Source organism: Streptomyces virginiae (assembly GCF_040638905.1).
GTDB lineage: Bacteria > Actinomycetota > Actinomycetes > Streptomycetales > Streptomycetaceae > Streptomyces > Streptomyces virginiae_B.
This window is the reverse complement of sequence record NZ_JBEZYV010000014.1, coordinates 111,479-167,710: the sequence shown is the minus strand read 5'-3', so window position 1 is coordinate 167,710 and position 56,232 is coordinate 111,479. Positions and strand designations below refer to the sequence as shown.

Annotated in this window: 50 protein-coding genes, 1 pseudogene and 1 riboswitch (2 of these 52 only partly in view); of the genes and pseudogenes, 29 read left to right on the top strand and 22 right to left on the bottom strand. The window is 73.3% G+C overall.

Features of this window, described 5'->3' with window-relative positions:
- The 6 genes and pseudogenes from AB0F82_RS21345 to AB0F82_RS21320 all read left to right on the top strand — a co-directional run.
- A pseudogene (locus AB0F82_RS21345) lies at positions 1–49 on the top strand (ABC transporter substrate-binding protein) (its annotated part extends 758 nt beyond the left edge of the window); the annotation flags it as partial.
- A 137-nt stretch (positions 50–186) separates the two neighbouring features.
- On the top strand, positions 187–543 hold the full coding sequence (locus AB0F82_RS21340; RefSeq protein ID WP_362630006.1) for an ABC transporter substrate-binding protein: 357 nt from the start codon (positions 187–189) through the stop codon (positions 541–543).
- Positions 544–551: 8 nt separating this feature from the next.
- Positions 552–3,245 carry an ABC transporter permease subunit gene (locus tag AB0F82_RS21335; protein ID WP_362630003.1) on the top strand — a complete coding sequence of 898 codons (2,694 nt, stop codon included), beginning with the start codon at positions 552–554 and terminating at the stop codon, positions 3,243–3,245.
- Complete coding sequence (locus tag AB0F82_RS21330; RefSeq protein WP_362630000.1) at positions 3,242–4,012, top strand: ABC transporter ATP-binding protein; 771 nt, start codon at positions 3,242–3,244, stop codon at positions 4,010–4,012. The genes AB0F82_RS21335 and AB0F82_RS21330 overlap by 4 nt, the downstream gene beginning before the upstream one ends.
- 107 nt (positions 4,013–4,119) lie before the next feature.
- Positions 4,120–4,968, top strand: coding sequence for an aldo/keto reductase (locus AB0F82_RS21325; RefSeq protein ID WP_362629998.1), 849 nt, complete (start codon positions 4,120–4,122; stop codon positions 4,966–4,968).
- Between the two features lie 10 nt (positions 4,969–4,978).
- Positions 4,979–5,404 carry an RICIN domain-containing protein gene (locus AB0F82_RS21320; protein ID WP_362629995.1) on the top strand — a complete coding sequence of 142 codons (426 nt, stop codon included), beginning with the start codon at positions 4,979–4,981 and terminating at the stop codon, positions 5,402–5,404.
- A gap of 78 nt (positions 5,405–5,482) precedes the next feature.
- Here the strand turns inward: AB0F82_RS21320 and AB0F82_RS21315 are convergent, their stop codons facing one another.
- Positions 5,483–6,250 (bottom strand): class I SAM-dependent methyltransferase, encoded by a 768-nt coding sequence (locus AB0F82_RS21315; RefSeq protein ID WP_362629992.1) that lies wholly within the window; start codon positions 6,248–6,250, stop codon positions 5,483–5,485.
- A complete protein-coding gene (locus AB0F82_RS21310; RefSeq protein ID WP_362629989.1) occupies positions 6,250–6,555 on the bottom strand; it encodes a 4a-hydroxytetrahydrobiopterin dehydratase in 306 nt (101 codons plus the stop codon). Before AB0F82_RS21310 ends, AB0F82_RS21315 begins: the two co-directional genes overlap by 1 nt.
- A 175-nt stretch (positions 6,556–6,730) precedes the next feature.
- Here AB0F82_RS21310 and AB0F82_RS21305 point away from each other — a divergent pair, with 175 nt between their 5' ends.
- Both AB0F82_RS21305 and AB0F82_RS21300 read left to right on the top strand, forming a co-directional pair.
- Positions 6,731–8,533: a hydroxysqualene dehydroxylase gene (locus tag AB0F82_RS21305; RefSeq protein WP_362629986.1), complete on the top strand. Its 1,803-nt coding sequence runs from the start codon at positions 6,731–6,733 to the stop codon at positions 8,531–8,533.
- Positions 8,534–8,633: 100 nt separating this feature from the next.
- Positions 8,634–9,428, top strand: coding sequence for a helix-turn-helix domain-containing protein (locus tag AB0F82_RS21300; RefSeq protein ID WP_362629983.1), 795 nt, complete (start codon positions 8,634–8,636; stop codon positions 9,426–9,428).
- Here AB0F82_RS21300 and AB0F82_RS21295 read toward each other — a convergent pair.
- Positions 9,414–9,830 carry a hypothetical protein gene (locus AB0F82_RS21295; RefSeq protein ID WP_362629980.1) on the bottom strand — a complete coding sequence of 139 codons (417 nt, stop codon included), beginning with the start codon at positions 9,828–9,830 and terminating at the stop codon, positions 9,414–9,416. The genes AB0F82_RS21300 and AB0F82_RS21295 overlap by 15 nt on opposite strands.
- 254 nt (positions 9,831–10,084) lie before the next feature.
- Here AB0F82_RS21295 and AB0F82_RS21290 point away from each other — a divergent pair, with 254 nt between their 5' ends.
- From AB0F82_RS21290 to AB0F82_RS21275, 4 genes are read left to right on the top strand one after another with little or no spacing between them, the layout of a single operon-like run.
- Complete coding sequence (locus AB0F82_RS21290) at positions 10,085–11,110, top strand: hypothetical protein (protein WP_356811185.1); 1,026 nt, start codon at positions 10,085–10,087, stop codon at positions 11,108–11,110.
- Complete coding sequence (locus tag AB0F82_RS21285; RefSeq protein WP_356811184.1) at positions 11,107–11,742, top strand: toxin-antitoxin system, toxin component; 636 nt, start codon at positions 11,107–11,109, stop codon at positions 11,740–11,742. Before AB0F82_RS21290 ends, AB0F82_RS21285 begins: the two co-directional genes overlap by 4 nt.
- A 16-nt stretch (positions 11,743–11,758) precedes the next feature.
- Positions 11,759–13,267: an NAD(P)/FAD-dependent oxidoreductase gene (locus AB0F82_RS21280; RefSeq protein ID WP_362629977.1), complete on the top strand. Its 1,509-nt coding sequence runs from the start codon at positions 11,759–11,761 to the stop codon at positions 13,265–13,267.
- Positions 13,264–14,469, top strand: a complete 1,206-nt coding sequence (locus AB0F82_RS21275) for a DUF6545 domain-containing protein (protein ID WP_362629974.1) — start codon at positions 13,264–13,266, stop codon at positions 14,467–14,469. Before AB0F82_RS21280 ends, AB0F82_RS21275 begins: the two co-directional genes overlap by 4 nt.
- 89 nt (positions 14,470–14,558) lie before the next feature.
- Here the strand turns inward: AB0F82_RS21275 and AB0F82_RS21270 are convergent, their stop codons facing one another.
- Positions 14,559–15,404, bottom strand: a complete 846-nt coding sequence (locus tag AB0F82_RS21270; RefSeq protein ID WP_362630046.1) for a bifunctional 5,10-methylenetetrahydrofolate dehydrogenase/5,10-methenyltetrahydrofolate cyclohydrolase — start codon at positions 15,402–15,404, stop codon at positions 14,559–14,561.
- Between the two features lie 72 nt (positions 15,405–15,476).
- Positions 15,477–15,579: riboswitch (ZMP/ZTP riboswitch) on the bottom strand.
- Positions 15,580–15,636: 57 nt separating this feature from the next.
- On the opposite strand from AB0F82_RS21270, the gene AB0F82_RS21265 reads away from it, so the two are divergent.
- From AB0F82_RS21265 to AB0F82_RS21255, 3 genes are all read left to right on the top strand, one after another.
- Entirely contained in the window at positions 15,637–16,398 is a 762-nt protein-coding gene (locus AB0F82_RS21265) for a methyltransferase domain-containing protein (RefSeq protein WP_356811181.1), read from the top strand.
- Between the two features lie 215 nt (positions 16,399–16,613).
- On the top strand, positions 16,614–18,212 hold the full coding sequence (locus AB0F82_RS21260; protein ID WP_362629970.1) for an RNA polymerase sigma factor: 1,599 nt from the start codon (positions 16,614–16,616) through the stop codon (positions 18,210–18,212).
- A 171-nt stretch (positions 18,213–18,383) separates the two neighbouring features.
- Complete coding sequence (locus tag AB0F82_RS21255) at positions 18,384–18,545, top strand: hypothetical protein (RefSeq protein WP_362629967.1); 162 nt, start codon at positions 18,384–18,386, stop codon at positions 18,543–18,545.
- Between the two features lie 6 nt (positions 18,546–18,551).
- Here the strand turns inward: AB0F82_RS21255 and AB0F82_RS21250 are convergent, their stop codons facing one another.
- From AB0F82_RS21250 to AB0F82_RS21225, 6 genes are all read right to left on the bottom strand, one after another.
- Positions 18,552–20,369, bottom strand: coding sequence for a vWA domain-containing protein (locus tag AB0F82_RS21250; protein WP_362629964.1), 1,818 nt, complete (start codon positions 20,367–20,369; stop codon positions 18,552–18,554).
- The gene (locus tag AB0F82_RS21245; protein ID WP_356811177.1) at positions 20,366–21,427 is read right to left on the bottom strand and encodes an ATP-binding protein; all 1,062 of its coding nucleotides are present in this window, start codon (positions 21,425–21,427) and stop codon (positions 20,366–20,368) included. Before AB0F82_RS21245 ends, AB0F82_RS21250 begins: the two co-directional genes overlap by 4 nt.
- A gap of 99 nt (positions 21,428–21,526) precedes the next feature.
- Complete coding sequence (locus AB0F82_RS21240; protein WP_356811176.1) at positions 21,527–21,961, bottom strand: SRPBCC family protein; 435 nt, start codon at positions 21,959–21,961, stop codon at positions 21,527–21,529.
- A 52-nt stretch (positions 21,962–22,013) separates the two neighbouring features.
- The gene (locus tag AB0F82_RS21235; protein WP_362629960.1) at positions 22,014–23,390 is read right to left on the bottom strand and encodes an amino acid permease; all 1,377 of its coding nucleotides are present in this window, start codon (positions 23,388–23,390) and stop codon (positions 22,014–22,016) included.
- Between the two features lie 75 nt (positions 23,391–23,465).
- Complete coding sequence (locus AB0F82_RS21230; RefSeq protein ID WP_362629957.1) at positions 23,466–25,631, bottom strand: phage holin family protein; 2,166 nt, start codon at positions 25,629–25,631, stop codon at positions 23,466–23,468.
- Positions 25,632–25,750: 119 nt separating this feature from the next.
- Positions 25,751–26,155: a hypothetical protein gene (locus AB0F82_RS21225; protein WP_356811173.1), complete on the bottom strand. Its 405-nt coding sequence runs from the start codon at positions 26,153–26,155 to the stop codon at positions 25,751–25,753.
- A gap of 140 nt (positions 26,156–26,295) precedes the next feature.
- Here AB0F82_RS21225 and AB0F82_RS21220 point away from each other — a divergent pair, with 140 nt between their 5' ends.
- Positions 26,296–27,072, top strand: a complete 777-nt coding sequence (locus AB0F82_RS21220) for an MBL fold metallo-hydrolase (protein ID WP_362629954.1) — start codon at positions 26,296–26,298, stop codon at positions 27,070–27,072.
- Between the two features lie 11 nt (positions 27,073–27,083).
- On the top strand, positions 27,084–27,743 hold the full coding sequence (locus tag AB0F82_RS21215; RefSeq protein ID WP_436842125.1) for a DedA family protein: 660 nt from the start codon (positions 27,084–27,086) through the stop codon (positions 27,741–27,743).
- A gap of 226 nt (positions 27,744–27,969) precedes the next feature.
- Here AB0F82_RS21215 and AB0F82_RS21210 read toward each other — a convergent pair whose 3' ends face one another.
- The 4 genes from AB0F82_RS21210 to AB0F82_RS21195 all read right to left on the bottom strand — a co-directional run bounded on the left by AB0F82_RS21210 (position 27,970) and on the right by AB0F82_RS21195 (position 32,067).
- Complete coding sequence (locus AB0F82_RS21210) at positions 27,970–28,926, bottom strand: virginiamycin B lyase family protein (protein ID WP_362630043.1); 957 nt, start codon at positions 28,924–28,926, stop codon at positions 27,970–27,972.
- Positions 28,927–29,191: 265 nt separating this feature from the next.
- On the bottom strand, positions 29,192–30,346 hold the full coding sequence (locus tag AB0F82_RS21205) for an MBL fold metallo-hydrolase (protein WP_362629951.1): 1,155 nt from the start codon (positions 30,344–30,346) through the stop codon (positions 29,192–29,194).
- A 61-nt stretch (positions 30,347–30,407) separates the two neighbouring features.
- Complete coding sequence (locus tag AB0F82_RS21200; protein WP_362629948.1) at positions 30,408–31,625, bottom strand: aminotransferase class I/II-fold pyridoxal phosphate-dependent enzyme; 1,218 nt, start codon at positions 31,623–31,625, stop codon at positions 30,408–30,410.
- 58 nt (positions 31,626–31,683) lie between these two features.
- Positions 31,684–32,067, bottom strand: a complete 384-nt coding sequence (locus tag AB0F82_RS21195; protein ID WP_362630040.1) for a maleylpyruvate isomerase N-terminal domain-containing protein — start codon at positions 32,065–32,067, stop codon at positions 31,684–31,686.
- A gap of 75 nt (positions 32,068–32,142) precedes the next feature.
- Between AB0F82_RS21195 and AB0F82_RS21190 the strand changes: the two genes are divergently transcribed.
- The gene (locus tag AB0F82_RS21190) at positions 32,143–32,985 is read left to right on the top strand and encodes a methyltransferase domain-containing protein (protein ID WP_362629945.1); all 843 of its coding nucleotides are present in this window, start codon (positions 32,143–32,145) and stop codon (positions 32,983–32,985) included.
- A gap of 142 nt (positions 32,986–33,127) precedes the next feature.
- On the opposite strand, the gene AB0F82_RS21185 is transcribed toward AB0F82_RS21190, so the two are convergent.
- The 3 genes from AB0F82_RS21185 to AB0F82_RS21175 form a co-directional block, all read right to left on the bottom strand.
- On the bottom strand, positions 33,128–35,098 hold the full coding sequence (locus AB0F82_RS21185) for a DUF5107 domain-containing protein (protein WP_362629942.1): 1,971 nt from the start codon (positions 35,096–35,098) through the stop codon (positions 33,128–33,130).
- A gap of 64 nt (positions 35,099–35,162) precedes the next feature.
- Positions 35,163–36,062 (bottom strand): arginase family protein, encoded by a 900-nt coding sequence (locus AB0F82_RS21180; RefSeq protein ID WP_362629939.1) that lies wholly within the window; start codon positions 36,060–36,062, stop codon positions 35,163–35,165.
- Positions 36,063–36,130: 68 nt separating this feature from the next.
- Positions 36,131–36,688, bottom strand: coding sequence for a GNAT family N-acetyltransferase (locus AB0F82_RS21175; RefSeq protein WP_362629936.1), 558 nt, complete (start codon positions 36,686–36,688; stop codon positions 36,131–36,133).
- Positions 36,689–36,757: 69 nt separating this feature from the next.
- Between AB0F82_RS21175 and AB0F82_RS21170 the strand changes: the two genes are divergently transcribed.
- Complete coding sequence (locus AB0F82_RS21170; RefSeq protein ID WP_362629933.1) at positions 36,758–37,489, top strand: hypothetical protein; 732 nt, start codon at positions 36,758–36,760, stop codon at positions 37,487–37,489.
- 31 nt (positions 37,490–37,520) lie between these two features.
- Here AB0F82_RS21170 and AB0F82_RS21165 read toward each other — a convergent pair whose 3' ends face one another.
- From AB0F82_RS21165 to AB0F82_RS21150, 4 genes are all read right to left on the bottom strand, one after another.
- Positions 37,521–39,518 (bottom strand): prolyl oligopeptidase family serine peptidase, encoded by a 1,998-nt coding sequence (locus tag AB0F82_RS21165; protein ID WP_356811166.1) that lies wholly within the window; start codon positions 39,516–39,518, stop codon positions 37,521–37,523.
- A gap of 13 nt (positions 39,519–39,531) precedes the next feature.
- Entirely contained in the window at positions 39,532–40,956 is a 1,425-nt protein-coding gene (locus tag AB0F82_RS21160) for a M20/M25/M40 family metallo-hydrolase (RefSeq protein WP_362629929.1), read from the bottom strand.
- Positions 40,949–41,785: a M55 family metallopeptidase gene (locus AB0F82_RS21155; RefSeq protein ID WP_356811164.1), complete on the bottom strand. Its 837-nt coding sequence runs from the start codon at positions 41,783–41,785 to the stop codon at positions 40,949–40,951. Before AB0F82_RS21155 ends, AB0F82_RS21160 begins: the two co-directional genes overlap by 8 nt.
- Before the next feature lie 258 nt (positions 41,786–42,043).
- On the bottom strand, positions 42,044–42,493 hold the full coding sequence (locus AB0F82_RS21150) for an SRPBCC family protein (RefSeq protein ID WP_030962596.1): 450 nt from the start codon (positions 42,491–42,493) through the stop codon (positions 42,044–42,046).
- Positions 42,494–42,657: 164 nt separating this feature from the next.
- Here AB0F82_RS21150 and AB0F82_RS21145 point away from each other — a divergent pair, with 164 nt between their 5' ends.
- Together AB0F82_RS21145 and AB0F82_RS21140 are read left to right on the top strand one after the other, a co-directional pair.
- A complete protein-coding gene (locus AB0F82_RS21145) occupies positions 42,658–43,689 on the top strand; it encodes an Rv2578c family radical SAM protein (protein ID WP_362629926.1) in 1,032 nt (343 codons plus the stop codon).
- Between the two features lie 112 nt (positions 43,690–43,801).
- On the top strand, positions 43,802–45,376 hold the full coding sequence (locus tag AB0F82_RS21140) for an alpha/beta hydrolase (protein WP_362629923.1): 1,575 nt from the start codon (positions 43,802–43,804) through the stop codon (positions 45,374–45,376).
- 85 nt (positions 45,377–45,461) lie between these two features.
- Here AB0F82_RS21140 and AB0F82_RS21135 read toward each other — a convergent pair whose 3' ends face one another.
- Positions 45,462–46,019 (bottom strand): adenylosuccinate lyase, encoded by a 558-nt coding sequence (locus AB0F82_RS21135; RefSeq protein ID WP_356811161.1) that lies wholly within the window; start codon positions 46,017–46,019, stop codon positions 45,462–45,464.
- A gap of 398 nt (positions 46,020–46,417) precedes the next feature.
- Here AB0F82_RS21135 and AB0F82_RS21130 point away from each other — a divergent pair, with 398 nt between their 5' ends.
- The 8 genes from AB0F82_RS21130 to AB0F82_RS21095 all read left to right on the top strand — a co-directional run.
- On the top strand, positions 46,418–48,214 hold the full coding sequence (locus tag AB0F82_RS21130) for a 3-hydroxyacyl-CoA dehydrogenase family protein (RefSeq protein WP_362629919.1): 1,797 nt from the start codon (positions 46,418–46,420) through the stop codon (positions 48,212–48,214).
- A 163-nt stretch (positions 48,215–48,377) separates the two neighbouring features.
- Positions 48,378–49,190 (top strand): TetR family transcriptional regulator, encoded by an 813-nt coding sequence (locus AB0F82_RS21125; RefSeq protein WP_362629917.1) that lies wholly within the window; start codon positions 48,378–48,380, stop codon positions 49,188–49,190.
- Between the two features lie 404 nt (positions 49,191–49,594).
- On the top strand, positions 49,595–50,932 hold the full coding sequence (gene ccrA, locus AB0F82_RS21120; RefSeq protein ID WP_030825492.1) for a crotonyl-CoA carboxylase/reductase: 1,338 nt from the start codon (positions 49,595–49,597) through the stop codon (positions 50,930–50,932).
- Positions 50,933–50,963: 31 nt separating this feature from the next.
- Entirely contained in the window at positions 50,964–53,042 is a 2,079-nt protein-coding gene (locus AB0F82_RS21115; RefSeq protein WP_362629912.1) for a protein meaA, read from the top strand.
- A complete protein-coding gene (locus AB0F82_RS21110; RefSeq protein ID WP_356811157.1) occupies positions 53,039–54,013 on the top strand; it encodes an HpcH/HpaI aldolase/citrate lyase family protein in 975 nt (324 codons plus the stop codon). Before AB0F82_RS21115 ends, AB0F82_RS21110 begins: the two co-directional genes overlap by 4 nt.
- 15 nt (positions 54,014–54,028) lie before the next feature.
- Positions 54,029–54,541 (top strand): MaoC family dehydratase, encoded by a 513-nt coding sequence (locus AB0F82_RS21105; RefSeq protein ID WP_030027414.1) that lies wholly within the window; start codon positions 54,029–54,031, stop codon positions 54,539–54,541.
- Positions 54,542–54,543: 2 nt separating this feature from the next.
- A complete protein-coding gene (locus AB0F82_RS21100) occupies positions 54,544–55,749 on the top strand; it encodes an acyl-CoA dehydrogenase family protein (protein ID WP_030027413.1) in 1,206 nt (401 codons plus the stop codon).
- 186 nt (positions 55,750–55,935) lie between these two features.
- On the top strand, positions 55,936–56,232 hold the beginning of the coding sequence (locus AB0F82_RS21095; RefSeq protein WP_362629908.1) for a phosphatidylserine decarboxylase. Its footprint extends 360 nt past the window's final position; 297 of the gene's 657 nt are visible here — the first part of the coding sequence; the start codon lies at positions 55,936–55,938; its stop codon lies off the right edge, out of view.

Here is a 56,232-nt window from a genome sequence, read left to right as displayed (position 1 = left end):
GATCCTCTCCAGCAACGACGGCAAGGCCCCGGACGCGGTGGTCTCCGTCATGCAGACCCCCAACAACATCGGCCTCTTCACCGCGCTCAAGCGCGGGGGGTACAAGGGGCTGCTCTCCGACCCCACCGACTACGACCCCGGGCTGTCACCCAGGACGCCACCAGGCAGGCCCTCGACGGGGTCCACGTGCTGCTGCAGTTCCAGCCGTTCGAGTCGGCCGACCCGAAGATGGACCGGTTCAAGGCCGACATCAAGGCGGCCGCGGGCGGCAGGGAGGTGCCGCTCAACATGCACATGCTCACCGGGTACATGTCGGCCGACCTGTTCCTGTCCATCGCGCAGAAGGCGGGCAAGGACCTGACCGTCGAGTCCTTCCAGGCCGCCGCGCAGGGCTTCTCCGACACCGGCACGCTCGTCGGCGACCGCTCGCTGCCCAAGGGGCAGAAGGACAGCTTCGGCTGCGGATCGCTCGTACAGCTGAAGAACGGCGCGTACGAGGTCTCCGTCCCGTTCAAGTGCCACGAGCCCATCCCCTTCAAGTAGGCCGCGACATGGGGGATCTGCTCGTCTTCGTCCTGAGCGGTCTGGTCTCCGGCGCCCTGTACGCGCTGCTCGCCACCGGGCTGGTGCTCTCGTACTCGGCGTCCGGGCTGTTCAACTTCGCGCACGGGGCCACCGCCTACCTGTGTGCGCTCACCTTCTACGAACTGCACTCCGGGCTGGGCCTGCCGGCGGTCCCGGCGGCGCTGCTGGTGGTGTTCGTCCTCGCCCCCGGCCTCGGCCGGGGGCTGGACCGGCTGATGTTCCGGCGGCTCGCGCGGGTCGGCGAGACGGCGCAGATCGTGGCGACCATCGGGCTGCTGGTGGCACTGCCCGCCGCCGGCCTGTGGGCGGTCGAGTTGCTCGCGGACGCGGGCGCCCCGGTGAAGCCGGCGGAGAACCGGTTCGGGCTGCCGGGCGTGGGGCCGAGCCCGGCGAAGTCCTGGCAGCTCACCGACGGCGTCGGCATCGACTCCGACCAGCTGATCACCTGGGTGGTCACCGCGCTGGTGGCGGTGGCCCTGTGGGTGCTGTTGCGGCACACACGGATCGGGCTGCTGCTGCGGGCGGCCGTCGACAACCGCTCGCTGACCGAGCTGCGCGGGATCAGCGCCGACCGGCTGTCGTCGGTGGCGTGGATGATCGCGTCGGTGCTGGCCGGACTGGCGGGTGTGCTGGCGACCCCGCTGCTGGGGCTGTCGGCCCATGACTTCACGCTGTTCCTGTTCGTCTCGGCCACGGCGGCCGTCATCGGGCGGTTCGCGTCCGTGCCGCTCGCCTTCGCGGGCGGGCTGGGGCTCGGGGTGCTGCAGAACCTGGTGGCCGGCTACGCGTCCTTCGCCGAGTCCGTCACCGGCTTCCGTACGGCGGTGCCCTTCCTGATCCTGTTCGGCGGGCTGCTCGTGCTGACCCGCAGGTCGCGGACCGCCGGGGTCGCGGCCGTGGACGCCCCGCCGGTGGACCACCTGGCCGGGGCCTCCTGGGGTCGGCGTTGGGGGGTGTGGGCGGCCGGCGCGGGGCTGCTGTGCACCGCGTTCTACACCGTGACGACACCCTTCTGGAGCGGGCTGCTGGCGCAAGGACTGGCCGTGGCACTGGTGTTCATGTCCTTCACGGTGGTGACCGGGCTCGGGGCGATGGTGTCCCTCGCCCAGGGCACCTTCGTGACGGGGGCCGCTCTCGTGGCCGGGCTGCTGATGAGCCGGGGCTGGCCGTTCGTGGCCGCGCTGGCGGTGGGCACGTGTGCGGCCGCGCTGCTGGGAGCGCTGGTCGCGCTGCCGGCGCTGCGGCTGGGCGGCAGGTCGCTGGCGCTGGCCACGCTGGCCCTGGCGTTCCTTGCCGACCAGGTGCTGTTCCAGCTGCGGTGGCTGCGCAACGGCGACACCGGCTGGTCGGTTCCGCGGCCGGTGGTCGGGCCGGTGGACCTCTCCGACGACCGGGCCCTGGGGGTGGCCCTGGTGGTGCTGGTCGCGCTGGTCGCCGCCGCTCTGACGGCGCTGCGCGCATCGCCGTCGGGGCGGGCGATGCTCGCGGTGCGGTCGGCCCCGGCGGCGGCCGTCGCCTCCGGGGTGTCCGTACTGCGCACGAAACTGCTGCTGTTCACCCTGTCGGCCGGACTGGCCGGCTTCGGGGGCGTGATGTACGCCTCGTACAACACCCGGATCACGGCGACGGACTTCACGGCGATGACGGGGCTGGTGTGGCTGGCGGTCGTGGTGGCGGCGGGCGTGCGGCGACCGCAGTACGCGGTGGTGGCGGGACTGGTGTACGCCGTGGCCCCGCGGCTGCTGTCCGACTACGTGACCGGGTCCGCGCACCTGCCGGTGATCCTCTTCGGCCTGGCCGGCCTGGCCCTCGCCAACGACCCCGACGGGTACTGCGCGGCCGTCCCGGTACGGCTGGCGCGGCGGCGCGCCGCCGCCGCGACCCCTGCGGAGCCCTCCCCCGCCCCGCCCCTTCCCCGACCGGGAGTCCTCCCCGGCCCCCGCGCCGCGCACGCCGGAGGGGGTCAAGGACCCGCGCTCGAACTGCGCGGCGTCACGGCCGGGTACGACGGCGGGCTCGTGCTGCACGGGGTCGATCTCGTCGTGCGGCGCGGGGAGATCCTCGCGGTGCTCGGGCCGAACGGAGCCGGGAAGAGCACCGCGTGCCGGGTCGCGGCCGGGCTGCTGCCCGTCACCGGCGGGGAGGTGCGGATACGCGGGCGGGACGCCACCGGCGACGGGCCCGTACGCCGGTCGCGGGCCGGGGTCCTGCTCGCCCCCGAGGGCCGGGGGATCTTCCCGTCGCTCACCGTCGAGGAGAATTTGGCCCTTCACCTGCCGCAGGCCGACGCCCGGGCCGCCGTCTACGACCGCTTCCCCCGGCTCGCCGAGCGCCGCGGGGTGAGCGCGGGAGCCCTGTCCGGCGGGGAGCAGCAGATGCTGGCCCTGGCTCCGCTGCTGCAGCGGCCGCCTTCGGTGCTGATCGCCGACGAGCCCTCCCTCGGGCTGGCCCCGCGCGTGGCGGAGGAGGTGTACGCGCTGCTCACCGAACTGCGCGACGCCGGCACCGCGCTGCTCCTGGTGGAGGAGAAGGCCGCCGGGATCCTGGGCGTCGCCGACACCGTGGCCTACCTCTCCCAGGGCCGGGTCTCCTGGTGCGGCCCGCGGGACGAGGTGGAGGCCGACCGGCTCACCGAGGCCTACTTGGGGATGGGGACATGAGCGGCTACGTGCTCCACGCGGGCGGGGTCGGGGTGCGCTTCGGCGGCGTCCGGGCGCTGGGCGGGGTGGACCTCGGGGTCCGGGCGGGCGAGGTGTGCGGGCTGATCGGACCCAACGGGGCCGGGAAGACCACGCTCTTCGACGTCCTGTCGGGGATCCGCCGGCCGGAGCGGGGGCGGGTCCTGCTGGACGGGGCGGACATCACGCGCCGCTCCCCCGTCTGGCGGGCCCGGCACGGCATGCGCCGGACGTTCCAGCGGCAGCAGCTGTTCGGTCAGCTCAGCGTGGCGGACAACGTGCTGGTGGCGCAGGAGTGGCGGGGCGGCGGGGGCGGGCCTGTCGCCGACCTGCTCGCCCTCCCGTCCCGGCGCGCCCGGGAGCGGGCCCGCAGGGTGCGCGGCGAGCGGGTGCTGGCCGACTGCGGGATCGGCGCGCTGGGGACCGCGTACGCGGGCGGGCTGCCGGTCGGGCAGGCCCGGATGGCCGAGCTGGCGCGCGCGGTGGCCGATCCGCCGCGGGTGCTGCTGCTGGACGAACCGGCGTCCGGGATGTCGGCGCCCGAGCGGGAGCAGCTCGCGGCGGTGGTGCGGCGGCTGGCGGCGCAGGACGGCTGCGCGGTGCTGCTGGTCGAGCACAACGTGGCCTTCGTGATGGACCTCTGTACGCGCGTGGTCGTACTGGACCTCGGGACGGTGCTGGCCGAGGGCACGCCGGCCGAGGTGCGGGCCGACCCGCTGGTGCGGAAGGCGTACCTGGGCAGCGCGTGAGGCGGGCCGGCGCGGCGGGAATACGTTGCACGAGGGGCCGGTTGTCGCCCCTCGTACGACGCTGTACCACCGCGCAGCAACGCGCCGACGTGAGGGAACGACCCGACGTGAACCAGGTCCCGGCCATCAAGCTCAACAGCGGCACGCTCATGCCCCAGCTCGGCTTCGGCGTCTGGCAGGTGCCGGACGCGGAGGCGGAGCACGCCGTGGGAACCGCCCTGGAAGCCGGCTACCGCAGCATCGACACGGCCGCGATCTACGGCAACGAGCGGGGCACGGGCAAGGCCGTCGCCGCCTCCGGGCTGCCGCGCGAGGAACTGTTCGTCACCACCAAGCTGTGGAACGGCCCGAAGCAGACGTGGAACCGCGACGCGGTGCTGCGCGCCTTCGACGACTCCCTCGCCAAGCTGGGTCTCGACCACGTCGACCTGTACCTGATCCACTGGCCGCGCCCGATGCGCGACGACTTCGTCACCATCTGGAAGACCTTCGAGGAGATCGCGGCGAGCGGCCGCGCCAAGGCGGTCGGAGTGTCCAACTTCCGCACCGAGGACCTGGACCGGATCGCCGCCGAGAGCTCCCTGGTGCCGGCCGTCAACCAGGTCGAGCTGCACCCGCTGCACCCGCAGGCCGAACTGCGCGCCGAGCACGCCGCGCGCGGGATCGTCACCGAGGCCTGGTCGCCGCTGGGCCAGGGCAAGGAGCTCCTCACGCTGCCGGCCGTCACCGCGATCGCCGAGGCGCACGGCCGCAGCGCCGCGCAGGTGGTGCTGCGCTGGCACCTCCAGCACGGCAACGTCGTGATCCCGAAGTCGGTGACCCCCGCCCGCATCCGGGAGAACCTGGACGTCTTCGGCTTCGAGCTGGACGCCGCCGAGACGGCCGCGCTGGACGCCCTGGGCGCGGGCGCGGCGGGCCGCCGGATCGGCCCGGACCCGGCCGAATTCGACGTGTGAGGACGGGCGCGTGAACCTTCCCGAAGGGCTCTACCGGATCCGCAACGTGGACAGCGGGCTGGTGCTCCAGCTGGAGGGCGCCTCCCGGGTGCGGGTCGGCCCGGACGGGCCGCCCGCTCCGGCGGCCGCCCGCCGGTGGCTGATCGCGCCGGTGCACAGCGGCGGCGGGATCTTCCACGTGGTGAGCGAGGACAACGAGCGGCGCCTGGACGTGGCGAACGCGTCGACGGACAGCGGCGCCCGGGTGCAGGTGTGGCGTGCCAACGCCTTCGGCGCGCAGGAGTGGATCGTCGAGGAGCACCTCGACGCTCCCGGTGTGGTGTCCCTGATCGCCTGCATCAGCGGCCTGCTGCTGGAGGCCGACGCTGAGGGCCGGGTCCGGCAGGTCGAGGACACCGATTCCCCGTCCCAGTGGTGGCGGCTGGAACCGGCGTAGGCGCCGGCCCGGCGGGCCCGGCAGCAGCGCCGGGCCCGTTCCGCCGGGCCCGTTCCGCGCCGGGCCCGTTCCGCAGCGTCACGTGCGTACGAAGCTCCGCAGGCGGTACGTCGGTTCCGGGCGCGGGGTGTCCTGGTCGGGCAGCAGTTCCAGCCGGGCCGCCAGCTGGCGTGCGGTGATGCCCCGCGGGACGATGCGGGAGGCGTACCGCCCCGCGAGCAGCGCCTCGGCGGAGCCGCGGGGGGTGCGGCCCTGGCCGTGGCCGGTGAAACGGGCCTCGCCTCCGGGGCGCAGGCCCGCCCGGGAGGCGTGGGCCTCGACCTCCCCGGAGGCGTCCGAGGGGGTGGGGGTCAGATGCGCGGCGAACACGGCGTCGATGTCGCTGCCGACGTCGTGCGCGCAATCCTTGTCCACGGTGGTGACGAGGACCCCGCCGGGCCGCAGCACCCGGGCGGCCTCGGCGATCACCGCGGGCACCAGCCCCGGCCCCCGCAGCAGGTGCAGCAGCCACACCGCGCTCACCGCGTCCAGCGAGCCCGAGCGCACGGGCAGCCGGGCCGCGTCGGCGCGGGCCACGGGGACGCCGCGGCGCAGCGCCGCGGCGGCCATGCCGTGGGAGGCGTCGGCGCCCAGGACGCGCAGTCCGGGGCGCCCCAGCCGGGCGGTGACGATGCCCGTGCCGCAGCCGAGGTCGAGGAGGGTGGCCACCTCGGGCGGGAGGAGGCTGAGGACGGCCGCCGCGGCGGCCTCGGCGCGCGGGGTGCCACCGCGGGAGGCGTCGTAGACCTCGGCCTCGGCGTCGTAGTCGAGCAGCGGTTTCGCGGTCGGTATGTGCGTGGTGGTCATCAGCTCGCGCCGTGGGAGGGGGCGAGGGACTCGACGCGCTCGGCGAGGGCGAAGTCGGTCTCCGTCACCACGCCTCCGGCGTCGTGGCTGTTCACGGAGAGCCGCACCGTGTTGTAACCGAGCGTCAGATCGGAGTGGTGGTTCAACTCCTGCTGGACGGAGGCGATGTGGGCGACCAGGGCGCTCGCCGCGAAGTGCGTGCCCAGGCGGTAGGTACGGATGATCCGGTCGTCCTCGAAGGCCCAGCCGGGGAGTTCCCGCAACCGGTCCTCGATCTCCTTCTGCGACAGCGGTTCACTCGGCATGCACCGGCTCCTTTTCCCCGTGACGTGTAGTCAAGGTTCCCACAGTGCACGCCGGATCGAACCTTTCGCGCCATAGTGCGCTCGGGTACTTCTGCACCTTCCGCCCCCGGCGCACGCCCCCTAGGCTCCTGCGCCGGACGTGACTGTTACCAGCAGTAACGAGGGGGCATTCGCCATGGCCGGCACCGGGAGTTCCAGGCGTACGTTCATCGCGGGCACGGGCGCCGCGACCTTGTCGGCCCAGGCCGCGGCGGCCCTGGCGGCTCCGGCGGCGGCCGCCGCGCCCGCCGCGGCCCCGCCCGCGGCGCCCTCCCCGAACGGCCGGCGCGTCGCCGTCCTGGGCGGCGGGGTCGCGGGGATGACCGCGGCACACGAACTTGCCGAGCGCGGATACGCGGTCACCGTGTACGAGCGCCGGGCGCTCGGCGGCAAGGCCCGCAGCATGGACGTGCCGGGCAGCGCGCGCGGCGGCCGCAGGCCGCTGCCCGCGGAGCACGGCTTCCGCTTCATCCCCGGCATCTACCACAACCTGCCCGACACCATGCGGCGCATCCCCTTCGCGGGCAACGCGAACGGCGTGTGGGACAACCTGGTGGCCCCGCCCGAGATGATGTTCGCCCGCGCCGGGGGCCGCGAGGACCTGCGCGGCCCGATCCCCTGGCCCGGCCACTCCCCCGCCGCGCTCACGCCCGAGGAGGTGCGGCGCGCCCTGTCGGGCATCCTGCAGACCCTGGTCAGGCTGCCTCCGCACGAGACGGCGTACTTCGTCGACCGCGTACTGGTCTTCCTCACCAGCTGCGACGAGCGGCGGGCCGAGGTGTGGGAGCACACCCCGTGGTGGGAGTTCACCCGGGCGGCACGGATGTCGTACGAGTACCAGCGCATCCTGGCGGTCGGCGTCACCCGCAACATCGTGGCGACCAAGGCGGAGGAGGCCTCCACCCGTACCGTCGGCACCCTCGGCGAGGCCTTCGTCTTCAACCTCCTGGGCCGCGGGGCGGACGGCCCGCCGGACCGGATCCTCAACCTGCCGACCAACGAGGCGTGGATCGACCCGTGGGAGGCCCATCTGCGCTCCCTCGGGGTGGAGTTCAGGATCGGCTGGACCGTACGGGAGGTGCAGTACGCGGGCGGCCGGGTGAGCGGGGTCGCGGTCGAGGGCCCGGACGGCGCCCGGCAGACCGCGACCGCCGACCACTACGTCAGCGCCCTGCCCGTCGAGCACGCCCGGCGCACCTGGAGCGCGGGGCTGCGGGCCGCCGACCCGATGCTGGGGCGCTGCGACAGGCTCCGGACCGACTGGATGACCGGCATCCAGTTCTACCTGACCGAACGGGCCCCGCTGGTGCACGGCCACCTCAACTGCGTCGACTCCCCCTGGTCGTTGACGGCGATCCAGCAGGCCGAGCACTGGCCGGCGCGGGACTTCCCCGCCGACTACGGCGACGGGGCGGCGGTCGACTGCCTGTCGGTGGACATCTCGGAGTGGGACAAGCCGGGGATCCTGTACGGGAAGACGGCCAAGCGGTGCACCCGCGACGAGGTGGCGCGCGAGGTGTGGGCCCAGCTGAAGGCCTCCCTCAACGACACGGGGAAGACCCTGCTGTCCGACTCGAAGCTGCACTCGTGGTTCCTGGATCCCGGGGTGGACGGCCTCGGCACCCCGGAGCCCACCAACCAGGACGAGCTGTTGATCCACCCGGTCGGGACCCTCGCCAACCGGCCGAGCGCGGGCACGCGCGTCCCGAACTTCTTCCTCAGCGGGGACTACGTCGCCGTCGACATCGACCTGGCGACGATGGAGGGCGCCAACGCCTCGGCCCGCGCGGCCGTCAACAGCCTGCTGGACCGCGACGGTTCGACGGCGCGGCGGTGCACCGTCCGGCCGCTGTACCGGGCGCCGGAGATGGAGTCCGCCAAGCGGCACGACCTGTGGCGGTACCGCCTCGGCCTGCGCAACCTCTTCGATGTCGGCTGATCGCGCCGGGCGCCCGGGCCCGGCGGGCTCGGCGGGCTCGGCGGGCTCGGCGGGCTCGGCGGGCTCGGCGGGCTCGGCGGGCTCGGCTACCGTCGGAGCCATGACCACCTCGACACCCGCGGTCGGCGCCCTGCTCCGCGCATGGCGGGAGCGGCGCGGCATCAGCCAGCTGGAGCTGGCGGGCCGCGCCGACTCCTCGTCCCGGCACATCAGCTTCATCGAGACGGGGCGGGCCCGGCCGAGCGAGGAGATGGTGCTGCGGCTCGCCGACCGCCTCGATGTCCCGGTGCGCGAGCGCAACGCCCTTCTGCTGGCCGCCGGTTACGCCCCGCACTATGCGCAGACCGCGCTGGACGACCCGTCGATGGAGACACTGCGGGAGGGCATCGAGCGGCTGCTGACCGGGTACGAGCCCTACCCCGCGCTGGTCGTGGACGCCGCGTACGACGTCGTCGCCGCCAACCGGGGCGTCCTGATGCTGCTGGACGGCCTGCCGGAGCACCTGCTGACACCGCCGCTGAACGCGATGCGGATCACCCTGCACCCCGAGGGCCTGGCCCCGAGGATCCACAACCTCAGGGAGTGGCGCGGGCACTTGCTCGCCCAGATGGAGCGCCAGATCGCGCTGGCCCGCTCCGAACCGCTGCGCGCGCTGTACGAGGAGGTCTCCTCCTATCCGGTGGCCGAACGCCCCGGCGACGGCGCACCGCGGGAGCCCGTCCCCTACATCGCGCTCCCCCTGCTCATCGAGCACGACGGCCACCTGCTGTCCTTCGTGTCGTCCATCGCGACCTTCAACACCCCGATGGACGTGACCGTCGCCGAGCTGGCCATCGAGACGATGCTCCCGGCCGACCCGGCGACGGTGAAGTACCTGCGCTCACTCGGCGACTGAGCGCAGCGCGAGCTGCTGGAGGACGGCGAAGCCGGCGACGGTGAGGGCCTGCGCCGGGATCCACACGGTCCCTGCGGGGGTCGGCGAGAACCACACGGCGAGGGCCACCAGGCTCAGCGCGGCCCAGGCGTAGTTGGTCTCGACGACGGCCTTCACGGCGAGCACCGGGGGCCGGCCGCGCGAAGCCAGCAGGCCGACGGCGGCGCCGTAGAGCACCAGCAGTACGCCGACGGCCGGCAGCAGCGCCGACCCGACCCCGAGCAGCCGCCCCAGCGGCGCGGAGAAGGCGACGTAGGCGAGGCCGTTGCCGGTGGTGACAACGGCGTCGAGGGCGAGGAAGCGACGCAGCGCGAGCTGCGGGACGGGCGTACGGGCGAAACCGGCGAGCAGGGTCGCGGACATGGGGCAGCCTCCGTCGAGGTGGAACGGCCAGGTGGGAGCCGGGCCCCAGAACCGAGTGCGCGGCCCCGGAACCCGACGCCCCACTGTGCCGGGCCCTCTCGCCGGGGGTCGATTACCTCCGAGGTCATGCCCACGCTTTTTGAGGTGGGCGGCAGGAAACATTGGGGTTCCCGTGGTTCGGCCGGGGGTCGGGGGCTAGGCTTCACGCAGCCCGATCCACTCGAACGCCTTGTCGACATATGGAGAATCAGCCGGTGCGAGCCGCCGCCCGACCCGACCTCGCCGCGATCTGGCGGCGCGTGGGGGCACTCGCGGAGCGGTGCGGCCGGGACCCGGCCGAGGTGCTGGCGGTGGGGCGGCTGAGCCACCTGTCCGGCGTCGAACCCGGGCGCATCCCACCGGTGGTGGCGGGTACGGCCGCCGAAGTGCCACTGGAACAACGTGTGCACCAGCGGTTCCGGCTGCTGCGGGCGACCCGGCGCGACAAGCACGGCCGGGAATGGCCGCTCGCCGCCATCGCCCACGACTTCGACGCCCCCGGCGCCTCCCTCGGCCCCCTCAACGCGGGCACCGGGCTGCTGCGGATGGGCCACGCGGCCGGCGTGCAGCGGTTCTTCGGCGTCTACGCCGGATTCCTGCTGGCCGACTGCAAGAGCGCGGTGGAACGCGCCCTCGCCCTGTCCGTGACCACCGTCTCCGACGGCCGGGACGACCTGGAACACCTCTCGTACCTGACCGGTATCACGCCACAGGCCGTCCGGCAGACGCTCGACGGCAGGCCGCCCCGGCTCCCCCTGAAGGAGCAGGTGCACCAGCGGTTCGAGCACCTGCGGCGCACCAGGCCCCGGGAGGACGGCCAGGCCCACTCGCTCACGGCCATCGCCAAGTCCTTCGACGCGTCGGGGCAGTCGCTGACCCGCCTCGCCCAGGGCGAGGGCATGCCGAACCTCGCCGCCGCCGCCGGGATACAGCGCTTCTACGGTGTCGACGCCGGCTTCCTGCTCGCCGACGACACCGAGGCGCTCGCCACGGCACTCGCACTGATCGAGGGCGAACTGGAGTGCGTGGAACGGGAGCGGGAGAATCCGATGCTGGCCGTGCTGCGTGCGCATGACGTACGGAGCATCGTCACGCGGGCCGGCCGGCTGTCGCCCCAGGGGTGGAAGTCACTGGCCGACCACTTGGACGACCTCCTCGCGCGCGAGGGGCAGCTCGGACTTCCGGGCACGAAGGGCGGGGCGCCGACCGAGGGCGCCGCCGCCGAGGGAGAAACACCATGAGGACCACACGGGCCATGCGCAAGCTGGGCTCCGAACTGCTGGAGGGCGCACGCCTGACGGCGCCGGCCGATGTCGGGGAGATCATCGGGGCGCTGTGCGCCGCCTACACCCAACGGCGCGGCACAGACCGGAAGGTGGACTTCCATTTCACCTCGTTCCCGCCCGACACCGCGAGCGGGCTGTGGCTGGAGCTGGACGACGTCGACCTGATCGTCGTGGAGCAGCACACCCGGCCCGAGCACCAGCTCGTCATCGCCTGCCACGAGCTGTGGCACCTGGACGAGGGGACCTGCGACAGCGTCGGTCCGGGCATGCTGGTGGCCGCCCGGCTGGCGGGACGCCACGGCAGCCTCGCCGAACTGCTCGCCCCCGGCTCCGGGCTGGACGCGGTGGTCCGGCAGGCCGCCGCCCGCGCCGACCAGGGGGATCCGGCGGAGATCCGGGCCGAGACCTTCGGCCTGCACCTCGGCAACATCCTGCGTTCCCGCCTCCCGTCGCCCCGGGAGCAGCAGCTCCCCGAGGCGATCGAGCGCATCAAGTCCTCACTCGGCTGGGGAAGCCCCGTGCCACGCCGTGACCAGCACCAGCCAGTCGCCGCATCCCTCACGCCGATGCCCTCCGCACGGCCCTGACAGAGAGCCCGCCACGATGAACCAGTCCTCCCCGCCCCGCCACGCCGTCGTCATAGGCGGCAGTCTGGCCGGCCTCCTCGCGGCCGCTGTCCTCGCCGAGCACGCCACGGTCACCGTCATCGACGCCGACCCGCTGCCGGAGGGGCCGACCCCGCGCCGTGGGCTCCCTCAGGCCCGGCACACCCATCTGCTGTGGTCGGGCGGCGCCCGGGCCATAGAGCGGATCCTGCCCGGCATCACCGACGACTGGACGAAGGCCGGCGCCATCCGCCGCAGCCTGCCCACCGACCTGGTCACCAAGACCGCCCAGGGCTGGATCCCGCGCTGCGGCGAGAAGCAGTTCAACATCTCCTGCAGCCGCGACCTCCTCGACTCGGTGGTCCGCGCCCGGATCACCGGCCTCGCCGGGGTCACCACCCTCCAGAAGAGCCGGGTCCGGGGCCTGGAGGGCACGGCCGCCCGGGTCACCGGCGTCCGCGTCGACACCCCCGAGGAGCAGGACCGGCTGGTGACGGCCGATCTCGTGGTCGACGCCAGCGGCCGCGGATCGCGCGCCCGGACGTGGCTCCAGGCCCTCGGCGTGAGCGGCATCCGGCAGGCCGAGGTCGACTCCGGTCTCGTCTACGCGACCCGGATCTTCGAGGCCCCGCCCGGCGCGCACGAGATGGGCTTCCCCATCGTCAACGTACAGTCCGACCCCCGGGTGCCCGTGCCCGGGCAGACCGCCACGATCGTGCCCATCGAGAACGGCCAGTGGCAGGCCACCCTGTCGGGCACCCGCGGCGGCCAGCCCACCGGCGACCCCGAGGCGTTCATCCCCTTCGCCAAGTCCGTGCGCGACCCGATCGTCGGCGAGCTCCTGGAGGGCCGCAAGCCCCTGACGGACGTCGCCGTCACCCAGGGCACCGCCAACCGCCGGATCTACTTCGAGAAGGCCGAGCTGCCCGACGGCTTCTTCGCCGTCGGCGACTCCGTCGCCACCTTCAACCCGCTGTACGGGCAGGGCATGACCGTCGCCGCCCAGGGCCTGCTGGCCGTACGCACCCTCCTGCGGGCGAAGGGGCTGGCCCATCCGGGAATCGGCCGCGAGGCGCAGCGCGTCATCGCACCCCAGGTCGCCACCGCCTGGGAGCTCGCCACGTCGCAGGACATCCTGTATCCGGGGGCCACCGGGATGAAGCCGCGCGCGGGCACCGGCCTGCTCAACGGCTACGTCAACCGTCTGATGACGGGCGCCACCACCGACGATGCGCTCACCGCCGCCCTGTTCAACGTCCTCACCATGAGCATCGAGCCCACCCACTGGCTGCGCCCGTCGGTGGTCTGGCACGTGGCGCGCGCCTCCGACCGGGGCGCACTGAAAGCTCCGCCGCTCACGGCCGCGGAGCGGGCCGTCGCCGGACTGGACCCGGCGCCGGGCACGAGAACCGGGTCCGGGAGCACCGGCGCCGGGCCGGGGGCCGCCCCCACCGGTCCGGAAATCGATCCGGTCGGCCCTGCCGACCCCGTCGGACAGGCCCGATGAGCTGCGAGATCTCCCTGCTCCTGCCCGGCTCCCTGATGGTCCTGGCGCTGCTGATCAAGGCTCCGGAGCTGCGCCGGAACTGGGACCAGCCGCTGAACCGGACCGCGTGCGCGCTGCTCGTCGTCGGCGCCCCGATCACCTTCCTGGCGTCGCCGCCGACGATCGCCGCCGTCAACCGCCGTACCGGCGTGGTCAACTTCTCCGCGCCGCTGGTGTTCGGCCTGCTCACGGTGTTCTCCGGGCTGTGCGTCGTCCTGGTCCTGCAGTGGCGCGGCGGGCCGCCCGCGGCCGTGCGCCGTGCCACCCGGCTGACCGCGGTCGTGTTCGGCACGGCGACCGCCGCGATCGTCGCCCTGTTCGTGATCGGCGACGCGCCGGTGGAACGGCTCAGGGACCTGGACACGTACTACGCCACGACGCCGTGGATCCGCGAGATGATCGTCTGCTTCCTGGTGGCGCACACCCTGGGCACCTCGGCGCTGACCTGGCTGTGCGCCAAGTGGTTCGCACGCGCGGACCGCTCGCTGCGCCCGCTGCGCACCGGGCTGGCCCTGATCGTCCTCGCGGGGCTCCTGGACCTGGCCTACCTCGCCGCCAAGTGGGCCTCGGTGGCCGCCCGCTGGGCCGGCCGCGACTGGGTCGTGCTGTCCACTGACGTGGCACCGCCCCTGGCTTCCGCCTCCGCGCTGCTGCTCGGCGCCGGGTTCGTCGTGCCGTTGATCGGCGGGTCGGCGACGTGGACGGGCTTCAGTGAGTACCGGCGGCTGCGCCCGCTGTGGAAGGCGCTGCGCGGGTTCGCCGCGGCCCAGGGACGGACCGTCCCGCTGGCCTGGTGGTCCCCGGTGGGGATCCGGCTCGTCCACCGCGAGTCCGTCATCGACGACGGCATCCTGGCGCTGGCCGGCTGGTTCGACCCCCGGGTACACGCCACCGCGTACGAGGCGGCCCGCGGCCGGGGCCTGGACGAGGCGCGGGCCGCAACGGTCGCGGACGCCGCCGTCGTGGCCGCCGCGTGCCGCCTCAAGGACGCCGCCGCGCGCGGATCCGGGCCGGGTCCGGCCCCGGTCGCGGAGCCGCACCGTTTGGGCCGCCGCCCGCTGACCGCGCTGGCCCACGAGTTCCGCACGTCCGCGGTCGTCGCCGCTGCCCGCGACGCGGCCGCCGCCGCGCCCGCCCCGGAACCGGAGCCGGTCGTCGCCTGAGTACCGGGAACGCAGAACGCCCCGGGCCGGGGCCCGGGGCGGTGCGTCGGACGCGCCGATCGGCGCGCGCGGCGGATCGGCGGGCGGAATCAGAGGGCGGCGAGGTCCAGCCCCGCCTGCGCTGCGGCGGCCCGCACGGTCTGCTCCAGCAGGACGGCGATGGTCATCGGGCCCACACCGCCCGGAACCGGCGTGATCAGCGAGGCCCGGGCCGCCGCCGACTCGAAGTGGACGTCGCCGACGTTGCCCTCGTTGTAGCCGGCGTCCAGGACCACCGCGCCCGGCTTGATGTCCTCGCCCCGGATGAACTCCGCCTTGCCGACGGCGGCGACCAGCACGTCCGCCTGGCGCACGATCGAGGAGAGGTCCCGGGTGCGGGAGTGGCAGTAGGTGACGGTGGCGTTCTGCTCCAGCAGCAGCATCCCGGCCGGCTTGCCCAGGATCGCGCTGCGGCCGACGACCACGGCGTGCTTGCCGGTCAGGTCCACCTCGTACTCGGCGAGCAGGCGCATGATGCCGCCCGGGGTGCAGGAGACGAAGCCGGGCAGGCCGAAGCCCATGGCCGCGAACGAGTGCATGGTGACCCCGTCCACGTCCTTGCCGGGGGCGATGGCCTCGAAGGCGGCCCGCTCGTCGATGTGGTGCGGGACGGGGTGCTGGAGCAGGATGCCGCTGATCTGCGGGTCCTCGGAGAGCGCCGTGATCGCCGCGACCAGCTCCTGCGTGGTGGTCGAGGCCGGCAGCTCCACGTGGCGGGAGGTGATCCCGGCCTTGGCGCAGCGGTTCTGCTTCATGCGGACGTAGGTGACGGAGGCGGGGTCCTCGCCGACCAGCACGGTCGCGAGGCAGGGCGCGGTGCCGGTGCGCTCGGTGATCTTCGCCGCGAGGGCGGCGGTCTGCTCCGAGATGCGGCGGGCGAGGGCGGTGCCGTCCATCAGCTGGGCGGTACCGGCGGCAGGGGCAGTCTGGGCAGTCGTCACGGGGTCTCCTGAACGTCGCTGCGGATCGCGGTTCGCCCAGGCGCGCGGCAGTCGGCGTACGGGAGGTCCTGAGGTACGCCGGGCCGCTCCCCGGTGGTGATCCACCCGAACGCCAGTCACGGCCCGCCGACCACTGTAGTCGACCAACCCGGTGGTCGCCCGGCGCCCGACCTGCGACGATCAATGCATGACGCGAACTTTCGACCATCTTGTCGCCGAGGCGGAGTCCGTCTCCGTGGACGGCTGGGACTTCTCCTGGCTCGACGGCCGCGCCACCGAGCAGCGCCCCTCCTGGGGCTATCAGCGGCTGATGGCCGAGCGCCTGGCCCGGGTCCGGTCCGCCCTGGACATCCAGACCGGCGGCGGCGAGGTCCTCGCCGGATCCGGCCCCCTGCCGCGCCTGACGGTGGCCACGGAGTCCTGGCCGCCCAATGTCGAGCGGGCGACGAAGCTGCTGCACCCGCTGGGCGCGGTGGTGGTCGCGGACTCCGACGAGCCGCCCCTGCCCTTCGGCGACGAGGCCTTCGAGCTGGTGACCAGCCGGCACCCGGTGACCATCTGGTGGGACGAGATCGCCCGGGTGCTGGAGCCGGGCGGGACGTACCTCTCCCAGCAGGTCGGCCCGGCGAGCGTCTTCGAACTCGTCGAATATTTTCTCGGGCCACAGCCGGAGGAGGTCAGGCGCGCACGGCACCCCGACGACGCGGTCGCGGACGCCACGAAGGCGGGTCTCGAAGTGCTCGATCTGCGCTCCGAACGGCTGCGCACCGAGTTCCACGACATCGGAGCCGTGATCTACTTTCTACGGAAGGTGATCTGGATGGTGCCCGGCTTCACGGTCGTGCAGTACCGGGACCGCCTGCGTGAGCTTCACGAACGGATCGAGCGGGACGGCCCGTTCGTCGCGCATACCGCCCGTTTCCTGATCGAAGCCCGCAAAACGGGCTGACGCGGAGGGCGGACGGATCCACGCCGGATCCGGTTGCCCGGCCCCAGCGTGGCGCAGGTCACTCAATTCAGCGCGTAACGAATCGACTCGGGCATGCGATGAACCGACAGGTGTCCTCGCGCGGCCCGGAATACAGACCCCCCTCGGGTCTGTTTCCCGAGTTCGCGCGATGATGTCCCGCCCACCCCTTATCTGTTCGCAACGAGAGGCTCCTTGTGTCGCTCAGCCCGTCCCGTACGTTCCCTCCGGAGATCGCCGAATCCGAGGCCCTGGTAGCGCTCGTCGAGCGCGGCCGCGAGCAGGGTCACATCAACGGTGACGACGTGCGCCAGGCCTTCGAGGCCGGCCGCATCCCGGTGGACCAGTGGAAGCGGGTCCTGCGCAGCCTGAACCAGGTCCTCGACGAGGAGGGTGTCGCCCTTCACGTGAGCGCGGCCCCCGCCACCAAGGCTGCCGCGAAGAAGCCCCGCAAGGCTGCCGCCGCCCCCGCCCGCACCGTCGCCAAGAAGGCCGCCGCCGCGCCCCGCCCCATCGGTGCGCGCAAGACCGCGGCCACCGCCGCGGCGCCCGCGGTCACGTCCACGGCTTCGGCGATATCCGCTCCGTCGGCCTCCGCGGCCGCGGAGGCGGCGCCGGCCGAGGCCGCCGCCGAGCCGAAGAAGCGCACGGTCAAGAAGACCGCCGCCAAGAAGACCGCCGTGAAGAAGACCGCCGCGGCGAAGAAGGCCGGCGCCAAGGACGCCGACGAGGGTGAGACCCCGGCCGTCGAGGGCGAGGACTGGGCGGCCGAGGACCTCGTCGACGACGCCGAGGAGGAGACCCCCAAGCCCGGCGGCACCCAGGGCTTCGTCCTGTCCGACGACGACGAGGACGACGCCCCGGCGCAGACGGTCATGGTGGCCGGCGCCACCGCCGACCCGGTCAAGGACTACCTCAAGCTCATCGGCAAGGTGCCGCTCCTCAACGCCGAGCAGGAGGTCGAGCTCGCCAAGCGCATCGAGGCCGGTCTCTTCTCCGAGTACAAGCTCGAAGAGGAGGAGGACCACAAGCCCGCCTTCAAGCGCGAGCTGGAGATCCTCGTCGAGGACGGCCGCCGTGCGAAGAACCACCTGCTGGAGGCCAACCTCCGTCTCGTGGTCTCCCTCGCCAAGCGCTACACCGGCCGCGGCATGCTCTTCCTGGACCTGATCCAGGAGGGCAACGTCGGCCTGATCCGCGCCGTGGAGAAGTTCGACTACACCAAGGGCTTCAAGTTCTCCACGTATGCGACGTGGTGGATCCGCCAGGCGATCACCCGCGCCATGGCCGACCAGTCGCGCACGATCCGCATCCCCGTGCACATGGTCGAGATCATCAACAAGCTCGCCCGCGTGCAGCGCCAGATGCTCCAGGACCTGGGCCGTGAGCCCACCCCGGAGGAGCTGGGCAAGGAACTCGACATGACCCCCGAGAAGGTCATCGAGGTCCAGAAGTACGGCCGCGAGCCGATCTCCCTGCACACCCCGCTGGGTGAGGAGGGCGACAGCGAGTTCGGTGACCTCATCGAGGACTCCGAGGCGGTCGTGCCCGCGGACGCGGTCTCCTTCACGTTCCTCCAGGAGCAGCTCCAGTCGATCCTGGGCACGCTCTCGGAGCGCGAGGCGGGCGTGGTCTCCATGCGCTACGGCCTCAACGACGGCCAGCCGAAGACCCTCGACGAGATCGGCCGCGTGTACGGGGTCACCCGTGAGCGCATCCGCCAGATCGAGTCGAAGACCATGTCGAAGCTGCGCCACCCGTCGCGTTCGCAGGTCCTGCGCGACTACCTCGACTGAGCCGGCTCCCGCACGACGCCCCCGCTCCGCCACCCCGCGGTGCGGGGGCGTCGTCGTCACGGGCCGCGTGCCCCCTCCGGACGTGCCCGGGAGGCGCGTCGGCGCGACCACGGGCTGAACGGGCCGCCTCCGGGGCGCCCCGTCCGACCCTCCCGACCAGGAGGTCCGCCGATGACCGACCGCCCTGTGCCACCTGCCCCGCAGTGGGGCCCACGGCCCGAGGACCCCTCGGGCACCTCCGGCACCTGGCGGACCCCGCCGACCGCGGCGGTGGACGTGATCCTCGGCATCACCTACGCCGTCTACCGGCTCGGCGGCAGGCAGCGGTCGTGACGCGCGTCAGGACAGCCGGAAGACCGGGCCGCGCGGGGTGAAGGGGAGGCAGGCGCCCCGGGGGACCAGGAAGGCGTGTTCGCGGCGGATGCGGAGGGTGTCGCACCAGCCGTCCGTGATCACCAGCAGCGGCGCTCCGGGCGGGAAGTCCGCGGCCCGCTGGAGCAGGTCGATGCCCGGCTGGAGGACGGTTCCGCCGCGGCCGCGGACCCGCACGCGGCCCGCGATCTCGGTCGGAGCGACGTAGCCCGCGTCGTAGGCCGCCGCGTCGCAGAACACCACGCGCGCCGCCGGGACGTCGCGGGCCCCGGCGTACGAGGCGATCGCGCCCAGCGCCTTGCCGAGCAGGGTGGCGTTCATCGACCCGGAGGTGTCGAGGACCACGCCGAAGGTGCAGCGGGCGGTCTCCTCGGGCGGGAAGTACCGGCCCGCGCGCGGGATGTCCGGGGTGGAGGCCTGGCGGCGCGCCGGGCGGGCGTAGGACCGGACGGGCTGCGGCCTCGGCACGTACTCGTCGAACCAGCGGGCGAGGCGGGCGTCCCACGGCACCGGCGGGTGGGCCAGGGCCCGGATCTCCTGGACCAGCCCGGCGGGCAGCAGCCCGCGCCCGCCGCGCACGTGCAGGTCGAAGCCCTGGACGAGGCCGCGCCGGTAGAACTCGTCGAGGTCCGTGTACGGGCGCCCCGCGCCGTGGGCGAGCGGCTCGCCCAGGATGTCCCCGGCGCCCCGGCCGCGCAGGGTGGCCAGGCGCCGCATCCGGCGCAGGTCGGTCGTGATCCGGTCGTACACCTCCTCGACGGACAGCCCGCGCAGCGCCGGGTCGTGCAGCAGCCCTTCGGGCATGCTCCCGATCCGCATCTCCACCAGCCAGTCGTTGACGACGTAGTCGGCGGCGACGTTGTGCAGGAACGGATCGCGGGGGCCGCGGCGCTCGCCGTGGCGCAGGGCGGCGTGCAGCATCTCGTGGGCCAGGATGAACCGCCACTCGTCGTCGTCGAAGGTGCGCAGCGGGTTGATGTAGATCTCCCCGGCGGTGGCGCTGACGGCGGCGATGGAGATGTCCTGCGCGCGGGCCAGCTCGGCGTCGGCGACGACGGTCAGGCCGGCGGCGAGCCCGCCCAGCAGCGGGTACGAGGACACGAACCAGTTCAGGGCCCGGTCCCAGGGGCGCTGTTCGAGGCGTTCGCCGGTGGTCCGGTCGCGGCGGCCGCCGGCCACGTCCATGGCGGCGGAGACGCTGCGGGTCAGGGCGGCGGCGAAGGCGGTCTGCCAGTCGGGGACGGTGGTGTCCCAGGTCCGCCAGGGCACCAGGACCTGGTCGGGGTGGCCGCCCGCCGTGCCGCAGTGCTCGTAGGCGGCCGGGATGCCGTCGCGGCGCCAGCGGGCGGCGAGCTCGTCCTCGTCGCCGCCGGGGTACGCGGCGGGCAGGTGGTCCGGGGCGCGGCCGACCGGGAAGGTCAGCAGGAAGCGGTTGACGACCGTGCAGCGGGCGGCGAGGTCGAAGCGGTCCGGCTGGGGCCGGTCCTCGTCCTTGGCGGCCGGAACGTGGCCGAAGCCGAGGTGCAGCAGGGCGTGGGCGATCGCCCACGCCCACTCGCGGGGTTCGGCCCGCCGGGTGGGGTGGACGTGCACGACGCCGTTGGAGGACACGGCGGCCAGCCCCGCGGCCGGGGACTGCGGGCAGCCGGCCTCGCGGCAGACCTTGCCGTGGAGGGCTCCGAGGGCCGGGTTCTGCTGGACCAGGGCCATGCCCTCGGCGAAGGCCTGGGTGGCCGGGTCGGGCTTGGCGGCGGCCTTCGCGCGTGCCTTTCCGCTCCGGCTCACCGGCGGGCCTCGACCAGCCGCGGCATGTCGCGGGCGGCCTCGATCAGGAACCAGCCGGGCAGTACGGGCCGGCCGTCGGCGTCATCGGCTATGACGGTCTGGGCTACTTCGACGGAGATCTCGGCGAGCTGGACGAGCAGCGACTTGAAGCGGTGAGTGTGCTGGCGCAGCGCGGGCGAGACGTGCTCCTTCTGCGCGGGGAGCTCCTTGAGCAGGCGGCCCCGGAAGGCCTCCGCAAGGTAGTAGAGCAGGTCGCGGTCCTGGAGCCGGGCCGGCCAGGAGGCGTCGCCCTTCAGGATGGCCTCGATGCCGAAGGTGTGGCGGACGATCTTGGCGTAGCCGCAGAAGGAGACGGCGTGCGCGGGGGTGAGGGTGCCGTGCGCGACCACCTTGAGGGTCTGCTCGTCGAGTTCCGCGCCGAAGGAGTGCAGGGCGTCGGAGAGCATGTGCCAGGAGCGCGGGGTGGAGAAGGGCTCCTCGGTCTTGGGCGGCTGCGACCAGAGGTGGTCGGGGCGGTCGGTGAGGTAGTCGGTGACCCACGGGTGGACGCCGTGCTCGCCGGCCCACACCAGCCAGTCCTGTGCGGACGCCCGGAGGTGGACGTGGGTGAGGCGGTTGACCAGCGCGGAGGCGATGGGCCGGGCCAGCGCGTTGTCCGTGGCGCGGTTGCCGGCTCCGATCACGATGGAGCCCGCGGGCAGTTCGTAGGAGCCGATCCGGCGGTCGAGAATCAGCGAGTAGAAGGCCTTCTGGACGTCCGGGCTCGCGGCGTTGAGCTCGTCGAGGAAAAGGCAGTACGGCTCGTCTCGGGCGATGGCCTCGGGCGGGCAGAACACGGAGCGGCCGTCGCGGATCTGCGGTACGCCGATCAGGTCCTCGGGGGCGAGCTGCGTGCCGAGGAGGCTGACGCATTCCAGGCCGAGGGAGTCGGCGAACTTCCGCACGAGCGAGGACTTCCCGATACCGGGCGCCCCCCAGAGGAAGACGGGCCGCACGGTGGCGAGGCCGAGCAGCAGTTCGGGGATCTGGGCGGGGGTGACGGTGACGGCAGCCTGCACGGGCGGGGACGTCCTTCGGGTGGGGCGGTGTGTGGTGCGGCCAGTCTGGCCACACCGCACACCGTGCGGCATCCGGTTTTCCCCGGGCGCCCGCCCGGTTCAGGTTTCGAGCCGGTGCTTGAGCTTCTCCTCGTTCAGCGGCATCTCCTTGCGCGCGTACGGCTTCACGACGAGCGGCACGAGGACCCTGCCTATGCCGTGGCCCTCGAAGTCGAGGCTCAGGGTGAGCCGGGAGCGCGCCCCGTCGGCCAGGGGCTCGACGGTGCCGCGGACGTCGCCGCGGACCGGTCCGTCGATGCCATGGAGGTGCCAGGTTCTGGGCGGGTCGTACTCGGTGACTTCCATGGTCGTCGGGAACTCGCGGCGGCCGATCCGCCGCCGTACGGCGATGAGCGAGCCGACGGCCGGGTGTTCGCCGCCCCGGACGGACACGGCGCTCTTCTGCCATTCCGGCAGGTGGGAGGCGTCCGACAGGTAGGCGAAGACCTCTTCGGGACTCCGGTCGATTTCGATGCTTTCCCTGATCGCGGACATGGCGACCCCTTCATGCCCCCCAAGGCACTGTCCTTCCACGCTACCGCGCAGGTCAGGCGGCTGTCCGCTGCCTGCGCGCGGCCATCACGGCGTAGACGGCGACGCCCGCGAAGAGGAAGAGCACGCCCTGGTAGACGGCGGCGTATCCGGAGCCGGCCACCAGCCACATGGAGAAGCCGAAGGCGAGGACGGCGAGGGCGCCGTCGCGGGCCAGGCGGCCCCGGTGGACGCGCTCGCCCCGGCCGGAGAGCAGGAAGTAGATCTGCGCGGCGGTGGAGAGCAGGTAGGGGACGGTCGCGGTGAAGGTGGTGACGAGGACGAGGATCTCGAAGACGCCCTCGGAGCCGGCCGTGTAGTTGTAGACGGTCAGGGCGGAGGCCAGGGAGGTCGTGACGACGACGCCGACCACCGGGACGCCGCGCCGCTTCTTCTCGAAGGCGCGGGGGAAGAGGCCGTCCTTGGCCGCTGCGTACGGGGTCTGGGCGCTGAGCAGCGTCCAGCCGTTGAGGGCGCCCCCCATCGAGACGACGGCGGCGCAGGCGACGAGGGTGCCGCCCCAGGTCCCGCCGAACATGGCGTTGACGGCGTCGGTGAAGGGGGCTTCGGAGGCGACCAGCTCCTCGTGGGCGACGAGTCCGAAGACGGAGAGGGTGCCGAGCAGGTAGACGACGGCCGCGCCGGCGGTGCCGAGGATCGTGGCCCGGCCGACGTTGCGGGCGGGGTCGCGGACCTCCCCGGCGCTGACGGCGGCCGACTCCACGCCGAGGTAGCTGAAGAGGAGGATCGCCGCGGAGGCCGAGAGCGCGCCGGCCGGGCTCTGGCCGGTGGCCTGGAACGGGCCGAGGTTGGCCGGGTCGAAGAAGAACAGACCGCCCACGGCGACCAGCATCAGCGGGGCGAACTTCAATACGGTGGCGACGAGTTGGACGACACCCACGTAGCGGGTGCCGGCCAGGTTGGCGAGCGCGGGGAGCCACTGCATGGCCAGGGCCGCCAGGCACATCGACCACTTGTGGGCGCCGATGGCCGGGAAGAGGACGCAGAGGTAGCCGACCGACGCGACGGCGAGGGCCGCGTTCGACACCCAGGAGGTTATCCAGTAGCTCCAGGCGGCGAGGAAGCCGGCGAAGTCACCGAAGGCGGCGCGGGCGTAGACGTACGGGCCGCCGGTCTGCGGGTGGCGGCGGGCGAGGCGGCCGAAGACGAGCGCGAGGGCGACGGCCCCGAGCGTGAGCACCGCGAACGCGAGGAGGCTGATGGTGCCGAAGGGCGCGACCGAGGCCGGGAGGAGGAAGATCCCGCCGCCGATGATGTTGCCCATGACCAGGCAGGTCGCGATGGGGAGTCCGAAGCGTCGGGCATGGGGGTCGCGGCCCGGCTCTTCGGGGGGTGCGGTGGCCTCGGCGGGCAGGGCTGCGGTGCTGGTCATCGGTGGTGCGCCTCGGGTCGTCTCACATGGTGGGCGGGTCGACACATGGTCGGCCACCGTGCGGGTCGTACCAAATCAGCGGGTTTCGTCCCGCGCGGGCGACCCCTCGGAAGGAAGGATTCCGCCGAGGTGGCCGTCCGGCGGTGAATTCTGCGGCACCGCTCGCGCAGGCCGCTCGCCGACCGCCCGGACGCTCTCCTGCGCCCATCGGCCCGTCGGCGCCGCCACCGGTACCTGTGGGCCGTCCGCCTCCCTGAGCCAGCGCCGCAGTACGCCGTGCACCGACTCCGCGCCGACCAGCTCCGCGCCAGGGTCCGACAGCTCCGCGGGCCACATCAGGAAGGGGCGCCCCTGCTCCCCGCCCAGGCCGCCGTGCGAGCCGATCTGCTCCTCGAAGGCGTGCACCGCGCCCGTGTCCGGGTCGTACGCCGAGTTCACCATGATGTCGGCCACGTGTGGGAAGGCGTCGGTCCGGCGTACGGCCTCTGCCGCGCCGGGGCCGAAGGCGGCGAGGAGCTCCTCCGCCTCGCCGGGCACGTCCAGCCGGGCCTGCGCCCCGTCCGGTCCCAGCACCACCCCGTCCACCAGCAGGAAGCCCACACCGGGGTGGTTCGCCAGGGTGGCCAGCAGCGCGGGGTGCGCGCGCTCGATACGGGCCCGCGAGGCCCGGCCAGGGACGTCGGGGAAGGAGATCAGGGCGAGGTTGCCCGAGGCCAGCACCACCGGGTCGGAGCCCGGCCCGGGGTGGGCCTCCTCGTCCTCCTCCACCGGCCGGTGAAGCGCCGCGAGGACCGCGGCGCGGGCCTCGGCCCCGCTGTGGGTGCGGCCGGCCCTGCGGGAGACGGGCAGTCCGCAGCCGGCACGCACCAGGTCCTTGAGGCTCAGCCCGTACCGCGCCAGGAAGGTCTCCCCCGGGCTCTGGCCGTGGTCGGACAGCAGCACGATCCGGTACGGGCGGGGCGCGTGCTCGGCGACCCGGGCGATCAGCGCGAGGCTGCGGTCGAGGCGTTCCAGCACCTGGTCGGTGTCCCGGCCGCGCGGGCCCGAGTGGTGCGCGACCTCGTCGTAGGCGACGAGGTCGGCGTAGACCACGGTGCGCCCGGCGAGCATGTCGCCGATCACCGCCGCCACGACCACGTCCCGTTCGACCACGGTCGCGAAGGCCCGGATCAGCGGGTAGAGCCCGCCGCGCGACACCCGCGGCCGGTCGCCGCGGATCCGCGCCCGCAGGGACTGGACGATCTCCCGGGCCGCGTCGGAGACGAAGGACAGGGCGGTGCGGACGGCGTTGGCCGGATCGGAGAAGTACGCGAAGTATCCGGCGCGGGACCGGTTGGCCCGGCCCCGCCGCGCCGACACCGAGAGCACGAGCGCCAGCTGGTCCGCGCCGCCGCTGAAGAGGTTGCCGCGGCTGGCCCCGTCGAGGGTGAGCAGTCCGCCGTCCCCGGTGCGTTCGACGGCCCGGCGCTGGAGTTCCGCGGCGCTGGTGGGCCGGTTGCAGACCACCACCTCGCCGGTCTCCTTCTCGTACCAGCGAAAGGCGGGCACGTCGAAGGTGGAGCCGTGCAGGATGCCGAGCTGGCTGGCGCCGGTCTGGCTGGACCAGTCCGTGCGCCAGGGCGTGACCCGGTGGCCGTGCTCAAGCCAGCCGGCGACGGTGGGCATCAGCGCGCTGTTGCAGGCCTCGCGCAGCACCTCGTACCCGACCCCGTCGAGTTGGACGACCACCAGCCCCGGCGCGGGCGCCCCGGCCCGGGGCGCGGCCCCGCGGCCCTGTCGCCGGCGGCGGCGGTCGGCGAGCCGGTAGAGCCGGCGCCGGTACGCCTCGTCGTCGCGCACCGCGAGCGCGGTGGAGGCCGCCGAAGCCACCGCGGACATCACGGCGGCCACGACGACCGCGGTCTCGGGGGCCGCCTCGCCCCGCCCGTCGGGGATGAGCCTGAGCGCGATCAGCAGGAGCGAGCCGTTCAGGAAGAAGACGAGCAGCCCGAGCACGAGGGCCGGCACGAGCAGCAGGGCCCGCACGACCACGGGCCAGACCAGGGCGCCCAGCAGGCCGAAGGCGCCGGCGCCCCAGGCCGCGGTGAGGCCGATCTGCGTGATGCTGTCGCCGTCGTCGGACTGGAGCCGGAAGTCCGGCAGGATCCCGGCCAGGGCCAGCATCGTGAGGGTCGACACCGCCCAGACGAGGAGCACCCGCACCAGGGCGTTGCCCGTGGTCCGCCACCTTCGTCGCCGCACCGCGCCACCCCCTGGGTCGTCTCCGCCTCCAGGCTCGCACAGCGGCGGCGGCCCGGCCGGGCGACGGGACGGGCCGGATACGGGGCGGGCGTGAACGGGCGTGAGCGGTGGGGCGGCGGTCAGGTGCCGTCGTAGCCGGCGGTGGGCATGGACAGCCGCCGGTGCACCTCGGCCTTCATCTCGGAGGTGTAGCGGGGCTCTTCGTCCCCGGCGGTCTCCAGGCGTACGCCGCGCCGCTCGCACTCGGCGGTGAACTCCTCGACGCAGCTCAGGGCGCGGGCCAGCACCCGCCGGTTGGCGGCGACGAAGAGATCGACCCGCGCGGCGTGGATGTCGGACCAGAATCCGCAGTGGTCCGCGCGGAGCCCGTAGACGAGCAGCTGCTTGGTCACGACGTAGCCGCGGTCGGCCGCCCAGCGCGCGCACACGGCGTACTGGCCGCGGGTGTCCACGGCGAAGGGGTCGGCGTCCAGATCTTCGAGCGGGGCCAGGCTGGCGATCGCGGCCACGCGCAACTCTTCCATGCCGCCGGACCCTACTCCGATCCGCCGCCCGGGAGGAGGGGATGCGGGCTTCCGGTTCCGAAGCGGTGGCGGGAGCCTCCGGCCCGGCATGATGGGTGGAACGGTCCGAGCTGCTGGGACGGCGAGGGAGGGAGGGCCTGGTGCCGGTGGAGATCACCTGGTGGGGCCATGCGGCGTGCACCGTCGAGGATTCCGGGGTGCGGCTGCTGACGGACCCGCTGTTCACGCGGCGGCTCGCGCACCTGCGGCGGCGCCGCGGGGCGCTCCCGCCGCCCGAGGCGGCGGTGGCGGACGTGGTGCTGGTGTCGCACCTGCACGCGGACCATCTGCACCTGCCGTCGCTGGGTCGGCTCGCACCCGGGACCCGGCTCCTGGTGCCCCGCGGGGCGCGGCGGGCGGTCCCGGGACTGGCCCGGCTCGCGGGGCGGCGCGGGTTGGCGGTGACGGAGACGGCGCCGGGCGAGGAGACCGACGTCGGGGAGGGCGTAGGGGTCCGGGCGGTCAGTGCCCGGCACGACGGTCGGCGGCTGCCGTTCGGGCCGCACCTCGCGCCGGCGCTCGGATACGTGGTCCAGGGCTCGGCGCGGACCTACTTCGCCGGGGACACCGGGCTGTTCGACACGATGGCCGAGGAAGTGGGGCCGGTGGACGTGGCCCTGCTGCCGGTGGGCGGCTGGGGCCCGTACCTGGGGCCCGGGCACCTGGACGCCGGGCGGGCGGCGCGGGCGCTGGCGCAGCTGGCGCCGGCGGCGGCGGTGCCGGTCCACTACGGGACGTACTGGCCGGTGGGCATGGACGCCGTGCGGCCGCACGAGTTCCACGCACCGGGCGAGGAGTTCGAGCGGCTCGCGCGGCGGCTGGCGCCGAAGGTGACCGTACGGGTACCGGCGCACGGCGAGCGGGTGCGGTTGCCGTGACGCTCCACGACCTGACGGCGGCGGCAGTGGCCGCGGCGGCCTCGGCGGCCGCGGGGACCGGCCAGGTGCCGCCGGAGACCACCCAGCAGGCAGTGGGCTACCCGGCGTTGTTCGTGCTGGTGGCGCTGGGCGCGCTGGTGCCGGTGATTCCCACCGGGGCGGTGGTGAGTTCGGCCGCGGTGGTGGCGTTCCACCACCAGTCGCCGCCGTACGGGGTGTTGCTCGTGTTCGCGGTGGCGGCGTCGGCGGCCTTCACCGGGGACCTGGCGCTGTACTGGCTCGGGCAGCGCGGGGTGCGCTCCCGGGGCGGCTCGCGGTGGCTGGAGGCTTTGCGCGACCGGGCCGCGCCCGAGCGGCTGGAGCAGGCACAGACCAAGCTGGCCGAGCACGGGGTCATGGTGCTGGTGCTCTCCCGCCTGGTCCCGGCCGGCCGGATCCCGGTGATGCTGGCCTGCCTGCTGGCGGAGCTGCCGCTGCGCCGGTTCGCCCGCGGGGACGGCCCCGCGTGCCTGGCCTGGGCCGCCACGTACTGCCTGATCGGCATCCTCGGCGGTTCGCTGTTCTCGGAGCCGTGGAAGGGCGTGGCGCTCGCGGTCGGCCTGACGCTGCTGATCAGCGTCGGCCCTGCGGCCTGGCGCCGCCTGCGCCCGGGACCGCAGGACGCGAGCTGAGGGCTGTTCCGTCATCCCCCGGCGGGCGCACGACGACAGCTACGGCACCTCGCCGCGTTGTCGGGACGCCGGGACACGCCCGCACACGTCCGGTGTGAGGACGCCCCTCCGCCTTGCGGTGCACCGCGTCTGACGCCGTGCGCTGCTCCACAGGGGACTACGGGTCAGCCCTCGGGGCGGGTCCGGCGGGCGGGGTTGGGCCCGGTTTTGATCCGTGGGGCACCCACTAGTGGGCGCGGCCGTGCCCCGGTCGGGCGGCGGTCGGCGGGAACGCGAGGCCCGTCGGCGTGTTGAGGCCGGTGAAGGCGAGGGTGACCTGTCCGCCGCCGCTCTCCCGGACCCGCACGACACGGTTGTTGAAGCCGTCGGCCACGTACAGGCCGCCGGACCCGTCGAGCGCGAGGCCCAGCGGGGAGTTCAGGCCGGTGGTGGGCACCGTGCTCTGCGGGCCGCCGCCCGCGGGCACCTTCACGACCCGGTTGTTGCCGCTGTCCGCGATGTAGAGGTCACCGGCGGCGTTCACGGCCAGCCCGGTCGGCTGGGAGAGTCCGGTCGTCGCCACGGTGCTCTGGCCGCTCCCGTCCGCGGCCACCTTCACGACCCGGTCGTTGACGAAGTCGGAAACGTACAGGCCCCCGTCGGGCGCGATCGCCAGCCCCCAGGGGTGGAGCAGCCCAGTGGTGGGGACGGTGCTCTGGCCGCTCCCGTCCGCCGCGACCCTCACGACCCTGTCGTTGAAGCTGTCTGCGATGAAGAGGTTCCCGGCCGCGTCGACGGCGAGTCCCAGCGGGCGCGAGAGGTCCGCGGTGGCAACGACCGACTGTTCCCCGCCGTTCGGGGGCAGGACCAGCACCCTGTTGTTGCCGGTGTCGGAGACGTAGAGCCGGCCCGCGGCGTCCCAGGCCATGCCCGTCGGCCGCACGAGGCCGTCGAGGGGCACGGTGGTCTGGTCGCCGCCCTCCGCGGGCAGGGCGACCACGCGGTTGTTGCCGTAGTCCGACACGTACAGCGGCGGACCGGCGGGCGATCCCGCGTCCCCCGGCTGTGCGGCGCCCGCCGGCCCCACGGGGAGCGCGCACAGCACCAGCAGCCCCACGGCGGCGGCCAGCCGGCGGGTCCACCGGCGGGCGGCGGCGCGGCCCGCGGGGGCCGGGGGACCGATCGTTCTCGACTCGGCCGTCATGCGTTCCACGACTCACCCATCTGATCTGGACGGTCGGCCCGGTGCCGTACCCCCGCCGACCCTAGGAATGCTCGCCCGCGGGTGCGGGAGCCACGCCACGGCACGGGCCCCGGCCACTCCAATGCGCGCCGTCCGCGGGCCACGGCGCGCTGGGCATCAGGTGCGATTGCGTTCGCAGGGCCTTGCTCGGTGCGGACCGGCACGACACGTGAACCGCCAACGGGGAGCTGATCGCCATGGAGTACTCGCACGACAACGCCGGAAACTAGCCGGCGTGTCCCGCCGCACCCTCCTCGCCGGAGGCCGGATCCGGGTCGGGCTCCGGAGCGGGGCCGCGGCCGGGGTCCTGGACGGGCTCCGGATCGGGCAGGGTGCGGGAGGCTCCGACCGGGAGGTCCCAGAGGTCCTCCCGGGGAAGGCCCGCACGCGACCAGGCGGCCAGGGTCCGGTGCAGGGGCTCCATGACCGGTTCCGCGGAGAGCACGAAGGCGGCCCAGTGCATGGGGGCCATCCGCCGGGCTCCGAGGTCGAGACAGACCTGGACGGCTTCCTCGGGGTCGGCGTGCACGTCGCCGAGCCACCAGCGCGGAGCGTAGGCGCCGACGGGCAGGAGCGCGAGGTCGATGCCGGGGTGGCGGCGGCCGATCTCGCGGAACCACCGGCCGTAGCCGGTGTCCCCGGCGAAGTAGACCTTCCTCGGGACCGGGCTCAGGGTGTCGGTGAGGATCCAGCCGCCCCACAGGGACCGGCAGGTGTCGGTCAGGGACCGCTTCGACCAGTGGTGGGCGGGCACGAACTCGAAGCGTACGCCGCCCAGTTCGGCCGACTCCCACCAGTCGAGGTCGGTAACCCGGGTGAAGCCGCGGCGGCGGAACCAGCCCGCGAGGCCCGCAGGGACGAAGAGGGCAGTGTCCCGGGGCAGCCGCCTGATGGTGGGGGCGTCGAGGTGGTCGTAGTGGTTGTGGCTGATCACGACCGCGTCCACCGGCGGCAGGTCCTCCCAGCGCACCCCCACGGGCGTCATCCGGGCCGGGGTGCCGAGGATCCGCCGGGACCAGACGGGGTCGGTCAGCACCGTCAGTCCGCCGGTCCGCAGCACCCAGCTGGCGTGTCCGGCCCAGGTGACGGACACCGCGCCGGGGACCGTCGCGGGCAGCGGGCCCGGCTCGTACGGCAGGTCCGGGATGCCGCGGAGCCCTTCGGGGCCGGGCCGGAAAGCGCCCTCGCGGGCCAGCCGGGCGAAGGCGCGGACGCCGGGCAGCGGGGTGGTCAGCCGGTCGGCGAACGAGCGGGGCCAGCGGCGGTGTTCGCCGATGGGGCGCGGCGCGGACGGGCGGGGGGCCCGCGGCGCGGCCGCCGGGCGTACGGGCCCCGCGGAGGGGGCGGCCGGGGCGGGGGCGGCGTCCGTCCGGTCCGTCATCGAGAGTCTCCTTCCACCTTGGTCGCGGGGTCGGTGTGGGCCCGGGCGGCCCGCCCCGGGATCAGGCCAGCCCGGCCAGGACCGATCCGAGGAGGTCCAGGGAGCGCCGCACGTGCGGTAGTTCGAGCGGATCGCGGGCGGTGAGGGCGGCCAGCCGCTCCTCGGGCGTGGCGCCCAGCAGCGGGCCGGTGGACAACCTCACCCGCAGTGCGCCCAGTTCGTCCGCGAACCGCTGCCCGCCGGGGGTGGGCGCGCCGAGCCGGCCGCCGAGCCAGTCCTCCAGCTCCAGGGCGTCGCCGACCCCGTGCCGGGCGAGTCCGGCGCGCAGCGGGGTGAGGTCGGCGTAGAGGTGCCGCCCGGCCTGCGGCGGCCGGACCAGGGCACCCGCGGCGCGGATCTCGCGGTGCGCGGCGGCGGCCACCAGGCCGTGCAGGCGGGCGGCCGCGTACGCGCGGGCGGCGACGGCCTCGGGTTCGTGGAGGGCGTGCGCCGCCGCGCCGGCGACCGGCCCGGCGACCACCGCGCCGGTGGCGGTGAGGACGTCGAGGGTGCCGGCGCGCAGCCGGGCTCCCTGCGGGGTGGCGGGGAAGCGGACCACTGCGGCGGGCCAGCCGGCGGGCAGCAGCGAGCCGGAAAGGTCGACGAGGACGGCCGCCCGTTCGGGGAGCATCTCGGCGGGGCTGAGGACGAGGTCGTCGTGGGGCCGGTGGACGGTGTCGCGCCAGCTCTCGTCGCTGACGACGAACAGCCCGGCGGTCTCGGCGGCCTCGCACGCCTCGTGCACCAGCTCGGGCGGCGGCACGGTCGCGGTCGGGTCGTCGGCGACCGACAGCAGCAGCACCCGCGGGTCGCCGCCCTCGGCGCGCACCCGCCGTACGGTCTCCAGCAGGGCGTAGGGGTCCGGCACTCCGCCGCACTCGGCGGGGGTCGGTACGTGGTAGGCCCGCCGCCCGAGCAGCCGGACCTGCGGGGTCCACCAGGCGGGGCAGGGCCGGGGCAGCATCACGTCGCCGCCGTACGCCCCGATGAGGGCCAGGAGCAGCGCCGGGGCGCCTGGGCCCGCTGCCACGTTCTCCGGTGAGGCGGCCAGTCCGCGCCGGCCCCAGTACCGGCAGGCGGCCTCGTGCAGCGATGCCCCGCCGCCCGGGGGCTGGGGCGAGGACCGCCCGGCGGCCGCGCCGAGGACGGAGATGAGTTCGGGGAGCACGGGCAGGCCCGGCTGCGGCGTGGGCGGGCCGTAGCGGACCGGGCCGCGGCCCTGTGCCACCGTGCGCTGCATCCCCTCCACCGCTGTCCGCCTTCCGCGTTCGTCGCGCCGCACTGCGCCGACCTGACCTTTATACGATTATTTGGTCATCTATGCCCGTTGTCGGGCGCCGCACGCCAGTCACCCGCCGGGGGTCAGCCTGTGCGCACCACCCTCGCGAGCAGCCTGGTCTGCGCGTACGCGCCGCCGGCCGCGCATCCCACGCGGCGACCGGGTCGTCACCCAGAACGTCCCCGGGGAAGGCGTTGCCGAGCTCCTCCAGGGTGCGGCCCCCGGCGATCAGCGGCGGGATCCAGAGCTGCTCCCCGGTGACGTGGTTGACCAGGTCCCGCACGGTCCATTCGGTGCACGGGGTGGGCGCGGCCCACCGGTCGCCCTTGACGGCGCGCACCGCTCGCCGAGGAGGCGTTTCGACCTGCCCAGCACCCTTGCGAAACAAGCGGCATGTCCACATGTCAAAACGCATATCTCATCTGCCGAACTGATCGCTTACGGTGGCGCCAGCGCTTCGACGAGGAGGGGCAGTGCCATGGACGCCACGAACGCCGCCACCAACGCCGCCAAGGAGACCGCCGTCTACACGCACGGCCACCACGAGTCGGTCCTGCGCTCGCACCGCTGGCGCACGGCCGAGAACTCCGCCGCCTACCTGATCGGCGAGCTGCGCCCCGGAATGGCGGTGCTGGACGTCGGCTGCGGCCCGGGCACGATCACGGCGGACCTGGCGGATCTGGTCGCACCGGGCGGCCGGGTCACCGCCGTCGACGCGGCCGAGGACGTCCTGGCGCAGGCACGGGCCCACGCGGAGGAGCGCGGCCTGGGCGACGCCGTGTCCTTCGCCGTCGCGGACGTGCACGCCCTGGACTTCCCGGACGACTCCTTCGACGTGGTCCACGCCCACCAGGTGCTGCAACACGTCGGGGACCCGGTACGGGCGCTGCGCGAGATGCGGCGGGTGTGCCGGCCGGGCGGCGTCGTCGCCGCGCGCGACGCGGACTACGCGGCGATGACCTGGTACCCGGCGACGCCGGGACTGGACGCCTGGCTGGACCTGTACCGGCGGGTGGCCCGCGCCAACGGCGGGGAGCCCGACGCGGGCCGCCACCTGCGGGCCTGGGCCCGGCAGGCCGGTTTCACGGACGTGACTTCCTCGGCCAGCGCCTGGTGCTTCGCCACCCCGGAGGAGACGGCGTGGTGGTCCGCCCTGTGGGCCGACCGCACGAAGGCGTCCGCGTACGCGGACATCGCCGTCCGCGGCGGCCACGCGACGGCCGCCGAACTGGAGGCCGCCTCGAACGCCTGGCACACCTGGGGCGCCTCCCCGGACGCCTGGTTCTCGGTCCTGAACGCCGAAGTCCTCTGCCGGGCCTGACCCCGCCCGGCCCCACCGGGACGGCGCCGGCGGGGCGGACGGCTGCGGCGGCGGTGTTCTGGTTCGTGAGACGTGGCCGTCACCGGCCGATGTGGGGCGGTTTCCCGGTCCGAGAAGCAGGTTGTGCTCTGCCTCGACGGGATCAAGAGGTAGCCGGCCGCATGCGGAAGTCGTAGCGGGCCGGCAGGGGGCAGTCGGTGAGGGCCGACCAGAGTTCGGACAGGGTCTCCTCGCCCTCCCTCAGGTCCGGGAGTTCGAAACCGTCCTCGAAGACCCGGCGGGCCGCCCGTACGTGGCCCTCCGCCGCGAGCAGCCGGGCCGCCAACAGCCGGAAGCGGCCCTGTTCGCGCAGGGCCGGCCGGAGCCGGTCCCAGACGGACCGGGCCTCCTCCGGACGCCCCGCCGCCAGGAGCGCGGCCATCGCCTCCTGGCCGAGCGCCGACTCCGCCGCCGTCCACGGCTCGCCCCCGCGGCTCTCCGCCGCCAAATCCTCGAAGGCCGCCGCGAACCCGTCGGCGGCCCGCGCCACGTCGCCCGCCAGCGCGTCCGCCACCGCCAGGCACCGCAGCAGGGGCCACTGCGAGGGGGCGAGCGCCAGCCCGCGCTCCCAACTGCGCACCGCCTGGGCGGTGTCCCCCGCATGCCACTGCGCCACACCCAGGTGGTACTCCGTCAGCGGGTCCGCGGGGGCCGTCTCCAGCATGTCCCGCCAGTGCGCGGCGACCAGGCTCGGGCCCGGCGGAACCACCCGGCGCGGGGCGGGCAGGACGCCCGTGCGCCACAGTTCCAGCCAGGGCTCCTGCTCCTCGCCCAGCGTGGACTCCTCGAAGGGCGTACCCGGCAACCGGTGGCCCGCGCACAGCACTTCCAGCGCGCCCCATCCCGAGCCGGCCGCCAGCCGCTCCCCCGGCTCGGTGTCGGCGCGGCCGCGCCACGCCTCGTAGGCCGCGTCCACGCGCTCGCGCGGCAGGACGGCGTCCAGTGCGTCCTCGGCGGCGCCGCGGGCCGCCGCCCAGTCCGCGCCGTGGACCGCCGACGGCTCCGCCGACAGCGGCCCGTACGCCTCCAGCCAGCTGAACTCCGCCCCGCCCTCCAGCCGTACGTGCTCCAGCTGGGTCCGGGCCAGCCCGGCCTGGATCTCCGCATAGCCGCCCGTGCCCGGCTCGGTCAGCCACTCCTGCCAGCGCCGGCCGCCGCCGCCCGCGCCCCACACGAACAGCTTGCGGCCGCGCAGCCGGCCGGTGGAGGTCTGCACGAGGCCGTGCCCGGCGGCGTCCAGGGAGGCGATCCAGGGCCGGGCCCCGTCCGGGACCTCGTAGAAGAAGTCCGCCGGATACTCGCTGCGCAGCGGGTACGTGCGGTCCGCGGCCTCCCACTCCGGCACGGGGATCCGGCGCAGCGAGCGCTCGTACCCGAAGCGCCAGGCCTCGTCGGCGGGGGCCAGGACGCGGCTGCCCGGGTCCTCGGGGACAGCGGTGTTGGACCACCAGTACACGGGGGCGGGCCGCTCGTGCGGGTTGCGGACGCGGACGCCGACGTACAGGAACGGCAAGTCCTGCGGCAGCCACAGGTCCACCTGGAACGGCAGGTCGCGCAGCCGCTCCCACTCCCACAGCCGGACCATCACGCCGCCGTCCGGGGCCGGGACCAGCGCGGCGTGCAGAGGAGCGCAGGAGAGGGTGGTGTGGCCGGTCGCGCCGGTGTTCCACTCGATGCCGCCGGAGAACCAGGCGCCGTTCAGCGCGAAGTTCGCGGGCTGGAACACCGGGTTGCGGTAGAGCAGTTCGCGGCCGGTCGGCAGGTGGACGAGCGAATGGACGCGCCCGCCCAGGCCCGGGAGCACGGTGGCCCGCAGGTGCTCGTTCTCGATGACGACGGCCTCGAACTCCCGCTCCGTGCGCTCCCGCCGGTACCCGTCGCGGATCCGTACGGGCAGCAGGGAGCGCAGCGGCTCGTAGCCGATCTGCCGGGCCATGTCACGCGGCAGGCCGTCGCGGGAGCGCTCGTCCAGGTCGTGCACGCCGTCGGGCGCGCGCAGGGCGGGCAGCGGGTTGTCGGAGCCCAACGGGGCTGCGGGGAAGGTCAGTACGGCGCGTCGGACGGTGGTGGCCATGAGGAAATGGAACACGCCATGGCGGCCGGCGCACAGGGGTTCCGCGGATCACCACCGGTCAGGATTACGCAAAGGCCCCCGCCACCAGATCCGCGAGCAGCGCACCCGCACGCCCGTCCGGGTCGAGGTCCGGGTCGTAGACGGTGACGTTCAGCCCGACGCACCGCGGTGACCCCACGAGGACGGCCAGCAGTTCGGCGACCTCCTCCGGCCGCAGGCCCCCGGGATCCGGGCTGTCCACGGCGGGCATCACCTCCGGGTCGAGCACGTCGGCGTCCAGGTGGACCCAGAACCCGTCGGTGACGGGCGGGTGCAGCCCCTCCAGGGCCGACCGCGCTACGGCCGCGGCGCCCCGCCGGCGGATCTCTGCGACGGTCGCGGCGAAGATCCCGGCCTCCGCCAGCTCCAGGAGGTCCGCATCCCCGTCGCGCAGCCCGAAGAGCCGCACGTCCTCGTCCCGCAGGTACGGCGCCAGGCCCTCCAGGTCGCTGAGGGAGGCCTGTCCGCGGCCGGTGGCCAGGGCCAGCTCCTCGCCGCCCGCGGCCCCGACGGGCCCGTTGACGGCGGTGTTGCCGGGGTGGCGGAAGTCCGCGGAACCGTCGACGGCGGCGAGACCGTAGCGGCCGGTGCGGCGCATGGCGAGCGAGGCGCCGAGCTGGATGGAGCAGTCCCCACCGAGGACGACGGGGAACTCCCCGGCCCGCAGGTGGCCTTCGATGCGGTCGGCGAGGGTGACGGTGTACGCGGCGAGCGCCTCGGCGTTGAAGACGCCGTCACCCTCCGTCCAGTCCCCGCGGTCGTAGCGGGGCGGCACCACGACACCTCCCTCGCGCGCGCCGAGCCTGCTCAGCAGGCCCCGTTCGCGCAGGGCGCCCGCGAGTTTGTAGACGCCGGGGACGGTCCCGGGCGCGGGTGGCCGCAGACCCAGGTTGGACGGGGCATCGAGCAGTACGAGGGTGCGCATCCCCTCATCCTGCGCGATCCGGCGCCGCGGCGGGTGGCGATCGTCGGTCGTCCGGCCCGCCGGCGGCGTCATTGCACGCGCCGCATCCCGGCCGTGACGGCCCAGCGTTCGTGGTCGCGCCAGTCGCCGTCGACGTGCAGGAAGTCGGGGGACAGTCCCTCCAGCCGGAAGCCGGCGCCGCGGACCAGCGCGATCGAGGCCGTGTTGGCGGGCTGGACGTTGGCCTCCATCCGGTGCAGGCCGAGGCCGTCCCCGGCGGGGGCGAAGGCGTGGTCGAGGACCAGGCCGAGGGCTTCGCGGAAGAGCCCGCGGCCGGCGGCGTGCGCGAAGGCGCCGTAGCCGAGGGCCCCGCACTGGAAGGCGCCGCGCACGATGTTGTTGACGTTGATGAATCCGGCCAGGGCGCCGGTGCCGAGCTCGCACACGAGGAACCCGGTCCGGAGCTCGCCCCCGGTCAGCCGCGCCGCGTACGGCTCGTACTCCTCTACGGTGGCCGGCGGGAACAGCCACGGGTGGTGCAGGCCCCGGCTCTCGCGCACCCGCGCGGTGAACTCGGGCCCGTCGGCGAGCCGGTAGGGCCGCAGGCCGACACGGCCACCCTCCCGGACGTACATCGAAATGGTCATCGGGCAAGGCTAGGCGTGACGCCCCCCAGGGGGTGTCACGCCGATCAGGCGGTGTGGCACGATCAGGTCGTGATCACGGATGGCACGAGTGCGGCGCTGCGCCGCCGGGCGGTGTTGAACAACGCCGGGTGGTGCGATGCGGTCTGCCGCGCGCACGGCCTGTCGCCGCGGTACGAAGGCGAGGACCTCTGGCTGAGCACGGTGCGGACCCCGCCGCTGTATCCCGATGCCGTGACCCTGGACGCGTCCGTCCCGGCGCGCAGCGTGCTGCTGCCGGTCGACACCGACTCCCCCGGCTGCTCGGTGAAGGACAGCTTCGCCGCCCTGGACCTGGCCGGGGACGGCTTCGAAGTGCTGTTCGAGGCGCAGTGGATCCACCGTCCGGCCGGGGCGCCGGTCCCGGCGGCGAGCCCGTCCGCGCCGCAGTGGTCCGAGGTCCGCGACGCCGTGGAGCTGGCGGCCTGGGAGGCCGCGTGGGGCGGCGAGGAGGACACCGGGCTGTTCCGGCCCTCCCTGCTCGGCGGTGACAGCACCTTCCTCGCGGGCCGGGCCGGAGGCCGGATCGTGGCCGGGGCCGTCGCGCACACCGCCGCCGGGGCGGTGGGCGTCTCGAACCTGTTCGCCCGTGACGGTGCCGACGCCGACGCCGCGTGGGCGGGCGCTCTGACCGCGATCGCCGTCCGCCACCCGGACCTGCCCGTGGTCGGCTACGAGCACGGCGAGGACCTGGACACCGCCCTGCGCCACGGCTTCACCGCCGTCGGCCCGCTGCGCGTCTGGCTGCGGGCCGCCGACGGGTGATCCACCGTCAGACCTCTGGTCCTGCCGCGGTTCACGAGGACGTTTCCAGCGCAAGCCTCGGCACGTCGGTGCGTTCGATCCCAAAGACCTGTGCGTACAGCGACAGTTCCGCCTCCAGCGCCCGGATCATGGTGTCCGCGCGGCGGAATCCGTGGCCCTCGCCCTCGAAGGCCAGATAGGCGTGCGGCACCGGCCGGCCCCGCATCGCGGCCAACAGCCGCTCCGCCTGCGCCGGCGGGCAGACCGGGTCGTCCAGCCCCTGGAGGAGGACGAACGGCGCCGTGATCCGGTCCGCCCGGGCCACCGGGGAGCGTTCGCGGCACAGGACGGCGAGGGTCTGCGGCGGCCCCGCCAGGCCGTCGATGTAGCGGGATTCCAGGTCGTGGGTCTCCTCGGCGAAGCCGAGCAGGTCCAGCACGGGGTAGATGATCGCCGCGCAGGCGTACACGTCGGTGGCGGCCAGTGAGGCCGCCGCCGTCCAGCCGCCCGCGCTGCCGCCGCGGATGGCGAGCCGGGCGGGATCGGCGGTGCCCTCGGCGGCCAGCGCCCGGGCCACCGCGGCGCAGTCCTCGACGTCCACCACGCCCCACTGTTCGCGCAGCCGCTCCCGGTAGGCGCGGCCGTAGCCGGTGGAACCGCCGTAGTTCACCTCGACCACGCCGATCCCGCGCGAGGTGAAGTAGGCGATGTGCAGGTCGAGTACGGGCGGCACGTGGTCGGTGGGCCCGCCGTGCGCCCACACCACGTACGGGGGCAGTTCGTCGGCGGCGGCCCGGCAGGCCGGGTGGTGCGGCGGGTAGACGTGCGCGTGGATCTGCCGGTTGTCCGGGCCGAGGAAGGTACGGCTCTGCGGCTCGGGGTAGTAGGCCGGGTCCACCGGGTCCGCACCCTGCGCGCCGACGACCCTGGCGTGCCCGCTGGCGGTGTCCAGCTCGACCACCTCGTAGGCGCTGCGCGGGCTGGCGGCGACCCCGTAGACCCGGCTGCCGTGCACGGCGAGCGTCGGCTGCCAGGCCGTCCACGGACCGGCCGCGTCCACCAGGTCGCCGCTCTCCGGGTCCAGGATGCCCAGCACCGAGGAGCCCTGGCCGTGCAGCACGGCGACGAGCCCGTCGGGGAGCGGGGCGAGCCAGCGCAGCCCGGGCTTCCACAGGGCTCCGCCGAACTCCTCCTCCCGCGGGCACAGATTGACGGCCCACCCCGTGTCCGGGTCCACCCGGTAGGGGTTCCACCAGCCGCCGCGGTCGCTGACCGCGAGGAGGGTTCCGCCGGCCGTCCAATCGACCTGGGCGACGGACTCGTCGGGGCCGCCGAGGACGGTCCTGGCCCCGTCGAGCCGCCCGTCGGCGGTGACCTCGGCCAGCTGCAGCTCGGTGCCGTCCCAGGGCATCTGCGGGTGGTCCCACACCAGCCAGGCCGCCCGCCGGCCGTCCGGGGAGAGCCTGGGGCCGGTGGTGAAGCGGTGCCGGTCGTCGCCCAGCTCCCGTACGGCCGTCCGGTCCCCGGCCGCCGAGCCGTCCAGCGGTACGGCGGCCAGGACCCGGCGCACATCGGTCGGGGCGGGGCCGGTGAACTCCTCCAGCACGCACCACACTTCGTCGCCGCGCAGGACCGGGTCGGCCCAGCGCAGCCCGCCGCCCGTCGCGGACACGGGCGTGAGGGGCCGAGGGTCGGGGGCGCCGGGCGCGTCCGGCTCGTACGCGTACAGCCGCTGGTCGGCGAAGTGGACGAAGACGAGCAGGGGTCCGCCGGTCTCCCGCTCGGCTCCCGCCCAGGGCAGGCCGCCGTACTCGGTGACCCGGCTGCGCACGTTCCACGGGGCGGGCAGCTCGCTGACCTCGCTGCCGGTGCCGGCGGGCCGGCGGCGTACGAGGGCGCGGCGGCCCTCCTCCCGCGGCCGGGGCTCGGTCCACCACACTTCGGGGCCGACCGTGCCGAGGTACTCGGGACGTCCGTCGAGCGAGGCGGCGAGGCCCGCGTCGATGGGCGAGGGCCAGCTCCCGTACGGACAGGTCGGCGTGGCGGACATCACCGGGCCCCGCTCACAGGGTGCGCAGCGCGCGGTCGAGGACGCGGACGCCGAAGTGGAGGGCCTCGACGGGGACCCGCTCGTCCACGCCGTGGAAGAGGGACCAGTAGTCGAAGCCGGGTGGCAGCTTCAGCGGGGAGTAGCCGTAGCCGGTGATGCCGAGCCGGGAGAACTGCTTGGCGTCGGTGCCGCCCGCCATGCAGAAGGGCACCACGTGCCCGTCCGGGTCGAACCGCTCGACCGCTTCGCGCAGCACGGCGTACGTCCGCCCGTCCACGGGTGCTTCGAGCGCGACCTCCCGGTGGTGGAACTGCCAGGTGACGTCGGGGCCGGTGAGCGCGTCGAGGGTGGCGATGAACTCGGCCTCGCCACCGGGCAGCATGCGGCCGTCGACGAAGGCGGTGGCCTGGCCGGGGATCACGTTCAGCTTGTAACCGGCGCTGAACATGGTGGGGTTGGCGCTGTTGCGGACGGTCGCCTCGACGAGGGCGGCGGCCGGGCCCAGCTTGCCGAGGACCGATTCGAGGTCGAAGCCGGGGCGCCGCGGGTCGACCGACAGGCCCTGGAGGGCAGCGAGTTCGGTGATGCAGGCGGTGACGGTGTCGGTGAGCCGGACCGGCCACTCGTACGCGCCGATCCGGGCGACCGCGGCGGCGAGCCGGCTGACGGCATTGGCCTTGTTGGGCTTGGAGCCGTGGCCGGTGGTGCCGTGCGCGGTCAACTTGAGCCAGGCGGTGCCGCGTTCGCCGGCGGCGATCGGGTAGAGGGCCCGGCCGGGGCCGGTGTGGACGGTGAAGGCGCCGGATTCGCTCAGGCCTTCCGTGCATCCCTCGAAGAGTTCCGGGTGGTGGTCGGCGAGGAAGCCGGAGCCGTCGACGGCGCTGTCCTCCTCGTCGGCGGTGTAGGCGATGACGATGTCCCGGCGCGGTCGGACTCCCGCCCGCGCCCAGGCACGTACGACGGCCAGCACCATCGCGTCCATGTTCTTCATGTCGACGGCTCCGCGGCCCCAGACGACACCGCCCTGGACCTCGCCGGAGAAGGGGTCCACGCTCCAGTCGGCGGCTTCGGCGGGGACCACGTCGAGGTGGCCGTGGACGAGGAGGGCGTCGGCGGACGGGTCGGTGCCGGCGATCCGGGCGACGACGTTGGTGCGGCCCGGGGTGCGCTCCAGCAGGAGCGGCTCCAGGCCGGCGGCGGCGAGCCGTTCGGCGACGTATTCGGCGGCGGGCCGCTCGCGGCAGTCGCCGCCGCCGCGGTTGGTGGTGTCGATTCTGATGAGGTCCGAGGTGAATCCGACGGCTTCGTCGAGGGCCACCGCGTCCACCGCGGTGCCGCCGTCCGCGGTGTCGCCGTCCGCGGTGTCGCCGTCCGCGGTGTCGCCGGCATCGTGGGCGTCGACGGGAGCCTCGGTGTCGATTGCGCGCATGTCAGCCATACTGCTCCTCCACGGCCGCCGAGACGACCGTCGTGACCGCCTTGAAGGCGCGGATCCCCTCGTACATCGTCTCGCTGGTGTACGCGACCCGGCGCTCCCCGCTGCGCCGGACCCCCGGGACCACCGTGGCGGACATCGCCAGGTGTTCGGCGTCGAACTCCAACTCCACGGTGTACGGGCCGCCGCCGGGCACGGGGTCGCGCCGGACGGCGAGGGCGGTGGCCTCCTTGGCCGCGGCCCGGATGTCGGCGGCGGTGCGGGCCGGGGTCCGGCAGACGGCGGCGTAGCGCGAGACGTGGTCCTTGACCGCGACGGTCACCGCCTCAGGGGCGTATCCGGCGGCGTCCACGCAGGTCAGGTCGTCGCCCGTGACCAGGATGACCGGGACTCCGTACTCGGCGACGACGTGGGCGTTGAGGAATCCCTCGCTCGCGCGGGTCCCGTTGAGCCAGACCCCGGTGATGGAGTTGGCGAGGTAGGTGTGGGCGAGCACGCCTTCGGAACCGGCGCCCGTGTGGTAGCCGACGAAGGCGATGCCGTCGACGTCGCCGCGCTGGACGCCCTCGACCATGGAGAGGGACTTGTGGCGGCCGGTGAGCATCTCCACGCGGGCGTCGAGGCGCTCCAGCAGCAGGTTGCGCATGGTCCAGTGGGCCTCGTTGACGACGACCCGGTCGGCGCCGCCGTCGTAGAAGCCGAGCACGGCGGCGTTGACGTCGGAGGTGAACATCGCGCGGCAGCGCTCCCACTGGGGCGTGCCGGGCAGCACGTCGGCGGGCCAGGTGACGCCCGTGGCGCCTTCCATGTCGGCGGAGATGAGGATCTTCATCGGGCCCCCGTGCGGTCGGTAGCGCGGTCGCGCGCGACGCGGACGGCACGCACTGCGCCCACCCTAAGGGCTGTCCCGCGATCCCCGCCGGATCAGCGCGCGGCGTCGGATGCGGCGCATCGCAAGGCGGTCGTTGTGGGCTTGTCCCGCAGGCCCGCCGGATCGGCACGCGGGCGGGGCGGGGCGCGAAGTCCACCCGAACCGGTGAGGGGGCCGGACCGGGCCCGGGCCCGCTCGGGGCCCGGGCAACGGCCTTGCTCAGGCCTTGCCTTCGACCTCCGCGGCCAGGTTGGCCAGCAGGGTGTCGTAGATCCGGCCGAGGCCCTTGGGGGCGAAGGTGCGCTCGAAGAAGCCGCCGATGCCGCCGGCGCCGTCCCAGACGGTGGTGACGACGGCCTTGGACCTGCCCTCGCCGGCCGGGGTGACCACCCAGGTGGTGACCATGGAGGAGTTGCGGTCCTTCTCCACGAGCTGCCCGTCGGTGGGCTCGGTGACCTCGAGCAGGCAGTCGCGCACGCGCTTGCTGGTGGCCTGCAGCTTCCAGTGCACCAGGGTGCCCTCGCCGTCGCCGCCCTCGCGCACCTCGTACTCGCTGAAGTGCTCGGGCAGCAGCTTGCCCCGGGTCCCGCTGTAGTCGGCCAGCGTGTCGAAGACCGTCTCCGCGTCGGCCCCGATGATGCGCTCCGTGGTGGCCTCGACCTGCGCCATACCTGTTCCTCCAGCAGTTGTGTCCGCTCGTCACGGCGAAGCCAACCACCTCCGGAGCGGTGGCCCAAATCCGGGTCGGCCGCCGACCTGCGGGGTGCCGGAGACGCACGATCATGGGAACGTTTGTTCTATTATCTCGGCAGAGCTACCGAGGGAGGCGCACCATGCGCTGGGAGAACCTGACCGAGGGCCCCGCGGGGCCGGCCGCGCTCTTCGGGGCCGACGCGGTCGTGACCCGCACGATCGACACCCCCGAGTTCCGGGGGATCACCTTCCACGAGGTCCGGGCCCGGTCGATCGTCAACCGGGTCCCCGGCGCCTCGCGCATGCCGTTCGAATGGACCGTCAACCCCTACCGCGGCTGCAGTCACGCCTGTGTGTACTGCTTCGCCCGCAAGACGCACAGCTATCTCGACCTCGACACCGGCGTCGGCTTCGACTCACAGATCGTCGTCAAGACCAACGCCCCCGAACTGCTGCGCCGCGAGCTGGCGGCGCCCCGCTGGACCGGCGCGCACATCGCCATGGGCACCAACGTGGACTGCTACCAGCGGGCCGAGGGACGCTACCGGCTGATGCCGGGGATCATCGAGGCCCTGCGCGACCGCGCCAACCCCTTCTCGATCCTCACCAAGGGCACGCTGATCCTGCGCGACCTCCCCCTCCTGCGCGAGGCCGCCCAGGTCACCGAGGTCGGGATCTCCGTCTCCGTCGGCTTCACCGACGCGCCCCTGTGGCGGACCGTGGAGCCCGGGACGCCCTCCCCCGCCGCCCGGCTGAACGCCGTACGGACGCTGACCGACGCCGGGATCGAGTGCGGGGTGCTGATGGCCCCGGTGATCCCCTTCCTCGGCGACTCCCCCGCACAGCTGCGGGCGACCGTCCGGGCCGTGGCCGAGTCCGGCGCCACCTCCGTGACACCCCTGGTACTCCATCTGCGGCCCGGGGCCCGCGAGTGGTTCACCGCCTGGCTGGGCGAGCACCACCCGCACCTGGTCGAACGGTACGAGCGCATGTACGCGGGCGGCGCGTACGCGCCGACCTGGTACCAGCGGATGATCACCCGCCAAGTCCACGAACTCGCGGCCGAATTCGGCATCGGCCCCGCCCGGCGGGGCGCGGCCCGCAAGATCGCCGGCCCCGAACGACCGGACGCGCCCGCGCCCGCCGGGGCGACGCAGCTGACCCTCCTTTGACGTCCACAACGCCCTGAACGGTCATCACATCGGGCCAATGGCCCTTCCAATCCCGTCTTCCAGGCGTGGTTTCCGGGACGATTCCGCCCAGAACACTCGGCTGGGAGGCCCCATGCTCCACCCCTTGAAGAAGCGCGCCGCCGTCCTGCTGGCGATCTCCACCGTCGCCGCCGCCCTCGCGAGTCCGGTGACGGCCGCCCCGGCCGCGCCCGCCCCGGCCGAGACGGCCGCGCAGGCCGCGCTGCGCTGGACCGGTTGCGCGACCCCGCGCTACCCGACGCTCCAGTGCGCGTCCCTCAAGGTGCCGCTCGACCACGGCCGGCCGGCAGACCGGACGATCACGCTCGCGCTGACCCGGGTCCCCCACACCGCCAAGACCTCCCAGGGCCCCCTGCTCGTCAACCCCGGCGGTCCGGGCGGCAGCGGACGCGCACTCGCGGGGTTCGTCGCCTCCGCCCTGCCCAAGGACGTCGCCGCGCAGTACGACGTGATCGGCTTCGACCCCCGCGGGGTCGGCAAGAGCGAGCCGGCCCTCGACTGCGGGCCCGGGCACTTCACCCCCGTGCGGCCCGACTCCGTACCGCAGGACGAGGCCACCGAGCGGGCCAACCTGGAGCGCGTACGGGCCTTCGCCGAGTCCTGCGGCGCCAAGCACGCGGACGTACTGCCCCACATCGGCACCGTCTCCGCGGCCCGCGACATCGAGGTGCTGCGCACCGCCCTCGGCGCGGAGCGGATCAGCTACTTCGGCTACTCCTACGGGACCTACCTGGGCGCCGTGTACGCCAAGCTCCACCCGGGCCGGGTGCACCGGCTCGTGCTGGACTCCGTCGTCGACCCGAACGGCGTCTGGTACGAGGACAACCTCTCCCAGGACCTCGCCTTCGACGCCCGCCACAAGGCGTTCCTGGCCTGGGTGGCGCAGCACGACGCCACCTACCGGCTCGGCACCGACCCGGCGGCGGTCGAGACCCGCTGGTACGCGATGCGGCAGGCGCTGCGCCGGAGCCCGGCCGGCGGCAAGGTGGGCCCGGCGGAGCTGGAGGACACCTACATGCCGGGCGGCTACTACAACGGCTACTGGCCCAGCCTCGCCGAGGCCTTCGCGGCGTACACGGTGAAGAAGGACCCCAAGCCCCTGGTGGCGGCGTACGAGCGGTTCGGCGCGGTGGAGCCCTCGGCGGGCAACAGCTACAGCGTCTACACCGCGGTCCAGTGCCGGGACTCGGCCTGGCCCCGGGACTGGAACGAGTGGCGCGCGGACATGTGGCGCACGCACGCCAAGGCGCCGTTCATGACCTGGAACAACGCCTGGTACAACGCGCCGTGCGCGTTCTGGCCGACGGAGCCGCTGCGGGCGCCGGACGTGACCAACGCGGATCTGCCGCCCGCCCTGCTCCTGCAGGCGACGGACGACGCGGCTACCCCCTTCGACGGGGCGGTCAGCATGCGGGAGAAGCTGTCGGGCTCGGCCCTGGTGGTCGAGGAGGGCGGCGGCAACCACGGCATCGCATTGAGCGGGAACAAGTGCCTGGACGAGAAGGTGTCGGCCTACCTGAGGACCGGGCAGGCCGCGGACGCCACCTGCCCCGCGCAGGCGGCCCCGCAGCCGACGGCGGCGACCCGGGCCGTACCCCCCTCGGCGGGCGGCGCGGCCCTGCACGGCCTGCTGGGCTTCCGCAGCTGATCCTCACCGGGCGGGCGCGGCCCTGGTCCGTCCCGAGCCCCCGCTGGAGGTGGAGGCCTGCGCGATCGCCCCGTAAGGGGACGGCCTAGCCGGGAGGCAGGGCGCGCAGCGCGGTCGTCGCCGCCACCGCCAGGCGGGGGTGGGACTGGGCTCGGGTGAGGAGTTCGCGGGCGCGGGGGTCGGCGAGGGCGCCCAGGCCCTCGACGCAGGCGAGGGCCACCCGCCAGTAGGGGTCGTTCGGGGACAGCAGCCGCGACAGGGTGGTGAGCAGGGCCGGTACGGACTCGGGGGCGCGCAGGGCGGTGAGCAGCCGGACGGGCTGGAGGGCGTAGGCCGTGCGCAGCCCGTTGGTGGCGAGGGCCGCGGCGGCGCGGGCGGTGCGCGGGTCGTCCAGGACGGCCAGGGCCTCGGCGGCGGCCGCGCAGCGGGGCGGGTCGCGGTGGTTGAGGAGCAGCACGAGGGACTCGAAGGCGCGCCTATCCCCGGCGAGGCCGAGCCGGTACGCGGCCAGCTCGCGGGCCCACAGGGGCAGCCCGGCGGAGGCCAGGGAGGCCGCCAGCGCGTCGGGGCCGGACGCGAGCAGCACCTCGTACTCGGGCGACCCGCCCGCCTCCGCCCGCAGGCGCTCCAGCACGTCGTTCACCCGGCCCACCCTAGGGGTGCGGGGCCGTCGCCACGCCAGGGTTCGCGGAGATGGCCGGCCCCGGTTGATCGATGATCGATGATCGGTACATTTCGGCGGTACAGGTCACATCTCCGCGCTCTGGCGCACGAGTTACCGGCGAGTTACTGTCGTTTCAACACGTACGAGGGCGGCCTGGTGACGCAGCCGCCTCGTGCCGGTCGGTTCGTCTTCGCATGCACGGTATGACCCCGGGACAGGGTCGTGCCGCTTCCGCCCCCGGGGCTCTTCCCCGCCGGGTTCCCGTCCGGGCCGCTCCTGCCCCGGGCTCCTCACCGCACGGCTCTCCGTACGGCATCCGCGCGCGCCGTGCGCCGCGCGCTCCCTCAGTCGTCACCCTCTTCCACTGGAGTCCCTCGATGGACCGTCAGTCCAGTCAGCCCACCCTCCAGACCATCGCCGTCGTCGGCCTCGGCACGATGGGCACCGGCATCGCCGAGGTCCTCGCCCGGGCCGGCCGCGAGGTCATCGGCATCGACATCAGCGAGGCCGCCGCCCGCCGGGCCTCGGCCTCCCTCGCCGCGGCCACGGCGCGTTCCGTCGCCCGGGAGCGCCTCACCGAGCAGGAGCGCGCGGACGTCCTGGCCCGCTTCCGCACCTTCTCCGACCTGGCCGCCGCGGCCGAGGCCGACCTCGTCATCGAGGTCGTGCCGGAGTCGTACGAGGTCAAGCAGCAGGTCTTCCGCGAGCTCGACGCGGTCGTGCGGCCCGAAACGATCCTGGCCACGGGCACCAACGCCCTGTCGGTGACGCGGCTCGCCGCCGAGTCCCAGCGCCCCGAGCGCGTGCTGGGCCTGCACTTCTTCAACCCGGTCCCGGCGATGAAGCTGGTCGAGGTCGTCTCCTGCGTCCTGACCGCCCCGACGGCCGTGGAGGCGGTCACGGAGCTGGCCCGCGAGCTCGGAAAGGAGCCCGTTGCCGTCGGCGACCGGCCCGGTTTCGTCGCGGACGGCCTGCTCTTCGGCTACCTCAACCAGGCCGCCGCCATGTACGAGGCGAAGTACGCCTCCCGCGAGGACATCGACGCGGCGATGCGGCTCGGCTGCGGCCTGCCCATGGGGCCGCTGGCGCTGCTCGACCTGATCGGCGTGGACACGGCCCGCACGGTCCTGGAGGCCATGTACGCCTCGTCCGGGGACCGGCTGCACGCCCCGGCCCCGATCCTGGGGCAGCTGGCGGAGGCCGGGCTGGCCGGGCAGAAGTCCGGGCGCGGCTTCTACACGTACGAGGCTCCCGGCAGCTCGGTGATAGTGCGCGACCTGCAGACCCCGCTGGACGGGTCCCTGCTGGGCGCGGGCCGCCCGGTGAGCTCGGTCGGCGTGGCCGGCTCCGGCACCATGGCGAGCGGCATCGCGCAGGTCTTCGCCCAGTCCGGGTTCGAGGTGGTCCTGGCGGCGCGCAGCCAGGAGAAGGCGGAGGCCGCCAAGGCCGCCATCGGCAAGTCCTTGGGCCGTGCGGTGTCCAAGGGCAGGCTGACGCAGGAGGCGGCGGACGAGACCCTGGGCCGGATCACCCCGGCCGGGTCGCTGGAGGCCTTCGCCGAGGTGGACCTGGCGGTGGAGGCGGTCGCCGAGGACCTGGCGGTCAAGCAGGAGCTGTTCGCGGCGCTGGACAAGGTCTGCAAGCCGGGTGCGGTGCTGGCCACCACCACCTCGTCGCTGCCGGTGATCGCGGTGGCGCGGGTGACCTCGCGTCCGCAGGACGTGATCGGCATGCACTTCTTCAACCCGGCCCCGGCGATGAAGCTGGTCGAGGTGGTCCGGACCGTCCTGACGGCCGACGACGTGCACGCCACGGTCCGCGAGATCTGCGTGAAGGTGCGCAAGCACCCCGTGGACTGCGGGGACCGGGCCGGCTTCATCGTGAACGCGCTGCTGTTCCCGTACCTCAACAACGCGATCAAGATGGTCGAGGAGCACTACGCGAGCCTCGACCAGATCGACGCGGCGATGAAGCTGGGCGGCGGCTACCCGATGGGACCGTTCGAGCTGCTCGACGTGGTCGGCCTCGACGTCTCGCTGGCCATCGAGAAGGTCCTCCACAAGGAGTTCCGCGACCCGGGCCTGGCCCCGTCCCCGCTGCTGGAGCACCTGGTGGCGGCGGGCTGCCTGGGCCGGAAGACCGGCCGCGGATTCCGTGAGTACGCCCGGCGGTAACCGAGCGGGCCACGAGCCGGATGCGTGGGGAGGGCTGCTCGGGTCCGCCGGACCCTCACGGCGGACTGACCCTCCCGAGCCCAGTGCGGGCTCTCCCCCGCATCCACCCCTCTCCCACCCCCCTCAGGCGCGCTCCCCAGCGCGAATGAAGTACTTTCGCTCTATGTCCCAGCCCGCCAAGACCTCGCCCCGCGCCTCCTCGGCCCCCGACGCCCCGGAGAGCTCGGCCGGCACCCGGGCTGCCGCCCAGCGGCTCAAGATGCGCCGCGAGCTCGCCACCGCGGCCATGGAGCTGTTCGCCACCAAGGGGTACGAGGCGACGACGGTCGACGAGATCGCCGCGACGGCCGGAGTCGCGCGGCGGACCTTCTTCCGGCACTTCCGGTCGAAGGAAGAGGCGATCTTCCCGGACCACGACGACACCCTGATCCGCGCCGAGGCGGTCCTCGACGTCGCCCCGGCGCACGAGCACCCGCTCGACACGGTGTGCCGCGGGATCAAGGAAGTCATGAAGATGTACGCCGCCTCGCCCGCGGTGTCGGTGGAGCGCTACCGGCTCACCCGCGAGGTGCCGGCGCTGCGGGAGCGGGAGATCGCCTCCGTGGCCCGGTACGAGCGGCTCTTCACGCGCTACCTGCTGGCGCACTTCGACGAGACCGACCACCACGACGGCAACGACGATCCGCTGCTGGCCGAGGTGGCGGCCTCTGCGGTGGTCACGGCCCACAACCACGTGCTGCGGCGCTGGCTGCGGGCCGGCGGGCAGGGTGACGTCGAGGCGCAGCTGGACCACGCCTTCTCGATCGTCCGCAAGACCTTCGGCACGGGGATCGGCGCGGGCCGGTCCCTGAGCCCCGCGCCGTCCGCTCCGGCGGCCGTCCGCACCGAGGGCGAGGTGCTGGTGGCCGTGGCCCGCACCGACGCGCCCCTGGACGAGGTCATGCGGACCATCGAAGAGGCACTGCGCCCGAGGTAGCGCCACAGGAAGCGATGCTCGTCACAGCGGCCGCCCCCGAACCGGGGGCGGCCGCTCACGTATGTCCGGCTTGCCCTACTCGACTGTCCGGCTTGCCCCTACTCGGCGGTAACTCTGATCGATCATCGCTCATCTGCGCAGGTCAATAGGCAAATGAGAGAAAGTTTTGGCACGCGGTGCCTTGCCGGGTGACACGGGGTGCCATACGTTGAATCTCGTCCGGATGTCCCCGCGACCCACGCCCACACGGCACGGAACGCGCCCCGGACGCCTGCGTCACCAGGCACCCGCACGCCCCACCACGGGCGGCGCCCAGCACCACAGCACAGCCGGACCGACGGCACACCGCACCCGCACCCCGTTCACCTCAGCGCACCCTCATCAGCGCTAGCCGGAGGCTCACCGTGAAGGACATCCTGGACGCGATTCAGTCGCAGTCCGCCACCGCAGCAGACTTCGCCGCCCTGCCGCTGCCCGACTCCTACCGCGCGATCACCGTGCACAAGGACGAGGCGGAGATGTTCGCGGGGCTCACCACGCGCGAGAAGGACCCGCGCAAGTCCCTGCACCTGGACCACGTCCCGCTCCCCGAGCTGGGCCCGGGCGAGGCCCTGGTGGCCGTCATGGCCTCCTCGGTCAACTACAACTCGGTGTGGACCTCGATCTTCGAGCCCGTCTCCACCTTCAGCTTCCTGGAGCGCTACGGGCGCCTGTCGGAGCTCACCAAGCGCCACGACCTCCCGTACCACGTCATCGGCTCCGACCTCGCGGGCGTCGTCCTGCGCACCGGCCCCGGCGTCAACGCCTGGAACCCGGGCGACGAGGTCGTCGCGCACTGCCTCTCCGTCGAGCTGGAGTCCTCCGACGGCCACAACGACACGATGCTCGACCCCGAGCAGCGCATCTGGGGCTTCGAAACCAACTTCGGCGGCCTGGCGGAGATCGCCCTGGTCAAGTCGAACCAGCTGATGCCGAAGCCCGACCACCTCAGCTGGGAGGAGGCCGCCTCCCCCGGCCTGGTCAACTCCACCGCCTACCGCCAGCTGGTCTCCCGCAACGGCGCCGGCATGAAGCAGGGCGACAACGTCCTGATCTGGGGCGCCAGCGGCGGCCTCGGCAGCTACGCCACCCAGTTCGCCCTGGCCGGCGGCGCCAACCCGATCTGCGTCGTCTCCTCCCCCGAGAAGGCCGACATCTGCCGGTCCATGGGCGCCACCGCGGTCATCGACCGCAACGCCGAGGGCTACAAGTTCTGGAAGGACGAGAACACCCAGGACCCGCGCGAGTGGAAGCGCTTCGGCTCGAAGATCCGCGAGCTGACCGGCGGCGAGGACATCGACATCGTCTTCGAGCACCCGGGCCGCGAGACCTTCGGCGCCTCGGTCTACGTCACCCGCAAGGGCGGCACCATCACCACCTGCGCCTCGACCTCCGGCTACATGCACCAGTACGACAACCGGTACCTGTGGATGTCGCTCAAGAAGATCGTCGGCTCGCACTTCGCCAACTACCGCGAGGCGTGGGAGGCCAACCGCCTGATCGCCAAGGGCAAGATCCACCCCACGCTGTCGAAGGTCTACTCCCTGGAGGAGACCGGCCAGGCCGCCTACGACGTCCACCGCAACCTCCACCAGGGCAAGGTCGGCGTCCTCGCGCTGGCGCCCGAGGAGGGCCTGGGCGTCCGCGACCACGAGATGCGCGCCGAGCACCTCGACGCCATCAACCGCTTCCGCAACGTCTGAGACCGTTCAAAGGCCTAAGGGACAGCCTGAGATGACAGAGCGCCAGAAGGACCGTCCGTGGCTCATGCGGACGTACGCCGGCCACTCCACGGCCGAGGCGTCCAACGAGCTGTACCGCCGCAACCTCGCCAAGGGCCAGACCGGCCTGTCGGTCGCGTTCGACCTGCCGACGCAGACCGGCTACGACCCCGACCACATCCTCGCCCGCGGCGAAGTGGGCCGGGTCGGGGTCCCGGTCTCCCATCTGGGCGACATGCGGCGGCTGTTCCAGGACATACCCCTGGAACAGATGAACACCTCGATGACGATCAACGCCACCGCCATGTGGCTGCTGGCGCTCTACCAGGTGGCCGCCGAGGAGCAGGGCGCGGACATCGCCCAGCTCCAGGGCACCACCCAGAACGACATCGTCAAGGAATACCTCTCGCGCGGGACGCACGTGTTCCCGCCGGGGCCGTCCCTGCGGCTGACGACGGACATGATCGCGTACACGGTCAACCACATCCCGAAGTGGAACCCGATCAACATCTGCAGCTACCACCTGCAGGAGGCCGGGGCCACACCGGTCCAGGAGATCTCGTACGCGATGTCCACGGCGATCGCCGTCCTGGACTCGGTGCGCGACTCGGGGCAGGTCCCCGAGGAACGCTTCGGCGAGGTGGTCGCCCGTATCTCCTTCTTCGTGAACGCGGGCGTCCGCTTCATCGAGGAGATGTGCAAGATGCGCGCCTTCGGCCGCATCTGGGACAAGGTCACCAAGGAGCGCTACGGCATCGAGAACGCGAAGCAGCGCCGCTTCCGTTACGGCGTCCAGGTCAACTCCCTGGGACTGACCGAGGCGCAGCCGGAGAACAACGTCCAGCGCATCGTGCTGGAGATGCTCGCGGTCACCCTCTCCAAGGACGCCCGCGCCCGCGCGGTGCAGCTGCCCGCCTGGAACGAGGCGCTGGGCCTGCCCCGGCCCTGGGACCAGCAGTGGTCGCTGCGCATCCAGCAGGTCCTCGCCCACGAGAGCGACCTGCTGGAGTACGACGACATCTTCGCCGGATCCCACGTCATCGAGGCCAAAGTCGACTCCCTGGTCGCCGACTGCCTGGCCGAGATCGACCGGATCCAGGAGATGGGCGGCGCGATGGCCGCCGTCGAGTCCGGGTACCTCAAGGCCCAGCTGGTCTCCTCGCACGCCGAGCGGCGCGCGCGGATCGAGGCCGGCGAGGACAAGATCGTCGGCGTGAACTGCTTCGAGCAGACCGAGCCCAACCCGCTCACGGCCGACCTCGACGGCGCGATCATGACGGTGGACGCGGCCGTCGAGGCCGTCACCGTCGAGCGGATCGGCCGCTGGCGCGCCGAGCGCCAGGAGTCCTCGGACCGCCAGGGGAACGGCGACCCGTTCGTCTTCCCCACCACCCAGCAGGCGCTGGAGCGCCTCAAGGAGGCCGCGGCGGGCACCGAGAACCTCATGGAGGCCACGCTGGAGTGCGCCCGGGCCGGTGTCACCACCGGCGAGTGGGCGGGCGCGCTGCGCGAGGTGTTCGGCGAGTTCCGCGCACCGACCGGGGTCTCCTCGGCCCCCGTCGCCGTGACCGCCGAGCCGGGCACGCCGATGCACGAGGTCCGCGAGAAGGTGGCCCGCACGGCCGACGAGCTCGGCTCCGGCCGGCTGCGCCTGCTGGTCGGCAAGCCCGGTCTGGACGGACACTCCAACGGGGCCGAGCAGATCGCCGTCCGGGCCCGCGACGCCGGCTTCGAGGTGGTCTACCAGGGCATCAGGCTGACGCCCGAGGAGATCTCCTCCGCCGCGCTGGCCGAGGACGTGCACTGCGTGGGACTGTCCATCCTGTCCGGATCGCACAGCGCCCTCGTCCCGGACGTCCTGGAACGGCTGCGCACGGCGGGGGCGGGTGACATCCCCGTCATCGTCGGAGGCATCATTCCGAACGCCGACGCCGTCGCGCTCAAGGCCGCGGGTGTCGCCGCCGTCTTCACGCCGAAGGACTTCGGCATCACGGAGATCATCGGCCGTATCGTCGACGAGATCCGCAAGGCCAACAAGCTCGACCCACTCGACAACGCCGCACCCATTGCAAGCACGGAGGTCCCCGCATGACCACGCCAGTCCACCCGGTGAACCGCCTTCGCCCGCGCCGCTCCTGCCTCGCGGTGCCCGGCTCGAACCCGCGGTTCCTGGAGAAGGCCCAGGGCCTGCCGGCCGACCAGGTCTTCCTGGACCTGGAGGACGCCTGCGCGCCGCTCGCCAAGGAAGGCGCCCGCCACACGATCGTGGACGCTCTGAACAACGGCGACTGGACCGGCAAGACCCGCGTCGTGCGCGTCAACGACTGGACCACCCACTGGACCTACCGCGACGTCATCACGGTCGTCGAGGGCGCGGGCCAGAACCTCGACTGCATCATGCTGCCGAAGGTCCAGGACGCCCAGCAGGTCGTCGCCCTGGACCTGCTGCTCACGCAGATCGAGAAGACGATGGGCTTCGAGGTCGGCAAGATCGGCATCGAGGCGCAGATCGAGAACGCCAAGGGCCTGGTGAACGTCGACGAGATCGCCGCCGCCTCCCCCCGGCTGGAGACCATCATCTTCGGCCCGGCCGACTTCATGGCCTCGATCAACATGAAGTCCCTGGTCGTGGGCATGCAGCCGCCCGGCTACCCGGCGGACGCCTACCACTACATCCTCATGCGGATCCTGATGGCCGCCCGTACGCACAACCTCCAGGCCATCGACGGCCCCTTCCTCCAGATCCGCGACGTGGACGCCTACCGCGAGGTGGCCGGCCGGGCGGCGGCGCTGGGCTTCGACGGCAAGTGGGTGCTGCACCCCGGCCAGGTCGACGCGGCCAACGAGGTCTTCTCCCCGTCCCAGGAGGACTACGACCACGCCGAGCTGATCCTCGACGCGTACGACTGGTGCACCTCGGAGGCCGGCGGCAAGAAGGGCTCCGCGATGCTCGGCGACGAGATGATCGACGAGGCCAGCCGCAAGATGGCCCTGGTCATCGCGGGCAAGGGCCGGGCCGCCGGCATGCAGCGCACCACCAAGTTCGAGATTCCCACCAGCTGACAAGGACAGACCACCATGCAGTTCGGACGCACGTACGAAGAGTTCGAGGTCGGGGCGGTCTACAAGCACTGGCCCGGGAAGACGGTCACCGAGTACGACGACCACCTCTTCTGTCTGCTGACCATGAACCACCACCCGCTCCACATGGACGCGAACTACGCCGAGAACACCACCGATTTCGGCAAGAACGTGGTCGTGGGCAACTACATCTACTCGCTGCTGCTCGGCATGTCCGTGCCGGACGTCTCCGGGAAGGCCATCGCCAACCTGGAGATCGAGTCCCTGCGGCACGTGGCGCCGACCTTCCACGGCGACACGATCTACGGCGAGACCACGGTCCTCGACAAGACCCCGTCGAAGTCCAAGAACGACCGCGGCATCGTCTACGTCGAGACCAAGGGCTACAAGCAGGACGGCACCCTCGTCTGCGTCTTCCGGCGCAAGGTGATGGTCCCCACCGAGACGTACATCAAGGAGCGCGGCGGCGAGCAGCCCGGCCGCCCCCAGCTGAAGACCCAGGAGAAGTAGCCATGGCCCGACTCGCCCAGACCGCCGGGCTGACCGACGTCCAGCGGGAGATCCTCAAGACCGTCCGCGAGTTCGTCGACAAGGAGATCATCCCGGTCGCCACCGAGCTGGAGCACCGCGACGAGTACCCGCAGCAGATCGTCGACGGTCTCAAGGAGCTCGGCCTCTTCGGGCTGATGATCCCGGAGGAGTACGGCGGCCTGGGTGAGTCGCTCCTCACCTACGCCCTGTGCGTGGAGGAGATCGCGCGGGGCTGGATGTCCGTCTCGGGCATCATCAACACGCACTTCATCGTGGCGTACATGCTCAAGCAGCACGGCACGCAGGAGCAGAAGGACCACTTCCTCCCGCGCATGGCCCTTGGCGAGGTGCGCGGCGCGTTCTCGATGTCCGAGCCGGCGCTGGGCTCCGACGTCTCGGCCATCAGCTCCAAGGCGGTGAAGGACGGCGACGAGTACGTCCTCAACGGCCAGAAAATGTGGCTGACGAACGGCGGCAGCTCCACCCTGGTGGCCGTTCTCGTGCGAAGTGACGAAGGACACCCCGAGGGCACCGCGCCCCACAAGTCGATGACGACCTTCCTCGTGGAGAAGGAGCCCGGCTTCGGTGAGGTCCGCCCCGGCCTCACCATCCCGGGCAAGATCGACAAGATGGGCTACAAGGGCGTCGACACGACCGAGCTCATCATGGACGGACTGCGCATTCCGGCCAATCGCGTCCTCGGCGGCCAGACCGGCCGAGGGTTTTACCAAATGATGGACGGCGTCGAGGTCGGCCGCGTCAACGTGGCGGCGCGTGGCTGCGGCGTCGCACAGCGTGCTTTCGAACTGGGTGTCTCGTATGCCCAGCAACGTCACACTTTCGGCAAGGCGATCGCCGAACACCAGGCCATCCAGTTCAAGCTGGCCGAGATGGCTACCAAGGTCGAAGCCGCTCATGCGATGATGGTGAACGCAGCACGCAAAAAGGACTCCGGGGAACGAAACGACCTCGAAGCAGGGATGGCGAAGTACCTCGCCTCCGAGTACTGCAAGGAGGTGGTGGAGGACGCCTTCCGCATCCACGGTGGATACGGATTCTCGAAGGAGTACGAGATCGAGCGCCTCTACCGCGAGGCTCCGATGCTGCTGATCGGTGAAGGTACCGCCGAGATCCAGAAAATGATCATCGGGCGACGCCTGCTCGAGGAGTACCGGCTCCAGGGCTGAAAGTCCCTTTTGCGGCGGATCCTCCCCGGGTCCGTCGCCACAAGGTCACTACCAGTCACTGGCCGACGGTCATCGACTCGGCTTCTGGCTTGCCCAGTTGTTGCGCGCAACCGATAGCATTCCAGTAAAGCCGCCGTCCCGTCCCCCTGTTTGCGGCGCGGCAATCACCCGCTACGAAGGTCATCCATGCCCCACAGCCAAACCTCTGCACCCCGCGACAGCCGACTCGGCGTACGTCTCGCCCGCGGAGCATCGCCGTGGCTTCTGCCGACCGTCGCCACCGCGGCGCTCAGCCTCACCCGGGCCCGCAAGTCCGGGCGCTGGGCCGCTGTGGCCGTGCCCGCAACCGCGCTCGCCGCGGGCATGCTGTGGTTCTTCCGTGACCCCGAGCGTGAGATCGCTCAGGGCCGTGTCATCTCGCCCGCCGACGGTGTGGTGCAGAGCATCATGCCGTGGAAGGACGGACGCACCCGGGTCGCGATC

Coding starts and splice junctions, on each gene's coding strand:
- AB0F82_RS21305 (WP_362629986.1), top strand. CDS start 6,731: ATGGCCGGCACCGGGAGTTCCAGGCGTACGTTCATCGCGGGCACGGGC.
- AB0F82_RS21335 (WP_362630003.1), top strand. CDS start 552: ATGGGGGATCTGCTCGTCTTCGTCCTGAGCGGTCTGGTCTCCGGCGCC.
- AB0F82_RS21275 (WP_362629974.1), top strand. CDS start 13,264: ATGAGCTGCGAGATCTCCCTGCTCCTGCCCGGCTCCCTGATGGTCCTG.
- AB0F82_RS21105 (WP_030027414.1), top strand. CDS start 54,029: ATGCAGTTCGGACGCACGTACGAAGAGTTCGAGGTCGGGGCGGTCTAC.
- AB0F82_RS21175 (WP_362629936.1), bottom strand. CDS start 36,688: ATGACCATTTCGATGTACGTCCGGGAGGGTGGCCGTGTCGGCCTGCGG.
- AB0F82_RS21240 (WP_356811176.1), bottom strand. CDS start 21,961: ATGTCCGCGATCAGGGAAAGCATCGAAATCGACCGGAGTCCCGAAGAG.
- AB0F82_RS21140 (WP_362629923.1), top strand. CDS start 43,802: ATGCTCCACCCCTTGAAGAAGCGCGCCGCCGTCCTGCTGGCGATCTCC.
- AB0F82_RS21190 (WP_362629945.1), top strand. CDS start 32,143: ATGGACGCCACGAACGCCGCCACCAACGCCGCCAAGGAGACCGCCGTC.
- AB0F82_RS21150 (WP_030962596.1), bottom strand. CDS start 42,493: ATGGCGCAGGTCGAGGCCACCACGGAGCGCATCATCGGGGCCGACGCG.
- AB0F82_RS21180 (WP_362629939.1), bottom strand. CDS start 36,062: ATGCGCACCCTCGTACTGCTCGATGCCCCGTCCAACCTGGGTCTGCGG.
- AB0F82_RS21130 (WP_362629919.1), top strand. CDS start 46,418: ATGGACCGTCAGTCCAGTCAGCCCACCCTCCAGACCATCGCCGTCGTC.
- AB0F82_RS21210 (WP_362630043.1), bottom strand. CDS start 28,926: ATGACGGCCGAGTCGAGAACGATCGGTCCCCCGGCCCCCGCGGGCCGC.
- AB0F82_RS21155 (WP_356811164.1), bottom strand. CDS start 41,785: ATGAAGATCCTCATCTCCGCCGACATGGAAGGCGCCACGGGCGTCACC.
- AB0F82_RS21100 (WP_030027413.1), top strand. CDS start 54,544: ATGGCCCGACTCGCCCAGACCGCCGGGCTGACCGACGTCCAGCGGGAG.
- AB0F82_RS21330 (WP_362630000.1), top strand. CDS start 3,242: ATGAGCGGCTACGTGCTCCACGCGGGCGGGGTCGGGGTGCGCTTCGGC.
- AB0F82_RS21205 (WP_362629951.1), bottom strand. CDS start 30,346: ATGACGGACCGGACGGACGCCGCCCCCGCCCCGGCCGCCCCCTCCGCG.
- AB0F82_RS21285 (WP_356811184.1), top strand. CDS start 11,107: ATGAGGACCACACGGGCCATGCGCAAGCTGGGCTCCGAACTGCTGGAG.
- AB0F82_RS21145 (WP_362629926.1), top strand. CDS start 42,658: ATGCGCTGGGAGAACCTGACCGAGGGCCCCGCGGGGCCGGCCGCGCTC.
- AB0F82_RS21315 (WP_362629992.1), bottom strand. CDS start 6,250: ATGACCACCACGCACATACCGACCGCGAAACCGCTGCTCGACTACGAC.
- AB0F82_RS21265 (WP_356811181.1), top strand. CDS start 15,637: ATGACGCGAACTTTCGACCATCTTGTCGCCGAGGCGGAGTCCGTCTCC.
- AB0F82_RS21200 (WP_362629948.1), bottom strand. CDS start 31,625: ATGCAGCGCACGGTGGCACAGGGCCGCGGCCCGGTCCGCTACGGCCCG.
- AB0F82_RS21255 (WP_362629967.1), top strand. CDS start 18,384: ATGACCGACCGCCCTGTGCCACCTGCCCCGCAGTGGGGCCCACGGCCC.
- AB0F82_RS21125 (WP_362629917.1), top strand. CDS start 48,378: ATGTCCCAGCCCGCCAAGACCTCGCCCCGCGCCTCCTCGGCCCCCGAC.
- AB0F82_RS21195 (WP_362630040.1), bottom strand. CDS start 32,067: ATGTGGACATGCCGCTTGTTTCGCAAGGGTGCTGGGCAGGTCGAAACG.
- AB0F82_RS21270 (WP_362630046.1), bottom strand. CDS start 15,404: ATGGACGGCACCGCCCTCGCCCGCCGCATCTCGGAGCAGACCGCCGCC.
- AB0F82_RS21280 (WP_362629977.1), top strand. CDS start 11,759: ATGAACCAGTCCTCCCCGCCCCGCCACGCCGTCGTCATAGGCGGCAGT.
- AB0F82_RS21310 (WP_362629989.1), bottom strand. CDS start 6,555: ATGCCGAGTGAACCGCTGTCGCAGAAGGAGATCGAGGACCGGTTGCGG.
- AB0F82_RS21160 (WP_362629929.1), bottom strand. CDS start 40,956: ATGGCTGACATGCGCGCAATCGACACCGAGGCTCCCGTCGACGCCCAC.
- AB0F82_RS21300 (WP_362629983.1), top strand. CDS start 8,634: ATGACCACCTCGACACCCGCGGTCGGCGCCCTGCTCCGCGCATGGCGG.
- AB0F82_RS21225 (WP_356811173.1), bottom strand. CDS start 26,155: ATGGAAGAGTTGCGCGTGGCCGCGATCGCCAGCCTGGCCCCGCTCGAA.
- AB0F82_RS21235 (WP_362629960.1), bottom strand. CDS start 23,390: ATGACCAGCACCGCAGCCCTGCCCGCCGAGGCCACCGCACCCCCCGAA.
- AB0F82_RS21110 (WP_356811157.1), top strand. CDS start 53,039: ATGACCACGCCAGTCCACCCGGTGAACCGCCTTCGCCCGCGCCGCTCC.
- AB0F82_RS21115 (WP_362629912.1), top strand. CDS start 50,964: ATGACAGAGCGCCAGAAGGACCGTCCGTGGCTCATGCGGACGTACGCC.
- AB0F82_RS21295 (WP_362629980.1), bottom strand. CDS start 9,830: ATGTCCGCGACCCTGCTCGCCGGTTTCGCCCGTACGCCCGTCCCGCAG.
- AB0F82_RS21165 (WP_356811166.1), bottom strand. CDS start 39,518: ATGTCCGCCACGCCGACCTGTCCGTACGGGAGCTGGCCCTCGCCCATC.
- AB0F82_RS21185 (WP_362629942.1), bottom strand. CDS start 35,098: ATGGCCACCACCGTCCGACGCGCCGTACTGACCTTCCCCGCAGCCCCG.